This window comes from Thermincola sp. GK-1 (assembly GCF_059412445.1).
This window is the reverse complement of record NZ_JBSQAT010000002.1, coordinates 173,015-230,282: the sequence shown is the minus strand read 5'-3', so window position 1 is coordinate 230,282 and position 57,268 is coordinate 173,015. Positions and strand designations below refer to the sequence as shown.

At 47.7% G+C, this 57,268-nt stretch carries 65 protein-coding genes and 1 riboswitch (2 of these 66 cut by a window edge); of the genes, 3 read left to right on the top strand and 62 right to left on the bottom strand.

The features are described from left to right. Positions 1-530, bottom strand: partial view of a TldD/PmbA family protein gene (locus tag ACSNJE_RS02810; protein ID WP_495251949.1) — the start only. Its footprint begins 829 nt before the window's first position; only the first 530 of its 1,359 coding nucleotides appear in the window; it begins with the start codon at positions 528-530; its stop codon lies beyond the left edge, outside the window. A gap of 173 nt (positions 531-703) precedes the next feature. Between ACSNJE_RS02810 and ACSNJE_RS02805 the strand changes: the two genes are divergently transcribed. Then, positions 704-847 carry a hypothetical protein gene (locus ACSNJE_RS02805; protein ID WP_495251948.1) on the top strand — a complete coding sequence of 48 codons (144 nt, stop codon included), beginning with the start codon at positions 704-706 and terminating at the stop codon, positions 845-847. 163 nt (positions 848-1,010) lie between these two features. Here the strand turns inward: ACSNJE_RS02805 and ACSNJE_RS02800 are convergent, their stop codons facing one another. Then, entirely contained in the window at positions 1,011-1,787 is a 777-nt protein-coding gene (locus tag ACSNJE_RS02800) for a hypothetical protein (RefSeq protein WP_495251947.1), read from the bottom strand. 52 nt (positions 1,788-1,839) lie between these two features. Beyond that, complete coding sequence (locus ACSNJE_RS02795; RefSeq protein ID WP_495251946.1) at positions 1,840-2,676, bottom strand: CPBP family intramembrane glutamic endopeptidase; 837 nt, start codon at positions 2,674-2,676, stop codon at positions 1,840-1,842. Between the two features lie 286 nt (positions 2,677-2,962). Here ACSNJE_RS02795 and ACSNJE_RS02790 point away from each other — a divergent pair, with 286 nt between their 5' ends. Then, the gene (locus ACSNJE_RS02790; RefSeq protein WP_052216628.1) at positions 2,963-3,565 is read left to right on the top strand and encodes a superoxide dismutase; all 603 of its coding nucleotides are present in this window, start codon (positions 2,963-2,965) and stop codon (positions 3,563-3,565) included. A 24-nt stretch (positions 3,566-3,589) separates the two neighbouring features. On the opposite strand, the gene ACSNJE_RS02785 is transcribed toward ACSNJE_RS02790, so the two are convergent. From ACSNJE_RS02785 to ACSNJE_RS02600, 38 genes are all read right to left on the bottom strand, one after another. Then, the gene (locus tag ACSNJE_RS02785) at positions 3,590-4,126 is read right to left on the bottom strand and encodes an FmdE family protein (RefSeq protein WP_052216627.1); all 537 of its coding nucleotides are present in this window, start codon (positions 4,124-4,126) and stop codon (positions 3,590-3,592) included. A 97-nt stretch (positions 4,127-4,223) separates the two neighbouring features. Then, positions 4,224-4,664, bottom strand: a complete 441-nt coding sequence (gene rnhA, locus ACSNJE_RS02780) for a ribonuclease HI (protein ID WP_052216823.1) — start codon at positions 4,662-4,664, stop codon at positions 4,224-4,226. A 123-nt stretch (positions 4,665-4,787) separates the two neighbouring features. Continuing rightward, positions 4,788-6,209, bottom strand: coding sequence for a TldD/PmbA family protein (locus ACSNJE_RS02775; protein WP_495251945.1), 1,422 nt, complete (start codon positions 6,207-6,209; stop codon positions 4,788-4,790). A gap of 87 nt (positions 6,210-6,296) precedes the next feature. Further along, on the bottom strand, positions 6,297-7,385 hold the full coding sequence (gene aroB, locus ACSNJE_RS02770) for a 3-dehydroquinate synthase (protein ID WP_052216625.1): 1,089 nt from the start codon (positions 7,383-7,385) through the stop codon (positions 6,297-6,299). Positions 7,386-7,394: 9 nt separating this feature from the next. Next, positions 7,395-7,904, bottom strand: a complete 510-nt coding sequence (locus ACSNJE_RS02765) for a shikimate kinase (protein WP_083436714.1) — start codon at positions 7,902-7,904, stop codon at positions 7,395-7,397. A 4-nt stretch (positions 7,905-7,908) separates the two neighbouring features. Continuing rightward, positions 7,909-9,063, bottom strand: coding sequence for a chorismate synthase (aroC, locus tag ACSNJE_RS02760; protein ID WP_495251944.1), 1,155 nt, complete (start codon positions 9,061-9,063; stop codon positions 7,909-7,911). A gap of 145 nt (positions 9,064-9,208) precedes the next feature. Next, entirely contained in the window at positions 9,209-9,814 is a 606-nt protein-coding gene (locus ACSNJE_RS02755; RefSeq protein ID WP_052216623.1) for a type IV pilus inner membrane component PilO, read from the bottom strand. After that, a complete protein-coding gene (locus ACSNJE_RS02750) occupies positions 9,811-10,368 on the bottom strand; it encodes a PilN domain-containing protein (protein ID WP_495251943.1) in 558 nt (185 codons plus the stop codon). Before ACSNJE_RS02750 ends, ACSNJE_RS02755 begins: the two co-directional genes overlap by 4 nt. Then, positions 10,365-11,546, bottom strand: coding sequence for a type IV pilus assembly protein PilM (gene pilM / locus ACSNJE_RS02745; protein WP_495251942.1), 1,182 nt, complete (start codon positions 11,544-11,546; stop codon positions 10,365-10,367). Before pilM ends, ACSNJE_RS02750 begins: the two co-directional genes overlap by 4 nt. Positions 11,547-11,573: 27 nt before the next feature. After that, positions 11,574-12,119 carry a TadE/TadG family type IV pilus assembly protein gene (locus ACSNJE_RS02740; RefSeq protein WP_474774430.1) on the bottom strand — a complete coding sequence of 182 codons (546 nt, stop codon included), beginning with the start codon at positions 12,117-12,119 and terminating at the stop codon, positions 11,574-11,576. Between the two features lie 10 nt (positions 12,120-12,129). After that, entirely contained in the window at positions 12,130-12,750 is a 621-nt protein-coding gene (locus ACSNJE_RS02735) for a PilW family protein (protein ID WP_495251941.1), read from the bottom strand. After that, on the bottom strand, positions 12,647-13,216 hold the full coding sequence (locus ACSNJE_RS02730; protein ID WP_495251940.1) for a type IV pilus modification PilV family protein: 570 nt from the start codon (positions 13,214-13,216) through the stop codon (positions 12,647-12,649). The genes ACSNJE_RS02735 and ACSNJE_RS02730 overlap by 104 nt, the downstream gene beginning before the upstream one ends. Positions 13,217-13,238: 22 nt before the next feature. Beyond that, entirely contained in the window at positions 13,239-13,679 is a 441-nt protein-coding gene (locus tag ACSNJE_RS02725; RefSeq protein WP_052216617.1) for a GspH/FimT family pseudopilin, read from the bottom strand. 18 nt (positions 13,680-13,697) lie between these two features. After that, on the bottom strand, positions 13,698-14,450 hold the full coding sequence (locus ACSNJE_RS02720; RefSeq protein WP_495251939.1) for a prepilin peptidase: 753 nt from the start codon (positions 14,448-14,450) through the stop codon (positions 13,698-13,700). A gap of 63 nt (positions 14,451-14,513) precedes the next feature. Then, positions 14,514-14,861, bottom strand: a complete 348-nt coding sequence (locus ACSNJE_RS02715; protein WP_495251938.1) for a competence type IV pilus major pilin ComGC — start codon at positions 14,859-14,861, stop codon at positions 14,514-14,516. A 34-nt stretch (positions 14,862-14,895) separates the two neighbouring features. After that, a complete protein-coding gene (locus ACSNJE_RS02710) occupies positions 14,896-16,110 on the bottom strand; it encodes a type II secretion system F family protein (protein ID WP_495251937.1) in 1,215 nt (404 codons plus the stop codon). A 61-nt stretch (positions 16,111-16,171) separates the two neighbouring features. Beyond that, positions 16,172-17,260, bottom strand: a complete 1,089-nt coding sequence (locus ACSNJE_RS02705) for a type IV pilus twitching motility protein PilT (RefSeq protein ID WP_495251936.1) — start codon at positions 17,258-17,260, stop codon at positions 16,172-16,174. 24 nt (positions 17,261-17,284) lie between these two features. Continuing rightward, positions 17,285-18,988 carry a type II secretion system ATPase GspE gene (gene gspE / locus ACSNJE_RS02700; protein WP_013120616.1) on the bottom strand — a complete coding sequence of 568 codons (1,704 nt, stop codon included), beginning with the start codon at positions 18,986-18,988 and terminating at the stop codon, positions 17,285-17,287. Between the two features lie 168 nt (positions 18,989-19,156). Continuing rightward, complete coding sequence (locus ACSNJE_RS02695) at positions 19,157-19,633, bottom strand: MerR family transcriptional regulator (protein WP_013120617.1); 477 nt, start codon at positions 19,631-19,633, stop codon at positions 19,157-19,159. A gap of 114 nt (positions 19,634-19,747) precedes the next feature. Then, on the bottom strand, positions 19,748-20,629 hold the full coding sequence (aroE, locus tag ACSNJE_RS02690) for a shikimate dehydrogenase (protein ID WP_495251935.1): 882 nt from the start codon (positions 20,627-20,629) through the stop codon (positions 19,748-19,750). Between the two features lie 113 nt (positions 20,630-20,742). Continuing rightward, a complete protein-coding gene (locus tag ACSNJE_RS02685; protein WP_461568168.1) occupies positions 20,743-20,943 on the bottom strand; it encodes a hypothetical protein in 201 nt (66 codons plus the stop codon). 62 nt (positions 20,944-21,005) lie between these two features. Then, positions 21,006-21,524, bottom strand: coding sequence for a YqeG family HAD IIIA-type phosphatase (locus tag ACSNJE_RS02680; RefSeq protein ID WP_013120620.1), 519 nt, complete (start codon positions 21,522-21,524; stop codon positions 21,006-21,008). Between the two features lie 113 nt (positions 21,525-21,637). After that, complete coding sequence (locus tag ACSNJE_RS02675) at positions 21,638-23,059, bottom strand: UDP-N-acetylmuramoyl-tripeptide--D-alanyl-D-alanine ligase (protein ID WP_495251934.1); 1,422 nt, start codon at positions 23,057-23,059, stop codon at positions 21,638-21,640. A 47-nt stretch (positions 23,060-23,106) separates the two neighbouring features. Continuing rightward, complete coding sequence (locus ACSNJE_RS02670; protein ID WP_013120622.1) at positions 23,107-23,457, bottom strand: hypothetical protein; 351 nt, start codon at positions 23,455-23,457, stop codon at positions 23,107-23,109. Positions 23,458-23,693: 236 nt separating this feature from the next. Continuing rightward, entirely contained in the window at positions 23,694-24,173 is a 480-nt protein-coding gene (locus ACSNJE_RS02665) for a hypothetical protein (protein WP_495251933.1), read from the bottom strand. A gap of 15 nt (positions 24,174-24,188) precedes the next feature. Then, positions 24,189-24,512 carry a YbaB/EbfC family nucleoid-associated protein gene (locus ACSNJE_RS02660; RefSeq protein ID WP_052216605.1) on the bottom strand — a complete coding sequence of 108 codons (324 nt, stop codon included), beginning with the start codon at positions 24,510-24,512 and terminating at the stop codon, positions 24,189-24,191. A gap of 112 nt (positions 24,513-24,624) precedes the next feature. Further along, a complete protein-coding gene (locus tag ACSNJE_RS02655) occupies positions 24,625-24,885 on the bottom strand; it encodes a DUF4911 domain-containing protein (protein WP_052216604.1) in 261 nt (86 codons plus the stop codon). Next, positions 24,875-26,176, bottom strand: coding sequence for a nickel-dependent lactate racemase family protein (locus ACSNJE_RS02650; protein WP_495251932.1), 1,302 nt, complete (start codon positions 26,174-26,176; stop codon positions 24,875-24,877). The genes ACSNJE_RS02655 and ACSNJE_RS02650 overlap by 11 nt, the downstream gene beginning before the upstream one ends. An 84-nt stretch (positions 26,177-26,260) precedes the next feature. Continuing rightward, complete coding sequence (locus ACSNJE_RS02645) at positions 26,261-27,166, bottom strand: diguanylate cyclase (RefSeq protein ID WP_013120627.1); 906 nt, start codon at positions 27,164-27,166, stop codon at positions 26,261-26,263. A gap of 306 nt (positions 27,167-27,472) precedes the next feature. Continuing rightward, positions 27,473-28,054 carry a sulfurtransferase-like selenium metabolism protein YedF gene (gene yedF / locus ACSNJE_RS02640; protein WP_013120628.1) on the bottom strand — a complete coding sequence of 194 codons (582 nt, stop codon included), beginning with the start codon at positions 28,052-28,054 and terminating at the stop codon, positions 27,473-27,475. A 115-nt stretch (positions 28,055-28,169) separates the two neighbouring features. Beyond that, a complete protein-coding gene (gene selB, locus ACSNJE_RS02635) occupies positions 28,170-30,074 on the bottom strand; it encodes a selenocysteine-specific translation elongation factor (RefSeq protein ID WP_495251931.1) in 1,905 nt (634 codons plus the stop codon). A 16-nt stretch (positions 30,075-30,090) separates the two neighbouring features. Then, complete coding sequence (gene tatC, locus ACSNJE_RS02630; RefSeq protein WP_495251930.1) at positions 30,091-31,080, bottom strand: twin-arginine translocase subunit TatC; 990 nt, start codon at positions 31,078-31,080, stop codon at positions 30,091-30,093. Positions 31,081-31,103: 23 nt separating this feature from the next. Then, a complete protein-coding gene (gene tatA / locus ACSNJE_RS02625) occupies positions 31,104-31,316 on the bottom strand; it encodes a twin-arginine translocase TatA/TatE family subunit (protein WP_474774552.1) in 213 nt (70 codons plus the stop codon). A gap of 34 nt (positions 31,317-31,350) precedes the next feature. Next, complete coding sequence (gene mqnC / locus ACSNJE_RS02620) at positions 31,351-32,409, bottom strand: cyclic dehypoxanthinyl futalosine synthase (protein WP_200900998.1); 1,059 nt, start codon at positions 32,407-32,409, stop codon at positions 31,351-31,353. Between the two features lie 7 nt (positions 32,410-32,416). Beyond that, on the bottom strand, positions 32,417-33,268 hold the full coding sequence (locus tag ACSNJE_RS02615; protein ID WP_495251929.1) for a menaquinone biosynthetic enzyme MqnA/MqnD family protein: 852 nt from the start codon (positions 33,266-33,268) through the stop codon (positions 32,417-32,419). After that, positions 33,268-34,371 (bottom strand): aminofutalosine synthase MqnE, encoded by a 1,104-nt coding sequence (gene mqnE, locus ACSNJE_RS02610; protein WP_052216596.1) that lies wholly within the window; start codon positions 34,369-34,371, stop codon positions 33,268-33,270. Before mqnE ends, ACSNJE_RS02615 begins: the two co-directional genes overlap by 1 nt. Positions 34,372-34,409: 38 nt before the next feature. Continuing rightward, positions 34,410-35,282 carry a UbiA-like polyprenyltransferase gene (locus tag ACSNJE_RS02605; RefSeq protein WP_013120635.1) on the bottom strand — a complete coding sequence of 291 codons (873 nt, stop codon included), beginning with the start codon at positions 35,280-35,282 and terminating at the stop codon, positions 34,410-34,412. Between the two features lie 36 nt (positions 35,283-35,318). Further along, entirely contained in the window at positions 35,319-36,899 is a 1,581-nt protein-coding gene (locus ACSNJE_RS02600) for a demethylmenaquinone methyltransferase (RefSeq protein ID WP_013120636.1), read from the bottom strand. 196 nt (positions 36,900-37,095) lie between these two features. Here ACSNJE_RS02600 and ACSNJE_RS02595 point away from each other — a divergent pair, with 196 nt between their 5' ends. Then, entirely contained in the window at positions 37,096-37,659 is a 564-nt protein-coding gene (locus ACSNJE_RS02595; protein ID WP_474774551.1) for a hypothetical protein, read from the top strand. 80 nt (positions 37,660-37,739) lie between these two features. Here ACSNJE_RS02595 and ACSNJE_RS02590 read toward each other — a convergent pair whose 3' ends face one another. The 21 genes from ACSNJE_RS02590 to def form a co-directional block, all read right to left on the bottom strand. Then, positions 37,740-38,606 (bottom strand): CoB--CoM heterodisulfide reductase iron-sulfur subunit B family protein, encoded by an 867-nt coding sequence (locus ACSNJE_RS02590; protein WP_495251928.1) that lies wholly within the window; start codon positions 38,604-38,606, stop codon positions 37,740-37,742. A 6-nt stretch (positions 38,607-38,612) separates the two neighbouring features. Then, positions 38,613-39,179 (bottom strand): 4Fe-4S dicluster domain-containing protein, encoded by a 567-nt coding sequence (locus tag ACSNJE_RS02585; RefSeq protein WP_013120639.1) that lies wholly within the window; start codon positions 39,177-39,179, stop codon positions 38,613-38,615. A 189-nt stretch (positions 39,180-39,368) separates the two neighbouring features. Continuing rightward, positions 39,369-39,752: an adenosylmethionine decarboxylase gene (speD, locus tag ACSNJE_RS02580; RefSeq protein WP_013120640.1), complete on the bottom strand. Its 384-nt coding sequence runs from the start codon at positions 39,750-39,752 to the stop codon at positions 39,369-39,371. Between the two features lie 167 nt (positions 39,753-39,919). Continuing rightward, a complete protein-coding gene (gene ribH / locus ACSNJE_RS02575) occupies positions 39,920-40,387 on the bottom strand; it encodes a 6,7-dimethyl-8-ribityllumazine synthase (protein ID WP_013120641.1) in 468 nt (155 codons plus the stop codon). Positions 40,388-40,389: 2 nt separating this feature from the next. Then, a complete protein-coding gene (locus ACSNJE_RS02570; protein WP_461568191.1) occupies positions 40,390-41,616 on the bottom strand; it encodes a bifunctional 3,4-dihydroxy-2-butanone-4-phosphate synthase/GTP cyclohydrolase II in 1,227 nt (408 codons plus the stop codon). A gap of 35 nt (positions 41,617-41,651) precedes the next feature. Beyond that, positions 41,652-42,311 (bottom strand): riboflavin synthase, encoded by a 660-nt coding sequence (locus ACSNJE_RS02565; RefSeq protein WP_495251927.1) that lies wholly within the window; start codon positions 42,309-42,311, stop codon positions 41,652-41,654. After that, positions 42,296-43,453 (bottom strand): bifunctional diaminohydroxyphosphoribosylaminopyrimidine deaminase/5-amino-6-(5-phosphoribosylamino)uracil reductase RibD, encoded by a 1,158-nt coding sequence (gene ribD, locus ACSNJE_RS02560; protein ID WP_013120644.1) that lies wholly within the window; start codon positions 43,451-43,453, stop codon positions 42,296-42,298. Before ribD ends, ACSNJE_RS02565 begins: the two co-directional genes overlap by 16 nt. Before the next feature lie 108 nt (positions 43,454-43,561). Further along, positions 43,562-43,692: riboswitch (FMN riboswitch) on the bottom strand. Positions 43,693-43,783: 91 nt separating this feature from the next. Then, positions 43,784-43,990: a DUF378 domain-containing protein gene (locus ACSNJE_RS02555; protein WP_495251926.1), complete on the bottom strand. Its 207-nt coding sequence runs from the start codon at positions 43,988-43,990 to the stop codon at positions 43,784-43,786. Positions 43,991-44,574: 584 nt separating this feature from the next. Beyond that, positions 44,575-45,243 (bottom strand): ribulose-phosphate 3-epimerase, encoded by a 669-nt coding sequence (rpe, locus tag ACSNJE_RS02550; RefSeq protein ID WP_052218745.1) that lies wholly within the window; start codon positions 45,241-45,243, stop codon positions 44,575-44,577. Position 45,244: 1 nt separating this feature from the next. Then, positions 45,245-46,120 carry a ribosome small subunit-dependent GTPase A gene (rsgA, locus tag ACSNJE_RS02545; protein ID WP_013120647.1) on the bottom strand — a complete coding sequence of 292 codons (876 nt, stop codon included), beginning with the start codon at positions 46,118-46,120 and terminating at the stop codon, positions 45,245-45,247. A gap of 9 nt (positions 46,121-46,129) precedes the next feature. Beyond that, entirely contained in the window at positions 46,130-48,007 is a 1,878-nt protein-coding gene (pknB, locus tag ACSNJE_RS02540) for a Stk1 family PASTA domain-containing Ser/Thr kinase (RefSeq protein ID WP_495251925.1), read from the bottom strand. Between the two features lie 5 nt (positions 48,008-48,012). Then, on the bottom strand, positions 48,013-49,407 hold the full coding sequence (locus ACSNJE_RS02535; RefSeq protein WP_495251924.1) for a peptidoglycan D,D-transpeptidase FtsI family protein: 1,395 nt from the start codon (positions 49,405-49,407) through the stop codon (positions 48,013-48,015). Continuing rightward, a complete protein-coding gene (locus ACSNJE_RS02530; protein WP_495251923.1) occupies positions 49,404-50,687 on the bottom strand; it encodes an FtsW/RodA/SpoVE family cell cycle protein in 1,284 nt (427 codons plus the stop codon). Before ACSNJE_RS02530 ends, ACSNJE_RS02535 begins: the two co-directional genes overlap by 4 nt. Before the next feature lie 50 nt (positions 50,688-50,737). After that, a complete protein-coding gene (locus ACSNJE_RS02525) occupies positions 50,738-51,457 on the bottom strand; it encodes a Stp1/IreP family PP2C-type Ser/Thr phosphatase (protein ID WP_052218740.1) in 720 nt (239 codons plus the stop codon). Next, positions 51,444-51,926: an FHA domain-containing protein gene (locus tag ACSNJE_RS02520; RefSeq protein WP_474774025.1), complete on the bottom strand. Its 483-nt coding sequence runs from the start codon at positions 51,924-51,926 to the stop codon at positions 51,444-51,446. Before ACSNJE_RS02520 ends, ACSNJE_RS02525 begins: the two co-directional genes overlap by 14 nt. Continuing rightward, positions 51,926-52,732: an FHA domain-containing protein gene (locus ACSNJE_RS02515; protein WP_495251922.1), complete on the bottom strand. Its 807-nt coding sequence runs from the start codon at positions 52,730-52,732 to the stop codon at positions 51,926-51,928. Before ACSNJE_RS02515 ends, ACSNJE_RS02520 begins: the two co-directional genes overlap by 1 nt. Further along, positions 52,716-53,786: a dual-specificity RNA methyltransferase RlmN gene (gene rlmN / locus ACSNJE_RS02510; protein WP_495251921.1), complete on the bottom strand. Its 1,071-nt coding sequence runs from the start codon at positions 53,784-53,786 to the stop codon at positions 52,716-52,718. Before rlmN ends, ACSNJE_RS02515 begins: the two co-directional genes overlap by 17 nt. A 120-nt stretch (positions 53,787-53,906) precedes the next feature. Next, entirely contained in the window at positions 53,907-55,262 is a 1,356-nt protein-coding gene (gene rsmB / locus ACSNJE_RS02505) for a 16S rRNA (cytosine(967)-C(5))-methyltransferase RsmB (RefSeq protein ID WP_495251920.1), read from the bottom strand. A gap of 2 nt (positions 55,263-55,264) precedes the next feature. After that, positions 55,265-55,963, bottom strand: coding sequence for a zinc metallopeptidase (locus ACSNJE_RS02500; protein ID WP_495251919.1), 699 nt, complete (start codon positions 55,961-55,963; stop codon positions 55,265-55,267). Positions 55,964-55,988: 25 nt separating this feature from the next. Further along, positions 55,989-56,954, bottom strand: coding sequence for a methionyl-tRNA formyltransferase (gene fmt, locus ACSNJE_RS02495; RefSeq protein WP_052218734.1), 966 nt, complete (start codon positions 56,952-56,954; stop codon positions 55,989-55,991). 13 nt (positions 56,955-56,967) lie between these two features. Then, positions 56,968-57,268 carry the 3' portion of a peptide deformylase gene (gene def / locus ACSNJE_RS02490; RefSeq protein WP_052218733.1) on the bottom strand. 152 nt of this gene lie beyond the right edge of the window, so the window shows 301 of its 453 coding nt (coding positions 153-453); the start codon falls outside the window, past its right edge — the gene reads right to left on this strand; it ends in the stop codon at positions 56,968-56,970.

Sequence of the window (57,268 nt, the reverse complement as noted above, 5' to 3'; positions counted from 1 at the left end):
GAACCCTTATATGTCTCCGCTATACCCAGGGAATTGGCCAGGGTTACAGCATATTCGACATCAAAATAAGCGGCCCTTTCCGTGTTAGTAATACGGCGGTCATAATTCTTGGCTATTTCCTCAATGTGCTTGGCCAGGGCTATTTTATCCTCGACGGGGACCTGATGAATTGTCGGGTCAAATAAATCCAGTTGCGGGTAATTCCCCGCAGTTTCCGGCAAACTGTTAAAATCGTCTGCGGTCGTTTTGTCCGAATTTTTCAGAGCCTGGGCAATAATGTCGTTGACTGCCTGCTTATCAAGGTCTGAGGTAAAAGCAAATCCGATTCTGCCCTCTTTAAAAATCCGTATCCCCAACCCCCGGTCTTCAGCCAGTTTCATCGTTTCAACTTGCCCTTCCCGAACATCTACGGACAATTCCCTGGAATTTATCAGAAAGGCTTCCGATTGGCCCGCTCCCATTTCCCGGGCCTTTTTCACCACATATGCGGCCAGCTCCATATATTCCTGTGTATTTTCTGATCTTACCATGCATTCAGCACTCCTTTCCACTCTCAAGGTAGTATAATTCAACAAAAGTAAAAATATTCCTTTAACGACCGGCGACAATTAACACTGCAACAGTGAAATTATGAACCTTGTGTTACAAAACCGCGTTTGTTTTAACGTACAGCGCCTACCGGCAACAAAGAAGGGTGGGTGGGGTGCCAAGGCTACCGTCAAGGAGCGACTGCGCCGGCAAAACCACAGCCGGGCAGGCAGGGAGTTCCCGCATGTCCGAAGATGGCGAAGGCCGCCGGGAAGTCCGGCCTCAACGCAGGTTGCGTGCCGGACGGGAGGCAGCCTGACCTATGAGAAATGCAACATGAGCCATCAAGTTCGGGAACAATGGCTGCCCGGCCATGGTTTGCAGCACCAAGCTCCTTGGTAGCCGGGCCACCCCACCCACCCTGCCGAATTGTAGAAATGCGCAGCCTCGGAGAAACGGTTGTTCCACCGGTACAGCACAGATTAGCCATCTGCAAGGAGTTTTTTCCGCAATTCGTCGGGAATGGTAATTTTTGCTTTGTTGAAATCCCGGAGAGTGCTGTGCACCTGGAAGTCCAATAACTGCAGTCCAAGAATTTTGATTTTGGCCCTTAAAATATATTTATAGATGTATAAATCCTTGTTTCCTATCCAGTAAATCTGCTTGACATCGGCCACTTTCGCGCCAATAAGCTGGGGAGGCAATACCCCTTCGAACCACTCATTGGCTTTTGCCCCCGGAAACACCTCAATGACGGTAGCTTCCCGGCCATCAATTACCTCAGTCCCCGTATTGGTTACCCTGGCCTTTTCTAGGTTTATCCGTTCCAAACTCCGGTACGGGTTCAGCAACCTCAGTTGATTACCCAGTATTCCAACCAACTGCTTCAGGCCTGGCTCTTCTTCCGGCCTAAACCAAAGGTTCTTCAGGGGGTGGTAAACAAAAATGCGTTGGTCTTTTATGTAAGCCGCCGACTCCCCGTACCCCTGGGATGACTCCCAACTGAATTCCAGCAGTTCTTCTTTCTTGGCCGGAGACGCGGTCCCTCTCAGGTTAACAGTCAACTGCTCTCCCGCGGTAACAGTTGAACGGTACTTAAAGCTTTCTAGAGCTGCCCCTTTCTTTTTAGTTTCCGCCAGAATCTCTTCCGGCATTTTCCCCGCAGTTAATTCAGGCTCATCTCCGGTTAAGCCGTGGGAAAGGATTAAATATAAACCAACAGCGAGGATCACTACCACCAAGGCAATTTTCCAACGCATGCCCCACCCTCCCAATCTCCACATCTTCTAGATAGCCTATGAAAAAATGTACTTAAAAAGAACAGAATTTATTACCCTTACGTATGTTACGGAACATTAAAATAATTACTGCCACTGCAGTGGTGACAATACTGCCCTCCGGCCCGAACTCGGCGCCCCAAAAGGGGCTTTTTATAACACTGCGCTCCGGTACCACATTCAATATACCGGGTACTGCCAAACCGCTCACCGGAAGAGAAAAGCCAAGACCTTCCATAGCGTTCCATGCAAAATGAAAACCGGCGGGCCACCAAAGACTGCCTGTCGCGGCTGCCTTTTCGGCCATTAATAAGCCAACTAAAAAGATGTTGAGAAATGCTAAGAGAGTTATACCTTTATTGAAAAGGTGCATGAGGGAAAAAGTCAAAGCTGATAATATTATGGCTGTACTCCCGGAATAGTGCTTTTCTGTCAAGCGAAAAATTATCCCCCGGTGGAGCAATTCTTCTGCAAAGGCTACCAGTATGAAAAGGCCGAAAAAAAACATCATCTGGCCCGGTTTAAAAGTTAACCGGCCAACGGAAATATTATAAGTACCTAACCAAGCCGATAACAGTATGATGGCAGCTACAGACCCAAAGGCCGCCAACATACCTGAAAAAAGTCTGCCCCAGGCCGCCCGGTGGGCAAAAAAACCGGCTATTTCAAATCCCAGCAGCTTAGAACCGTAAACAACGCCCACCGCCAACAGGGAACCGGCAAAATATAACCGGTACGCGGGAAGCTGCAAGTCCTCCGGAATGACCCCGGCCAATCCTTTAATAAGGACACCGGTCAGGACTTCCGCCAAAAACCGAATGAAAACCAGGTGCCCGGTAATAATCAATATTTTCTTTATATGCCTTTCCAAGCCTCCGGCCGGCAGAACCCCTCACCTCTTTGTAAACCCAAGATATAACAATTATAAATGAAAATTGTTTGTCATTACAACCCTGCTCCCCAGTTGAAAATTTGTTATGTCACCTTTGCTATTACTAGCTCATATCCTAAAATAGACGCATTGCAAAAAAACAATAAGTATCACGTATCATGTAGAGGACTATGGCATCAAAAAGAGCTAGGTTTGTTGCCCTAGCTCCTCTCCCAAATATCAAAGTTCATTATATATCAAATTCATTGTAAGGAGACCGGATTGAATGCATAAAGAAATTATAGCCAAACCACTAAAACCAGAGTTGTTAAAACTTGATGGCATCTCTACAAAACAGATAACTGAGCATTATGAAATTTTGTATAAAGGTTATGTTAAAACAACTAACGAAATTCGGCGAAAACTGTCTCAGGTGTCGAGAGAAAATCAAAACCCACGCTATACCGAATTTCGGGAATTAAAGGTAGAAGAAACCTTTAATCTTAACGGAGTGGTCCTCCATGAACTGTATTTTAACAACTTGGGCGGAGATGGAGGCCCGCCGATCGGAAAAATCAGAAATGCAATTATACATAATTTCGGCTCCATTGAAAAATGGGAGGAAGATTTTAAAGCGGCCGCCGCTTCATCCCGCGGATGGGTTGTGCTGGCTTATGATTTCCGGGATAAAAGATTGCATAACTTCCTTCTGGATGCTCATAATGTCGGCGTAATTCAAAGTTCGGCTCCTGTGCTGATTATCGATGTTTATGAACACGCTTATTTTATAGATTATGGAGCTAAACGAGCTCCTTATATTGACGCATTCATGAAAAATATCGACTGGGGTGTTGTCAATCACAGATTTGAAACTCCCTGGCGGGAATAAAAAGGGGGCGGGGAAATGCGTAGGTCAAAACCCTCTTGTATACTCACTAAAACAGTCCGGACAAACAGGTTTACCGTCCCTCAGCCGGGCTTTGGGTTCCATAACACCTTCACCGCACCGGCTGCACTGGACAGTATTAAAAATGATGGCCTTTCCGGGCAGTTCCAGGTCAACCTTCCTGATATCAAATAACTCCTCGGCGGGACCGTGCAGGAGTTTTTTAATTCGTTCCTCCCTGTCCCCTTTTCCCTGCATTACGCCAAATTTTAAGGCCACCCGGACAGCCTGCCCCCCTGACCTCTTTCCTATGGTAAATACCTGCTTACCGTTGTTCCGCATGATCATATTGCCTTTCCCCACAGTACATCCTGTCAGAGACTGAATCGCGTCAATGGAACAACTGTCGTTCTCAACAATGGCCACAAGTTCCTCATCAATATCCCTATCCACGCCCAGTTCTTGAAGAGCCAGTTGCGCTGCCCGAAACCCCAGGGCCAATCCGGGACAGGCATGTCCATGGAATTCTACGGCTTTTTCCCAAGGTGTTTTTTCCACGCACATGAGTAATCACCCCCTAAAAAATGGTATTATAGCATCTTCCATTATGTATATACCTATATAGGGTATATTCAAATAATAACACCGATTACCCGATATGTCAATTTTGATGGGCTGTTATTTCGCCCCTGGCCAATTCATCGCACCGGTTGTTAAATTCATTGTCGGCATGTCCTTTCACCTTTATCCACTTTACCTTATGGGTTTTGGTAAGCTTGAGGAGTTCCTGCCAAAGGTCCTGGTTTTCTACCGGTTCTTTTTTGCTGTTCACCCATCCCTTTTGTTGCCATTTGCCCAACCAGTCCTGCTGAAAGGCATTGACCAGATATGCGCTGTCGCTGTAAAGGTCTACCTCACACGGTTCCTTTAAGGCTCGGAGGGCTTTGATGGCCGCCGTCAACTCCATGCGGTTGTTGGTCGTAGACGGTTCATAGCCCGATATTTCTTTGCTTTTTTCACCATACAAAAGTATGGCTCCCCAGCCGCCGGGGCCAGGATTCCCTGAACATGCCCCGTCGGTATATATGGTAACCTTTTTCAAAATACCCCCGCCTTTTTTGTTATTCTTTTCCACCAATTATACCATATATTCGCCCATGAAGGAATCAATTCTTTTCGTGTCCAGATAGTCATCAGGGCTGCCTGAAGCAGCCCTGTCCCTTGTTCATATTCTGCGGATCCTTCGGATTGTGGGACCGTCGGATACGCCTGTACCGCCGACCACGATTTCGGGGATCCGCATGGTCGGCTGGGCATCAGACACTGGCACGCCCTGGCCGTCTTTCCCGCATGTCCCGATGGTATAACCCAAGTCATTACCAACCATATCAACGATTTTAAGCACTTCCGGCCCGTTGCCCGTCAAAGTGGCGCCGCGCACCGGTGCAACTACCTGGCCGTCACGGATGAGGTAACCCTCGGCCACATCAAAGACAAAATCGCCGTTGGTAGTGTTGACCTGACCGCCGCCCATCTTCTTGACCAGCAAACCGTTTTCAATACTTTTGATGATTTTCTCCGGGTTATCTTTTCCCGGTGCAATATAGGTATTGGTCATACGGGGAATTGGTTTATCCTGGTAAGATTCCCGCCTTCCGTTGCCAGTGGATTCCCTTTTTTCTTTCATGGCCGTCAGCCGGTCATACATGTATTCGACCAGTTCCCCATCCTTGATAAGAACCGTTTTCTGCCCTCTTTCCCCTTCATCGTCAAACCGGAAGGAACCATACTTATTTTTTATCGTGGCATCATCAATTACAGTAACGATGTCGGCAGCTACCTGTTCACCTTTCTTATTGGCATACACCGAAAGCCTCTTTTGCACCAAATCGGCTTCCAAGCCATGTCCGCAGGCTTCGTGTACCATCGTTCCCCCTGCTTCTGCGGCCATTACCACCGGCATCTTCCCGGCAGGAGCCGGTTGGGCCTCCAACATCTTAATGGCGCGACCGGCTGCCTCACGAGCTACATCCTCGGGGTTAAATTCGTCAAAGAGCTCATACCCTACCAGACCGCCGACAGCATTATAACCCGTTTGAATTACACCTTCGCTGGCGCCGACTGTATTTATCATAAACCGGGTACGGACCCGTTCATCTTCCACGTAGTTTCCTAAAGTATTGGCAATGGTAACCTGCTGCATGACGTCGCCTACACCCACGGCTACCTGTTTGATGCGCTTATCGTACTCCCGGGCCGTTTTATTGGCATGCAAAACCAACGCCACCTTGTCATCAGTGGGAACCGTATCCGGCACCTTTTGGAATTCAAAATCCACCACCGGTTTAACCTCTGTCAGATTAAAGGTAATATCCCTTTTATTTTCACCGGCTGCGTGGCTGACGATTTTTGCGGCCTTCATCAGCCCTTCCCTGCTGATGTCATTGGTGTAAGCGTAAGCCGTCGCTTCACCTGAAATTACCCTGATACCGGCCCCTACGTCAATCCCGGAATTAATCCTTTCTATTTTGTCATCTTCACAGCCGATACCGGTAGTCTTTTTCCGTTCAATAAAAATGTCGGCGAAATCCCCACCGTTGGCTATCGCCTGCCGCAGTACATCCTGTAAATCATCCCTGGAAAGCACGGAAACACCTCCACATTATTAGTACTAACTATTTTTTGCCATACAGGTCATATATATTCCTGCCCGTGTCTCATAAACCCATCCTGATCATAGGACAGCCAGCACATCACTCTCGTCAACAGCGTCGGTTATTCTAACCCTGCCTATTTTTTCCGGCAGGATATATTTTATCCGGCCGGACTGGACTTTTTTATCAAAATACATTTTCCTGAGCATGGCCTGCTTATTTATGTTCCCGCAATCAACAGGCAGCCCGGTCTTTGCAATCAGAAGACCTATTCTGTCCAAGTCAGCCTGAGATAAAAGGCCAATCCTCTGCGCCAGGCGGTTGGCTGTGACCATACCGATGGCCACTGCTTCCCCGTGCACAAAAACACTGTAATTTGTCAGCGCTTCAATGGCGTGGCCAAAGGTGTGACCGTAGTTAAGAATGGCCCTGATCCCTGATTCCTTTTCATCCTGTTCTACCACGTGCGCCTTAATTTCACATGACCGCCTGACTATCTTAACCAGGGTTTCATTTTGCATCCCTTTAATTTTATGCAGATTCTCCTCAAGATAAGAAAAAAATCCGGCATCCCAGATAACGCCGTATTTTATTACCTCTGCCATTCCCGCCCTGAACTGCCGTTCATCCAGCGTACGCAGGGTATTGATATCGGCATAAACCAGTTTGGGCTGATAAAAAGAACCAATAATATTTTTACCCTTCGGATGATTTACTGCTACCTTCCCCCCTACACTGCTGTCCACCTGGGCCAACAGGGTAGTAGGCACCTGAACAAAGGGGACACCCCTCATGTAGGTAGCCGCTACAAACCCGGCCAAATCTCCGATGACGCCGCCACCCAACGCCAATACGGCTGATTTTCTGTCTAACCCGGCTGCAAAGGCCGTATCGTAAAGCGCCTGGGCGCTGGCCATGGACTTATACTGTTCCCCATCAGGCACTATACCCATGACGACCTGAAAGCCGGCATTTTCCAGACTGCGTATGGTAATGTCACCATACAGCTCCTGCACTGTGGGATTGGTAACAACCATAATTTTCTCCCCGATAGGCAGCTCTTTCAGTGCGGCTCCCAGCCCGGAAAGAATATCATTGCCGATAATTATGGAGTAGCTGTTTTCACCCAACTCCACCCGTACTTCTTCTAAACTTTCGTTCCCTTCCATGTTACCTTCCTACCTTTCCTGTCCGGCTTTAAATGCCTCTATTATCTGCTGCTCAACTTCTTCCACGGAACATGCCGAGGTATCTATATAAATGTCAGCAACCTGGTAATAAGGTTCCCGTTCCTTTAACAACCGCTCAATATTTTTCTGCATATCGCCGTGTAGCAACGGCCGGTTCTTTTTACGGCGCACCCGTTCGTATATAGTGTCTTTGTCGGCGGTAAGGCATACCATGAAGCTGTTTTGCTTCAGCACCGCCACATTATCAGGGTTCAGCACCACGCCGCCCCCGGTGGCAATTACCCGGCCGTCTTTCCGCATTGCCCTTTTCACCGCAGCCGCTTCTTCGGAACGGAACCGTATTTCACCGTGTTTTTTAAAAAGCTGGGGAATCGTCATGCCCGTTACTTCTTCTATATCCTGGTCCGTGTCATAAAACTCCATACCCAGTTTGGCCGCCAGTTTCCGTCCGATGGTTGATTTTCCCGTCCCCATAAAACCAATTAAAACAATATTCAATGATTTACACCTGCCTTACATAGGCCACGTAGGCTTCATAATTCCGCTGCATTTCCGCCAGGCTGTCCCCGCCAAATTTCTCTATCATGGCCCTGGCCAGTTCAAAGGCGACAGCCGCTTCGGCCACAACGGCAGCCGCCGGCACAGCACAGGTGTCCGACCGTTCTACCGATGCTGCAAAGGGTTCTTTGGTCGCCAAATCAACGCTTTTTAAAGGCTTATACAAAGTCGGGATCGGTTTCATAGCTGCCCTGATCACCAATGGTTCCCCGTTGGTAATACCGCCTTCCAGCCCGCCGGCCCGGTTGGTACAACGGTAGAAGCCGCCAGAGTCGAAAAATATTTCATCATGAACTTGTGAACCAGGTAAAGTGGCCGCCCGGAAACCCATGCCGATTTCTACGCCTTTGACAGCCTGGATGCTCATGACCGCCTGGGCCAGGCGCCCGTCCAGCTTACGGTCCCACTGGACGAAACTCCCTAAACCGACCGGCAGGTTGGTTACCACAACCTCAAATATGCCGCCCAGGGAATCGCCTGCTTCTTTAGACGCATCAATTTCCGTTTTCATAGCCTGCTCAGCCTCAGGGTCGGCACAAAACAATTCCGACGCCGCAGCCAACCGCCGGACTTCCTCATAGGATGGGGGGATAACAGCCCGCACCGAGCCAATCTGCACTACGTGACCGAAAATCTGGATGCCAAACATTTCCAGAAGCCGCCGACCTAAAGCTCCAACGGCTACCCGTGTGGCGGTTTCCCTGGCGCTGGCCCTTTCCAGCACATTGCGAATGTCGGCGTGGTTATACTTGATGGCGCCGGCCAGATCGGCATGACCCGGGCGCGGCCTCGTAACCACCATTTCGTCCAAATCAGCCGATGGAGAAGGAGTCATGATTTTTTCCCAATTGGCATAGTCACGGTTCCTGATCACCAAACAAATAGGGGTTCCGAGGGTGAAACCACCCCGCACCCCGGCAGTAAATTCCACCTGGTCCCTTTCAATCTTCATGCGTCCGCCCCGGCCGTATCCCATCTGACGGCGCGCTAACTGAGTATTTATGTATTCCTCGGTAACAGGCACCCCGGCAGGCATACCCTCGACAATAGCCGTCAGGGCAGGCCCGTGGGATTCCCCGGCATTTAAAAACCTCAACAAATATCTCACCTCGAAAAAAATATAGTAAATAACCCCGGCATTTTACAGGTGTTATTTACTATATTATGAAGGTTCAAGTTCCCATTTGTCAACGACAGGACAAAATATGCCCAAAAGTTCTTTCCGGCAAAAAATATTATCCAGACTAAACAAAAGGATTCCTATCCTGGTCAGGTATCCGGATTTTCTCCTCAGGTATAGGCGGCCGGCCCTTGGCGCTGTATATCTCCAAAAGCAGAGTAGCTGTGAGCGCCTTGTCCTGGCCTTTGGTCATCTTCCAGCCGGTTATGTTCACCAACCGGGGCAGTTTTTCCAGGGATTCGCAGTACCGGGTAATATCACGATACTGTCCCCTGATGTCCACCGTATATTTGTAAACCAGGTACTGGCCTTTATCAACAGTTTCGCCCGGTTTTAAGGCAATTACCTTTATATTGGCGGCTTTGGCTTTTTCTTCAACAGACCGAATAAACCCCGTGGCGTTTTCACCTGAAGGCAGCTTGGTTTCAATGGTCTGAATTGCAGCCCTGTTAGCCTCCATGTGGGCTTCGAAGGCGCCCGGATTACCGGTTATCTCCTTCACTGCTTTCAGTTTGGCCTGTACGGCTGCCAATTCCGACTTAAGCCCGGCTATCTGGCTTTCCGTGGGCTGGTACATATAGAAGTAAAAAGCAACTATCAGCACGGCAAACAGGCCAATTAGCAGGGTGGTCTTTTCCCGTTCGCTCATATTCAAGCCTTTAAGTTTCATTGCCCGTCACCACCTTTTTGCCAGGCGCAGGTGATTTCAAAGTTCCATAAAGCTTTACCCGTATCAGCTTCCTGAATATTTACCGCACGCGCATTTTTATAATGGGCACTCTGGTTCAGGCGATCGATAAAATCGGAAACTTGGGCCAGGCCGGGCGCCGTACCCTTTAAACTTAGGGTGCCGTTATCACCGGTTTCCATGGCATTCAGCACAACCCCGGCGGGAATAATCTTATTAATTTCCATGATTACAGGAGTAGCCGGTTTAATTTCCTTCTGTAACGACTCGGCCAGCCTCTTGTTGGTAGAAAGAACCTGGTTTTGGGCCAGTTTCTGCTCGTATTTCCGGAGCCCGTCCTGCATCTTCTCCAGCTCGGCAACAGCCATACTCAGTTCCTGCCTGTATTGCGTCATTTCTACACCGGCCACGCCAACGCCGTAATAAACCATATAAAACAGGACCGCCAAAATCAGAACTATGAGGATAACCTGTTCGCGTTTGGCTACAGGCTTTTTCCGGTATTCCAAAGGCAACAGGTTAATGGAACCTTTCATCGGCCCTTCACCTCTCTTATGGCCAACCCTATTGCGTTCGTCAGGGTCGGAGCAATACGGTCAATATTGTCCCGACGGCTCCTGGTTTTATAATAGACCACGTCAACGGGGTTAAAAAGAACCGTCTTTATCCCTGTCTGCGCCTCCAGATACTGAGGTAAGCCTTTCAAAAGAGATGCGCCGCCCACCAGAATTATGCGGTTGATAAACTCGTGGCGGTACTGGAGCTTGTAGAAATCTATGGAGCGCTTCAGTTCAGCGATAATTTCATCAATTTTGGGCTTTAACTCTTCAGCTACTTCCTGCTCATAAGCGGAGAGCGGTAGTCCTTCCTGCCCATCCTGTCTTTCCTGTTCTCCTATATCTTTCTCCAGGGCAGCCGCAGCCTCACTGTAACTGTTCATTGACTTATCCAGACCCCTTAAGCCATATTCTCTTTTCACCCGTTCCGCCTGCTCCAGTGTAACGCGCAAACGGGCGGCCACGGCCTTGGTCAGGTCATACCCGCCGACATTAATAATCCGGTTCAACATTATTTTTCCCTGCCGGAAAAAGGTCAGTTTGGTGGAACCGGCCCCCATATCCAGCAACGTCACCGCTCCGTGGCTCAAATGCTTGGCCAAATCGTCCCCGCCGGTATTAACGCCCTTCAGATTCAGCACCCGCACCAGGGACAGGGGTTCAATATCTACCGCCAAAGGTTTGAACCCCGCCTTTTGGACGGCCTCCACGTAACCCTGGAGAACCTTTTTGGCTGCCACCACCAGCATTACGTCCATTTGGATTACGCCGTCTTCCTCTTCCTCGCCGACTATTTCAAAATCGGCAACGGCGTCAGCAGCCGGCATGGGTATGTACTGGTCCAGTTCCCACTTCAGGGCTTCCGCCAGTTCCTCCTCCTTCATTTTTGGAAACTTCACGTGGCGGATAACCACGTTCTGGCTGTCCACGGAAAGTACAACATTCCGGCCGGATATTTTGCTCTTGCGCATTGCTTCCTGAATGGCCAGGGCAACGGCATCCACATTTAGCACATTACCGTTGGCCACGGCTCCCACCGGCAGGGGAGCAATGATATAATCCTGCAATTCGGCAATGGCGCCGCGTTTCCTGGCTTCTACAATGCGCACGGCGCTGGAGCCGATGTCCACGCCGACGTGTTTGGGGGTGAAAAACATCCGGTGGCCTCCTTTCTGTATATTTGGTCAAATATTCCGGTGTAAATCATCAAGTATTTCCAGTTTATCCCAGTTTTTCTTGGTGCGTACTTCGGCAGCCCATACCACTGAAGTATCGACAGGGTCAGGATATATTTCCAGATAGTAATAATCATGGGGGTTTCCTTTACCGTCATCATGGTCATGGTCATGATTGTAATGCCCAAAGTGATGACCATTGTCGTGACTGTTATTATGGTGCCTGTGATGGTCTTCATCTCTGTCCACATAATCTATACTTACTTTCACCCGGCCAAGGTCCTGCCCCAGGTCGTAGTATCTTTCATCAACGTCTTTTGTTTCAAAATCTTCCGGACTAATTTCCCCCGTTTTGATGTCCCAGAGCACCAGGTAGTAAACAGCTCTGGCCTTTTCCTCATCAACAAACTGCCTGTTTTCTGCTTTGTTGGCTCTTATCTCAAAAAGTGACATATCAGCAATACCCAGGGCAAGAATACAGAGAATAACTATTACAAATACAGCCAATATCAAAGCCGCTCCGCGCTCATCAGTTTTTAATTTTTTTATGAACACTGTACCACCCCTAATCTTCCCACCCGGCTACAGAAACGGCGGTAGTTACCGTATAGCCGGCAGTTCCTTTGCCGGTACTGACCGTAATTGTCACAAAATCATTTTGGATATTGGCAAACTGCAAGTCTTTAACACAGTCCGCAACAATTTCTTCTTTTATCAGGCTCCCCGTTTCTGTTCGCCATTGGCGCATCAACCGGTTGTCGTCCAACAGAAACCAGACTTCCCTGGAGTCATCGATTTTCAGACACAACCTTGACGGTGTGGATTTTCCCGAAGTGGTAAGTATCTTCTGCGCATTTTTAATGTCCACAGCCATCCTGTAAATGGCAGCCCTGGCATTCTGTTGTATTTCTGCCTGGTCCCCGGAGAAGTTATAGGAAGCCACCCCGGAATATAACAGTCCATAAACGGCAGCCGTCACCAGGAAAATAATAGCACAGGCCACTGTCAATTCTATAAGGGTGAAGCCAGACACTTTATAATTCTTTGATTTTGGTCCGGCATCGATTACCGTTTCCATTCTGTTAGTTGTTACCATTTCCATTTCCATTCCCGTTCCCATTTCCATTTCCATTACCGTACCCATACCCATTTCCGTTCCCGTTGTTTCCGGGGCCATCATCGTCATCATCGTGCTCCCAGTCATGGCCATAACCGGGCAGCGGAGTATAATAGGTAAACAGCAGCACAGTTTCTTCCGGATTGCCTGTTTCTACTTTCACTTCGTATTTATAGAGAAAATCCGTTCGCTTATGTTTGTCACTGTGTCGGTGTCCTTTACCGAATTTGGTCAAATCGAAGGAGTCTACAATTACCTTTCTGGTGGTGCGATAAACCCCATCAGCAATAGGCTCGTCATCCTTAAACTCAATATTAATATCTGGATTTTGCGGGTTATCCTTTATGGCATCATAAATCTCTTCCATTTTCGCCTTCGCCGCCTGGACGGCAATAAACCTTTTTCCCGCCTCTTTGTTCACCTGTACCTGCCCGCTGATAAGGGAAACCAGCGGAATAACGGCAATGCCGATAAGCGCCACCGCCGTCATCACTTCCACCAGGGTATAACCTTTTCCACCGGCAATTCTTTTCATGGCAATTCCCTCTTCCCGCCTTTTATTCAATCCTGACCCGGCCGATACTGTTTACACTGATTTTTACCGATGCAGCACCTTTGGTCCTGATTACTATTTCAGCCTGAGCAGCCGGAATACCCGACGCCTGAAAATCTACGACCGGCGCAGTCGTCACCTCGACACCTTCCAGGCCGGCGACCATCGCCTCAGGAGCAGTTGCCCCTGTACTTTTGGGGTAAGCCCGGATTTTCGCCGGCATAGTAGCCGTATCAAAATCCACCCGCCAAACCCTGCCCTCACTGACGGCCCTTGTCTGAGCGTACCTGAGCACGGAGGCAATCTTCTTCGCATTTACCTCCAGCCGGTACCGGTCCGATTCCCCACGTAAATTGGGCACTGCCAGCATCGTTATCACACCTATAACTGCAATAACCACCATCAACTCTATTAAGGTAAACCCACCGGAATTCCACCTTTTCACGCTCATCCCCTCTTAAGGTTACAGAAAATGCGCCATATACCACCCGATTATCTGCCGGCTCCAAAAAATACTGAGCAGGGCGCCAAGGGAGATAAAGGGACCAAAAGGAATGGCGTCCTTCCGTGTTTTTTTGCCTGTAGCCATCAGGCCAATGCCCACAACGGCGCCAATGACAAAGGCCAGAAAAAAACCGAGAAAGGCCTGCTGCCACCCCAGCCATAACCCCAGCATGGCCGCCAACTTTATATCGCCGCCGCCCATCCCCCCTTTACTGAGTACAGCAATGGCCAGGAAAAGGCAACCGGCGGAAAAAAAACCAACCAGCCCCCCTGAAAAAGTGGTCAAGGGGCGTATTATATTTATAGCCAAACCCACAACCAGGCCAATAATAATAAGCCGGTTGGGGATAATTTTCAGCCTCAGGTCGATAAAACTGATAACGATGAGTAAACTTATCAACACAAGATAAACAACGGCCTCTGCCGTAAGACCGAAACGGTACACCGTAAGCCCGTATAACAGGCCTGTCAGCAGTTCCACCAGCGGGTACTGCCATGATATTTTGGTTTCGCAGTAGGCGCACCTGCCCTTCTGTTTCAGGAAGCTGATGACCGGGATCAGATGCCCGGGCTTTAACCGGTACCCGCAGTCAGGACAGTGGGATGGCGGATTGATTAGAGACATACGCTGCGGAATCCTGTAAATGCAGACGTTGAGAAAAGAGCCTATGATAAATCCAAGCAAAGCAAATAAAAATACATACATTGCCATTGATACACCAGCCAGGTAAAATTTTAAGGGGCGGGTGGCAAAACATATTGCCACCCGGAGATACTAAAAGCTTGACACACCATCCGGGAAATGTTCACATTTTACAGTCCCATCTTCGATTCTGTAACCTTTACCCCCTTGAGGGTCATCTGGAATTGAATTGACATACCCTTTGTTTTTAAGATCATTAATATCGGTTGGATAACTGCCATCCTGAGCATAAACGCGTTCAGCCGCTGTCTGCAAGGTTTGTATATTTGCCTTATCTGTCTTTTCCTTAGCATCGCCAAGCACGCTTGTAATTTTAGGCACAACCAATGCAGCTATAATTCCAATGATGACAATAACTACCATCAATTCAATCAGCGTAAAACCGCGGTCATTCTTTATCACTTTTCTGATTCCCCCCACCGGAATTCACCTCCTTTCAGGAAAACTGAAAATTTTATTGAATGTTTCCTATCAAATTAAACATGGGTAGCATTACAGATGCAATTATAAAGCCCACCACAACGGCCAGCACAACAATTATCAGTGGCTCGATCAGTGACGTGAGGCGGTTGACCGTCTGCTCCACTTCGCCGTCGTAGACGTTGGCTATCTTCTCCAGCATCCGGTCCACGGCACCCGTTTCCTCGCCGACGGCAATCATCTGGGGCACCATGGGGTCGAAAACCCGGGCATGCTGCAGCGGTTCCCACATACTCTTGCCTTCCCGCAGGGCTACCTGGGCACTGGCTATCCCCTGCTTCAGGTAATGGTTGTCCATCAGTTTCTTCACCATATCCATGGCCTGCAGAACCGGCACGCCGCTGGCCAGCAGGGAACTGAGGGTACGCGCGAACCGCGACGTCAGCACCTTACGGGTAAGGGGGCCGAACAGGGGCACGGAAATGATAAACCTGTCCCACATCTGCCTGCCCATGTCTGTCCGGAGAAAACGGATAAATAAGAGGATCAGCCCGGCTATGGCCGCCAGCCACAGCAGCAGGTAGTTCTGAACAGAACTGCTGAGCGCCAAGAGCATTCTGGTGGGCAGCGGCAGAATCGCGCCGTAATCGGCAAAAAGGCCCGCAAACTTGGGCAGCACAAAGACAATCAGTATACTCACCACCAGCATGGCCACCAGGCAGACCACCGCCGGATAAATAAGAGCCGAGATCACCTTGGACCGCAGTTCGTATTCCCGCTGGTAGTAAGCAGCCAACCGCTCAAAAACCTGGTCCAGGATGCCGCCCAGTTCACCCGCCTCGACCATGTTTACCATCAGGGCAGGAAATACTTTGGGGTGCATAGCCATGGCGTCGGATAAAGTCCGGCCGCGTTCCAGGTCACGCACCACCTCTTCGGTGGCCTCCCTGAGCAGGGGATTGGCCATCTGCCTGGTCAGGATGCCCAGGCCGTGCATGACCGGGATACCGGCATTTAGCATGGTAGAGAACTGCCGGCAGAAAAGGGCCAGGTCCTTCATCGTCACCCTGGTCAGATGGATTTTTTTAGTTAACAGGGCGCTGACCTCGCTCCTGGCCTTCAGTTCCTTGATCAGGTAACCCCTTTCCTTCAGGCGTGCGGCCGCAGCATTGATATTGTCTGCTTCGATGGTTCCCCTGAGAACCTGTCCACCCCTGTCCATAACCCGATATGTAAAAATATTACCCACGTGCCTGTTCACCGCCCCGGTTTGAATTCTTTTAAAAATCGGTTGAATTTAAGAACAAGAACTAAACAGCATTAATGAAAGTCAGGAAACTGTCCTGGTCTAAGGCCCTGGAATGGGCTTCTTCGTAAGTAATCAAGCCTTTTTTATAGAGAGACTTCAGGGACTGGTCCATAGTCTGCATACCGTACTTGGCCCCGGCCTGCATAGCCGTCATCAACTGGTGGGTCTTGCCTTCCCGGATCATGTTGCGCACTGCCGGCGTGGCCACCAGGACTTCCACGGCAGGCACCCGCCCAGCGTGGTCAGCCCGCGGAATCAGGGTCTGGGAAATCACTCCCTGCAGGATTAGCGCCAACTGCACCCTGATCTGCTCCTGCTGGTGCGGCGGAAAAACGTCAATGATCCGGTCAATGGTCTGTACAGCGCCGGCCGTATGCAGGGTGGCCAGCACCAGGTGCCCCGTTTCCGCCGCCGTTATGGCCGTGGCAATGGTCTCCAGGTCGCGCATCTCACCGACCAGGATCACGTCAGGGTCCTGCCGGAGGGCCGCCCTCAAGCCAGCGGCAAAGGTCTTGGAATCCAAACCTATTTCACGCTGGTTGATGATGCAGTTCTGGTGCGTATGCAGGAATTCGATAGGGTCTTCCAGGGTAATGATATGCCCCGTTGTCTCTTTGTTTAACTGGTCGATCATGGCCGCCAGAGTGGTGGATTTACCGCTTCCGGTGGGCCCTGTCACAAGAATCAGGCCATTGGGCTTGCGGACAAGGGTTTTGACCACTTCGGGCAGGCCCAGCTCGTCGGTATTCAGAATGACCGGCGGGATTATCCGGGCCGCAATGGCCGGCGTCCCCCGCTGTTTGAACACATTCACCCTGAAGCGGGCATAACCGTAAATGCTGTATGAAAAATCCAGTTCACCTTTTTCCTCAAAGTGTAATTTTTGCTCCTCGTTTAAAATTTCACCGGCCAGCCGCTTCAAGTCCTGATATGTCAAAACCGGTAACGGCAGGTGGCGCAGTTCACCGTGCACCCGAACAACCGGCGCCGCATTCACCGTCAGGTGCAGGTCCGAAGCCCCCCGTTCCACAGCCATTTTTAACAATTCTTCAATGTGCAACGCTAACACCTCGTCTGAAAATTTTGGCATTTCAACGGCTTATTTCGCCCTGCGCTACTTTTCATCCACAAAGGCTGCCCGCAGTACCTCCTGCCATGTGGTCCCGCCGCTCAATACCTTGGCGCGGCCGTCCTCCATCAGGGTGCGCATGCCCTGCCCAACAGCCGCATCTTTAATAATATCGCTGGAAGCCTTTTTGTTGACCAACTCCCTGATTTTGGGTGTAACCTCCATAATTTCATGTATGGCCAGCCGCCCGTGGTAGCCCGTATTATTGCATTGCCCGCAGCCCCTGCCCCGGTACAGGACCAGCGCCTCTTCATCGGGGATTTGCAGCGCCAGGCGTTCCGGCGCAGCGGCAGGGACCTGGTAAGACTCACGGCAATTGGGGCATACTGTTCTTACCAACCGCTGGGCCACCACACCGATGACCGCCGAAGCCACCAGAAAGGGTTCGACGCCCATGTCTATCAACCTGGTCAAGGCTCCGGCAGCGTCATTGGTATGCATGGTGCTCAGCACCAGGTGCCCCGTCAGGGCAGCCCTGATGGCAATATCGGCCGTTTCCAGGTCACGGATTTCCCCAACCATGATGATATTGGGGTCCTGCCGTAAAATTGACCGCAAACCGTTGGCAAAAGTAAGCCCCGCTTTAGGGTTTATCTGCACCTGGTTTATGCCGGGCAATCGGTATTCCACCGGGTCTTCCACGGTAATGATGTTTTTGTCTACCGAATTGAGCTCGCTGAGGGCTGAGTACAAGGTAGTGGTTTTTCCGCAGCCCGTGGGTCCGGTAACCAGGATCATCCCGTAACTCTGCCTGATCAGCTTCCGGAACCGGTCCTTGGTATCGGGCAAAAAACCTAATTGGTCAATGCCAACCAGGAAATTCCCCTTGTCCAGGATACGAATAACCGCCTTCTCCCCAAAGATAGTGGGCAGCGTGGAAATCCGCAGGTCAATGGGACGGTTGTTTACAGCTATTTCAATTCTGCCGTCCTGGGGAATGCGCCGTTCGGCTATGTCCAGTTGCGCCATAATTTTCAACCTGGAAATAATGGATGCCTGGACGTGTTTCGGAGGAGACATGACCTCCTGGAGCACGCCGTCTATTCTGTAGCGTACCCTAAGCCCTTTTTCCTGCGGCTCAATATGTATGTCGCTGGCCCTGGCCTTGATGGCCTGGCTGATTATGGAGTTGACTACCCGGACAATGGGGGCGTCGTCAACAAGGCCTTCATCGACTTCATCTATATCATAAATTTCCCGGTACTCCTGGGTAGCGCCAACCTCCACGTTCTCAAAAGCTTCATCAATGTTTTCCAGCCCATAGTACTGGTTGATGACCTTCATAATGTCATCTTCCAGGGCCAGGCATGGAACGATTTCACATCCCGTAGCCAGTTTCAGGTCGTCAATAGCAAAGATATTTATAGGGTCAGCCATGGCTACCGTCAGTCTGCGGCCCTCTTTTTTCACAGCCACCGCCTGATAGCGCCTGGCCAGTTGTTCGGGAACAGACCTTACAGTTTCTGGGTCCAGGGCCGTATGGAAAAGGTCAACTTTAGGAATACCCAACTGTTCCTGAAGCACATCCAGCAAATCAGTCTCGGAAATATAGTTTCTTTCTATCAGTATCTTGCCTAACCTTTCCCCGCTCAGTTTCTGTTTTTCCAGGGCCAAAAGCAGTTGCTGCCGGGTGATTAACCCTGATTTCACAAGCAAATCGCCAAGAAGCAATTTTTCGCCATTATACACGGTTAAATCACCCTCCTGCTGCATATTGATACAAGACAATACATTATTCTACTTTTTTCCATTATTTCCTTCCATAAAATTAAAAAATATAAATAAAATTGGTCTTCAATTCCATCCACGGACTCCTAACACCCAAAATTAGCCAAACAAAAAAGGAAGCCTGCTCGATTACGCTTCCTTTTCCTGCATCTTTTTCATGGCTATTTTGTCCCGGATAAAATCCAGGATTCCTTTTCTTTGTTCTTCCTGCAGCTTCTCCTCTATCTCCGATTTTTCAAGCTGCAGGAGTTCCAGTTGTTGCGAAAGTTTTTGGCTCGTTTCCCGGTAAGTCTGCAGTTCCTGCATAATGGCTGACAGCATGAAAAACACCGTTGTTTTAAAGTTCCCGTCAATGCCCATGGCGCTGTCCAAAGCCATATCCATCTCAAGGCGTCTTTTGGCTCCTTTAATAGTATACTGTTCAACCTGCAGCAGGTCTCTGATTTTCGTGAGCATTTCCACGTTAGCGGGCGTGAACCTTTTGTGCTGCCCTTTGTTGGATTTCACCTTAACAAACTCGGCAAATTCTTTTTCCCAAAACCTTACGGTACTTGGCTCTACCCCAAGAATGGTGGCTACCTGCTTAAGGGTTAAGCTCTTTTCCATCAAACTTCTCCCCCTTTGATTCCCATGTTTATGAATCTATTCATCTTCAGCCACCATTAATCCTGCCGTAAAGGTCGAGAATTTTCAGTCATTTCCCAACAAGAAGCGACAACTTCAGCAGCGCTGCAGGGCTTCTTCCAGGGCTGTTCTCATTATATCCACCGGAGCCTGTTGCCGGGTCCACAGTTCATAAGCCAGCGCCCCCTGGTACAGGAGCATACCGCTTCCTGATACCGTCTTCAGCCCTCTGGCCTTGGCCGTTTTTAAAAACAGCGTCTCCGCCGGGTTATATATCAAATCACAGACAACGCTGTCTGCCGGGATAGTATCCAGTTTAAAAGGAGGCATTTCCATTACGTTGGGATGCATACCGACAGGAGTACAGTTTATGATGATGTTTCCCTTTTCTGCTATCAGGTCCTGCGCATTTTCAAATAAAGCAACCGTAGACTTGGCGCAAGAGTGTCCCGCGACAATCTCCGCAATTCCCTCGGCCTTTCTCCAGCCCGAATTTCTCACTACTATACCAACCCGCCTCGCTCCTGCCAATGCCAACTGGACAGCTACTGCCCTAGCTGCTCCGCCTGCCCCGAGAAGCAACACATTGGCCCCCTGCACTGCCACCTTTTTTTCCTCCAGCGACCGCAAAAATCCGGCAGCGTCAGTATTGTATCCTTTCAGTTCGTCCCCCGAACGGACAATAGTATTTACAGCGCCGATGAGGCGGGCTTCCTCCGATAAACTATCCAGATATTGGACCACTCGCTCTTTGTGGGGAATGGTCACATTAACTCCGCGGAGTTTTAAAGCTCTTATAGCCGATACAGCCTCAGCCAGTCTTTCAGGTGGAACCTCGAAAGGTACATAAACATAATCCAGCCCACCAGCCTGAAAAGCCGCATTGTGCATGACAGGGGAAAAAGAATGTTCCACGGGAAAGCCAAATATGCCTATGACTCCTGTTTTTCCCGTAATTCTTTGAATTTTTTTGCTCATAGCAGCGCCTCCAAAAAAATATAGTGACCATTGGGTCACTACAGGTATTTGACAAGGCAAGTATCTTTTCCTGCTTGGTCTTTTCTGCCTCTATGTATGATTTTACTGCAACCTTATCCTTCAAAGTACATTTTTACTTCCAACCCGTTTTCCTGCTGAATGAATCCCAGGTCATACAGGTGGTAATCGGCCAGCGAAGGGTCTTCAGTTTTTACTTCCTGTACCGTATCCCGCAACTGCCGGAGAAACAGACCGCCGTCCTGGCCAACCTTGTGCATTTCCGGAAAAAACCGGGAAACAATTTTTGTCGCCAAAATGTCACAGCTCCTTTTTTTCTTTTAGTTTGTGACATAAATGGCTGTATTATACATAGAAACTAATACCTCGGTCTGGATATGACACCCTTTTTGATAAAATGTTTTAAAATAGGTTTTTCCACCCGGCGGGCCAGTCTGGTACCCAGGAACTCCCGCCTGCTTATAGGCAGAACAAGAATTGTGAACAGGCCCATGCGATTGCCGCCTAAAACATCGGTGAAAAGCTGGTCGCCAATTACCGCCGTTTCGTCAGGCCTAGTTCTCAGGATATGTAAGGCCTTCCGGAAAGCCTTTTTTCGTGGTTTGCCAGCTTTAATGATAGCCGGAATACCCATGGAGGCAAACATTTTTTCAACTCTGCTGTCCCGGGCATTGGAAACGATGCATACCGCAAACCCGCAATCAGTAAAACGTTTGATGGTCTCCTCCAGCAGCAGGCTATATTTTCGTTCCCGCCAGGGCAGCAAGGTATTATCCAGATCAAAAATCAAGGCTTTAATCCCGTACAATTTTAATTTGTCCAAATCTATTTTGTTCACCGAAGGAACATACAGGTTAGGTTGCAGATATTTTAACAACTATAATCCATCTCCCGGTTCTCTCTTACAACGAGAATTATACCATATCACAGGGCCTTATCCAAATATTTTTTGGGAAGGAACCAGGAAAGGTTGGGAAAATCCCAACCTCATCAACGGATAATTTGAATGGTTTGCGGACTGGCCGCCGGGTCTTTCAGGTACTCCACCATCTTATCCAGGTAAACAGCCCGGGATCCTTTAAACAAGCAAACTGCCCTATGTGGCATATGTTTTTTAAGGTAAAAACTACCCTCGTAACGTTGATCAAAACTCTTTATCTTTTCTTCAGGCATACCATGTTTACGTGCTCCCACAGCTATCTGGCGGGCAAGTTTGCCAATAGTAATCAAATAATCTATTCCCAGCTCCTGCACACGACGCCCTACTCTCTGGTGAGCCTCATTTGTAAAAACTCCCTGTTCTAGCATGTTACCCAGTACAGCAATTGAAGTTCTATCTTTGGCCAGTTCTTTTAGAACCTCCAGTCCCGCAATTACCGAATCAGGATTGGCATTGTAAGTATCATTGATCAACAGACTGTCGTTGATTCCTTTGACCAACTGCAGTCTCAGTTTGGGGCGGCGGAAACCGGCCAAACCCTGTTTAATATATTTGACTTCAATATTTAATAAAGTGGAAGCTGCTATGGCAGCCAGTGCATTATAAACGTTGTGCTTGCCGGAAATCGGGACCCTGATTTGCTCCTCTTTTCCATAAATAACAGTCTTAAAGGAAACAAAATCCAGGCCGGTAGCGATATCTTCGGCAACATAATCAGCTTTGTTTTTGATACCGAAATGGAGCGTTTTGCCTTGAAAAGAACTAAGGTCTAATTTGCCGCTGTTTTCATCATCAGCATTAATGAGCAGGTATCCATTTTTCGGAATTCCTTCTATGATTGACCCTTTTTCTTCGATAACGGCCTCCTTGCTACCCAGCATCCCTACATGGGCCTGACCTATGTTGGTTATAATGCCGATCATCGGTTTTATGACCCTGGACTGCTTGGCGACATGGCCCCGCCGGTTCATGCCGATTTCAAATACGGCGGCTTTATGCTCGGCCGTCAGCCTCATGATGTGCCCCGGCACAAAACTTGGTAGATTCAGGTTCTGCTCAGTTTTTAAAATCTTGCCCCATTTTTTTTTAAATATTGAAGCGATCATTTCTTTGGTGGTAGTCTTTCCGGAGGTACCTGTAACGCCAACTACCGGTATATTGAACTGGTCCCTATGGTAACTGACACAGTCCCAAAAAGCGTCCCAAACTTTCGGCACAGCTATTACAGAAATTTTATGATTATTGAAGGGCAGTTTTTTCTTGTGTTTCGATATGACAAGGGCAACAGCTCCCTTATCGAGGGCTACCAGTATATTTTCGTCGCTCCCCGGGCCTCCCTTGACATCAAAATAAACCTGTCCCGGTTTAACTGCCTTGCACCTACTCATAATCCCTGTTATTTTTTGTTGCGGATCTCCCTGTCTCAAAACCCCATTGGTAACTTTACAAAGAGTTTGTACGTTATCAAGCATCTGCAGACGTTCCCTTCCCCAACCGGTGATTTGGCTTGCCCATCTTTTTACGTGGTTTCACCGATAGGCTCGTCAGAAAAAGGACTGTCTCCCTGGGAAAGTCCCGTGTTGTACCCGACCTCGTTTGGAATCAGTACATTGCTCGATAAAATCAGCAGTATAAGAATCAAGAACAGGGTAAAAGCATAATCCACCGGCGAAGCTACTCCTTGCGCGGCCGATGAATTTGTGTTGACGGCCTCGTTTAACATTTGCACCGTTTCCTGTGTAGTTTGACTCGACAGGATCTTTAACAGGTTTAAAGTAATATCGGTCAGGTTTTGTCCTTTTGGGCCAAGAAAAGGCTTTAGTCCCTGCAAAAACGGGACTAAATTGGGGTTTAGCGGACTTGAACTCATCTCTCATCCTCCCTAACATTCTTTTGCTTTTTAGGCAGCGCCTTATCTCACTTTATATCATTGTATGAATAAATGAAATATTGGTTACTGCATAATTTCCTAAATATTAAAATATAAGGGGGAGGTTAAATGATTACAGAAACATTTAACCTCCCCAGGTCTACAGGATTACTTTGGTTCCAGCCTACGGCTTATTTGGGGCTTTACTTTTTTTTGAGGCTTAGCTTTATAGCAGATTATAGCAGTCCACGTCTCCTATCGCTTTTTACATCGGGGGAATCTGTTTTAGCCGGAAGAGGTTTTTCACCGACATCCTTTGAATCCGCTTCTTTATCATCTCCCGTGTCGGCCTTTGCTTTCATAGAATTCATCAGATTCATTAAAGTCAAAAGCATCTGGGGATTAGGCTTTTTATTTCCACCCATCATGTTGAACAGACTGGATAAATCAGGGCCCCCCGAACCGGCTCCCGCGCTGTTCATAAGGCTCGTGATGGCGTTTTTCAGGTTTTTTTCGTCGCCGATACCCGACGTAGATTCGGCATCATTCAAAGCAGGCAGCGCCAGGCCGGTATTTTGTTCTGCTGCATGAATAAAGCTCATGATACTCATGAGGTTAACCAACCCCAGGTAACCCACCAGCAAGTTTGGATGTAGCCTGTTGTCTGTCTGGCGGTCCAACAAAGCCAACAGTTTATCCAAATGGGAAACGGTCAATTCCATATACCTCCTCTAAAACATTCCCGGTATTTTGGGCATGGCAAACCCGCCGGTGATTTTTTTCATTTCTTTTTCTGCCATCTGCTTGGCCTTGTCAAGTGCCATATTCACTCCTTCCACGATAAGGGACTTAATGACCTTGGCATTGGCCGGATGTATAAAGTTGGGGTCGATGAATATATCCTTTATATATTGACCCCCGGTAGCAATAACCCGCACTGTCCCTCCATCTACAGAAACTTCCACTGTTTTGGTTTTCATTTCCTCCTGGAGTCTGGTTATCTCAGCCTGTAACTTTTGCGCCTGTGCCAATAAGTTACTCAGTTGGTCTTCCAATTGTAACCCCCCCACATTTGATTTCGTCCCAATTACTACAATATATTCACCAAACTCCAATATGTTTCGTGATAAAAAAACATTTCTGCAAAGAGCAGAAATGTTTTTCGGATTAAAGTATTTCTATTTTAAGAGGCAGGCTCTGCAGTACCTGCATTAATTCATGCTCCTGGCTTTTAGTGCTGAGCATGCCCAGGGTACCCCGGGCCGGGTCTACCTGAACCACAAAAGCCAGACGTTCATGGGCTTCCAGAATTTTTGTAAAAAAATTTATTTTTTCTGTATCCACCCTGACTTCATAATAGACTTCTCCTTTACCGAGCATATCCGGTTGAATCCTGTTACAGAACTTACCCTTATACCTACGTCCCATGCCCCAACTCCCCCCTGCCTAATTGAACTGAAGCAGCCGTTTGCCGTATTACATAAGGAAACGTAACTCCCCCAAAGGGAAGAACAATAATTCTACCGTATTCAAACTCGGCAACGGCATTATCTATCGCATCTTGCAGGGACACACAGGGCCGCATCCCAGCGGCTTCCACTTCTTTGCTATCCATAAGGGAAACCAGGTACACCTCTCCCTTCATCAGCAACTGCGCCAAAGCCACGGCTTTATGGCCTCCCAAACGGAATTCTTTTTCTCCCCTGCCCACAATGTCCCGAATCCCCTTTCCGGTAAGCATCCATTCGCGGAAACAGGGGTCGCCAAACCCTTCCGGACAGGCTGCAACAAGGATCACCTGTCCGCCGGGCCGCAATACATCCATCGCATTTTGCAAAGCCTTTACCGCCTGGTAGAGAGCAGAATCTTTAGGAACGCCTCCGGCTGATACAATTACCAGGTCGACCGGTTCTTCAACTGGAATCCTGTATTTTTTTTCTGCCAGCGGGATGCCTTTTTGGTGAGCTTCTATTACATCACCGGCCACCGCTGCTTCCACATTGCCTCGATGGTCCGTCACCACATTAAGGATGCAGTCTATTCCGGCTATACGCGCATATTCAGATAAATCCGCCTGGACTATATTACCTTCCAGGCTACCCGGAGCGTTAGATCCCAGACGGCTCAGTCTGTGGTTATGTTCTAATGCCCGTGGACTGGAAATGCCCACACAACCCTTTGGGCCCCCTGAGAACCCTGCCAGCCGGTGCATTTCGATATTTCCAGTAAGAATTTTTAAATCTGCTTCGGCCACAAACCTGCTTATCTCCACCGGAGTTCCCCGGGAAGTTACGCCCACCCTTACGTAAGGGCCTTCCCTGCTATGTTTGCACCGGTAGGATTTGTATATATCAGCGCCTACTATTGCCGTTTTTTCTTCTTCTGTTACCGGGCGGTGGTTACCCACCCCCACCACAATAGTAATGCCATCATTGTTAATACCGGCTGCTTTCAGTTCTTCCAGCACGGGTGGTAGCAGCACCGAAGTTGGAACAAGCCTGGTACCGTCACTCACTACAATGGCCGCTGTAGTTTTTCCCCGGCCCATTTCAATAAGGCGCTTTGTTCCGACAGGGTTATGAAGAGCCCGGGTTACCAGAGAAACCTGTTCAGTAATGGGCAGGTTTAAAGCAGTTCCCGGTTGGACAATAGTGGTTATATATTTATCGGGTATATTGCCGGTCACTTCTCCGGCCCCAAACCTGAGGGATATTTTCACCTTCGCTTCACTCCGGCTCTTATGTTTTAATCCCTATTAGTTTGGCCCTGCCCCTCCTTTTCTATTACGGGATTATATCTGTTCTCAGCAGTGCTTCACAATTCGGTTGCGACCGGTATTTTTAGCTATATAGAGAGCTTCATCAGCCAACGATATTATCCTTTCGGGATCCGTGGCATCCTTCGGACAACTGGCTAATCCAATACTAACCGTTATTTTCACAGATATCTTTTCAAACAGAGGCTCCCGATTGTATATAAAAGTAGCATTTTCCAAAGCGCTACGGATTCGTTCCATCAGGCGTTCCGCCGAATCAGCATCAATTTCCGTTAACAAAACCACAAACTCTTCTCCGCCAAATCTGGCAACCAGGTCGCTTTTCCGCAAATTGTTCTGCAAAAACTCTACCAGCTTGGTAAGCACAAAATCGCCTACCTGGTGGCCGTATGTATCATTGACCTGTTTGAAGTGGTCTATATCAATCATGGCCACGGTTAAAGGCCGCCCGTACCTCTTCACACGGTGTACTTCCTCTGTCAAACGTTCATTGAAATAACGGCGGTTATAGCTGCCTGTCAGCTCGTCCCGCATGGACAGTTCGTGAAAAACCCGCATCCGCTGCAGAATTACTTCAATACGGGCCAGCAACTCTTCCATGGCAAAAGGCTTGGTAATATAATCATCCCCGCCGGCCTGCAGCCCCACCACCTTGTCATCCAGGCCATCCTTAGCGCTGACAAAAATAATAGGTATGAGGCGCAGCCTCGTCTCTTCCCTGATCCACCGGCATAACTCATAACCGTCCGTGTCCGGTAGGATAATGTCCAGGATTATCAAGTCTGGCGTTTCCTCGGTCAAAAAGTTCCTGGCCTGTTCGGCGTTCAGACAAAGGGAAACCTTATACCCAACCGTTTCCAAAAATGACTTTAGCTGGTTGGCGGTTAACGGGTTATCTTCAACGATCAAAATGTGGTTCTTGGTTTCCTGCACAGTACGCTTCGCTCCTCCAGAGGTTACTGCAGTTTTTATTCTCTAAAAGTTGCCGATTTTCCTTCTATATGTCAGAAATCCGCTAAATTATCGGGCGCGCTCCGGGCTGTTGCCAAAGGTTAAAATTTTAAGATTCAGGGAGGTTAAATGATTCCTCCGCTCTGGGCGAAATCTCCATCGGATAACCGCTCCCGCTTACGCGGCTCGCGGACCGATGGACGATTTAAGCCCCGCTCCGGAAAACATTTAACCTCCCCTTTTCTTGCATTGTCTACAATTAAATAGCCCTGCTTACAGGGCTTTTCATCAAAAGTTGATAACCTTATCGGCCTTATTCATCTTGTCCCAAACCGTATACATATTGGTAACCTGTCCAACACACAGTTTCTCTTTCAATTTCAAGAAATCAAGACAAGTACCGCAAGATAAAATTTCAGTCCCTCTTTTTTCCAGCGCCAGCAGGTGCTCTATAACGGGCGACCCTTCACAAGTCAGCTTAACGCCGGCATTAAGGAAGATAATGGTTTGGGGAATGTCTTCGCTTTCAACCAGGGTATAGAAGAACGCCTTGGTTAACACTCCGCCAAGCTCATCATTTCCCCTGCCCAAAACATCAGAGGTAAAAACAACAACTTCGTTCTTGGTAGTCACAACTGAGCAATCCAGCGCTTCACCTTTCTTGGTGATTTGAATGTGCCAGTCCTCCCCTTTTTGTTCTACCTCTACTTCACAACCCATATTTTTAGCCAGCGTCAATACGTTTTGCAAAGCAGCTTCATTATTGACTATTGTAATTACCGTGCCCGATTCAATCTCATCCAAAGCCTTTTTAGTATTAATCACAGGCTGAGGGCAGTTTAAATTACGGGCATCAACTTCCGCAAACATGCTTTTCACCCCCTGGAAATACAGCAATAAAGTACGATATTATCTTAATTATTATTCTGTGATAATAAACCAAACCCTTGTTTTCCCCAATAAAACTTATTTATAGTTGTCCGGCTTATTTATAAAGAATTCTTTTATCTTCAACCCGCCTGGTAACCTTCTCTTTATCCAGGCGGTTTAAGAAAGGCAAGATATATTTCCTGGAGGAGTTCAACAAGTCCCTTGCCTCGGCCAGGGTAATTTCACCCTTTTCCTTTAAATAATCGATTATTTTCTGCTTGCCCTTTTCAAAAACATCCCTGTGCAAAATCACGTTGTCTTCCAGTTTAACCAGTATATTTTGGTTAACAAAGTAGTTTAACACTTCTTCCGGGTCCATATCCTTACCCGTAAATACCATATCTTTCCAGGCCGGCGGCTGGAATTCCCCTTGCAAAAATTGTTCCGCGACGGCGGCCAACTCCTTGGCCTGTTCCGGGTCCACGCGGGGAACATAACCAAATAGGGCCAAGCTATCGCCTGTCAGGGTAAATTTCTGTTCCTCTTCGAAAACCTGCAGAATGGCATTATACAGCTTATTGTTTATTCCCGGAAAGAACCTGGAGCGGATTTCTTCCTTTGGCATACCCGGACGCAGAGGAAATTTCCTGTGGTATTCTTCCAAAACCCCGGTAATGTCCCGGGCCCACTGCTGAAACTTATCATCGGAAATATAAAACTGCTTGCCTTCAACACTGATTACCCTGATTTTCCCTGCTTTTTTTAAACTTTCCAGAGCCGGCGCCAACTCTGTTTCCGGAATTCCGGCTGCCTTGGCCAAAGCCTCGTGGGCAAGGAGTTCCGCACCTGCCGTGCCCAAAGCCTGAATAACCAGTTCTTCCGGAGTACCTTTTTCTTTGGTAGCCAATGCCTCAATAACATCAGGCCGGAAACGCTTGTGCTTCGCCGGGTTGGCATCAATTACCGTCCCACCGCCAATGGTGTGCATAGGGGAATAGGACCTGATCACGAACCGGTCCCCTTTTGCGGCTACAATAGGTTCCTCACATTCTACCTGGGCATAAGCCACTTCCCCGGGATTCAACTCATCCCGATCCAGTAGAATTATCCGGGCAAGAATTTCCGAGGTTCCTATGTGCACGCGCACCCGGGCCCTGTGGGAAAGTTGCCGGGCGTTTTCCAGCAACTGTAGTTTTACATCAATTCTATGGCTTGGTTTCAACCTGCCCGGCCAAGTCAGGACATCACCCCGCCGTACTTCTTCCACCTCAACATTGGCCAGATTCAGAGCCACTCTTTGACCGGCATAGGCTTCGTTCACTTTTTCGCCATGCACCTGAATATTGCGCACCCTGGTCCCCAACCCTTTGGGTAAAATTTCCAGGGGATCGCCAACTTTAACCTTTCCCTCTATTAGTGTGCCCGTAACAACGGTGCCGAAACCGGCTATGGTAAAAACCCGGTCGATGGCCAGCCTGGGCCACCCCATCGATGGCCGCACCTTCATTTTTGCCGCCATTTGGTCTATATAATCCAGGAGTTCCCGAATTCCTTCACCGGTAGTGGAAGAAACCCTGAACACGGGAGCCCCGTCAAAAACGGTACCCTTGACGGCTTCCTTGATTTCTTCTTCTACCAGGTCAAGCCAGTCGGCATCTACCAGGTCAATCTTGCTTATGACAATGATACCCTGCGGTACCTGCAGGAGTTTGATAATATCCAAATGCTCAGTGGTTTGGGGCATCACTCCTTCGTCGGCGGCAATCACCAACAGGACCAGGTCCATCCCGCCTACCCCGGCCAGCATGTTTTTAATAAATCTTTCATGACCGGGAACATCCACAATACCGGCCTGAATGCCGCTGGGCAGTCGGATGGGCGCAAAACCCAGTTCTATCGAAATACCCCGTTCTTTTTCCTCTTTCAGCCGGTCCGTGTCTTTTCCGGTCATGGCTTTGACCAACATGGTCTTGCCATGATCCACGTGACCGGCGGTTCCGATTATGAAATGCTTGCCCATTTTTCCAGACATCCCCTTACTCGGGTCCATTACCCTTTTCCGTTATATTTTTGTATATGTCTTTAAGACGTTTTTCTTTAGGGTCTTCATCTATAAAGGGAATGGTTACTTCATCATCTGCTGATGTTTCGTTAACGTTGTTGGCCGTTGTATCTTCCTGCTCCCCGCCCTTTTGAACGGTAGAAGAATCTGATATGTCGCCGGAAACGCCAGGTGTTTCCCAGGTCTTTTCTGCCTCCTCCACTTCTTCTGCTTCCTTTACTCCTTCGACTTTCCCTGTTTCTTCCTCTTTGCGCTTTTTAGCTTTCATAAACCTGGATATCCATATGCTTATTTCATAAAGAACATACATTGGGCCTGCCATAGCGAACTGAGAAACCATATCGGTGGTCGGAGTAACCACAGCAGAGATTATAAAGATTATGAGCAGGGCAAACCGGCGGTTTTTCGCCAAAAACTGGGGCGTAACCAAACCCAACCTGGTGAGAAACAAAATCACCAGGGGCATTTCAAAAATCAGTCCAAAGGGAAGCAAGAACCAAAAAGCAAAGGACAGGTATTTGCTGAGAGACAGCATAGGTTCCAGTCCGTCACCGCCAAATCCCAACAGAAATTCTATCCCGAAGTTGAACACTGTCAGGTAACCGAAAACAACGCCCGTCACAAACAGCAAAATGGAGATCGGCATGATGATAATAACCGCGCGTTTTTCGTTTCTGGTCAGGGCAGGTAAAATGAAACTCCAAACCTGCCACATGATTACAGGCGATGCTAAAATAATTCCACCGATAACAGCAATCTTGATATTGGCGATAAATGCTTCCGTTGGGCCAATATAAACCAGTTTGTAATGCAGTCTGTCCACAGGACGGGTTAACAAATGCAATAGCTCTTTCCGGTAGAACCAGCAAACCACTGAAGTAGGAATAATAGAAAGAAAACTGATGATCAGAACCCGCCTTAATTCTTCCAGATGTTTGAGGATAGGCATCCTCTTTTCGTCCATGCAATACTCCTCCTAATAAGGGTTTAATGACCCGTGCTTTCACTATCCTCTTCTTTTTTCTTAGTCTTTTCATCTTCATCAAATTTTGCATTAGCCGCCTTTTTAAACCCGCCAAGGGCTTCTCCCAAAGCCTTACCTATTTTGGGCAGCTTACCGGGGCCAAAAATAATTAAGACTATTACCAGAACCAATATCAACTCGGGAATACCCACACTAATTAAACCAAAAGCGGTCATTACTTTTTCTCCTCCCATATTTTAATGAACCATTTCAATAATACTTTAATATATTATACCCCGTATCCCGCTGAGCCGGAGTAAAACCGGCGTCTTTGATGGCATGGATAATTTCATCCATAGGTACGTGGTAACTTACTCCGGCCGCTCTGACTACATTTTCCTCCAGCATTGTCCCGCCAAAATCATTGGCGCCAAAGCTTAAAGATACCTGGGCCATTTTGGCGCCCTGGGTAACCCAGGAAGCCTGCAAATTTGGTATGTTATCCAGTACCAGACGGGAAATTGCCAGGGTCTTTAGGTATTCCACACCCGTAGTAGGTTCCCCACCCAATGCGGTATTGGCCGGTTGAAAACTCCAGGGAATAAAGGCTCGGAAACCCCCCGTTTCGTCCTGAGCTTCCCGCAGCCGTATTAAATGATTGGCCCGCTCCTCATATGTTTCCACGCTGCCGAACATCATGGTGGCAGTAGTTTTCATGCCCATTTTATGAGCCGTCTTCATTACGTCAATCCATTGTTCCCAGGAAATCTTGTGCGGACTGATATACTGTCTGACCCGGTTATCGAGGATTTCAGCTCCTCCTCCGGGAATAGAATCAAGCCCGGCTGCCCGCAATTTTTCCAGCACCTCCTGCACGCTCAGTCCCGATATCCTGGAAATATGGATTATTTCCGGTGGGGAAAAGGAATGCAGGTGAATATGGGGAAACCGCTCCTTTATTTTCTTTAACATATCAGTGTAAAAATCCAAGGGAAGGCCCGGATGCAGTCCACCCTGCATAAGGATTTGTGTCCCGCCGCAATCAACGGTTTCCTGGATTTTATCATAAATTTCTTCTATAGATAACACGTAAGCATCGGGGTCGTTTTCGTTTCTGTAAAAAGCACAAAAGCGGCATCGGGTCCGGCATACATTGGTATAATTGATATTGCGGTCAATAACAAATGTTACAATATTCTCCGGGTGCAGTTTCTTTCTGATTAAATCCGCAGCCCTACCTATGAGAAGCAGTTCGTTCGAATTAAACAAGTCCACTATGTCATCTTTTTCCAACCTGCCCCCGGCTAACGCCTTTTCCAGGATAGGCATAACAGAATTACCCAATGTTTTCACCCCAAATTCTTAATTTCACCCGTTCGGGAATGAGCCCGCTTTTATATGCATAATCATAATAGGTCAGCAAAGCGGTTTGTTCCTCTTCACCGAAATCATAGCGGATAGTTTCATAGTAATGGTCAAAAAGTTCTTTGGGCAGGTTATAATGTTCAGCGGCTTTGCCCGCCAGCAAATCAAGGCTATTTAGGCCTATTTCTTTTGCTTTCCGGAAAATACCCGCAATTTCTGCCGTTTCACCCGGGTTGTCATCTACGAATCCCTGCCTGATTACCCAAAGAGCATAAACCATCTTCATCCCGGTAAATTTCTTCCACACTTCGCCCAGGTCAGTTACAATGAGAGGCTGCCCCGCCAGCTCTTTATACTTTTCCCTGGCCAAAATAGCATCATCACCGATGAGCAATGCCGCTGCGGTATTTTTTAACATGGCCGGCAGGTCGGGTTTACGGTCCACGTAGTTTACCTTTACATGGTAGTAATGGTCAAAAAGAATCTTCAACAAAACTACCGATGTGGCAGAAGATGTGGTCAAGGCGACAGTATGCCCTTCTAGTTCCGTTACGGGGATTTTGCTGAAAAGAAATATACTTTCCACATTACCGTCTGCGCTAATGGAAATATCGGGCAGTATGACTACCTTGTCGGGATTTCTTGCATATTCTATAGAGGAAATAGGAGTAATATCCAGTTGGCCCTCCAGAAACATGCGGTTTAACTTCGTAGGAGGACCCTTCACCAATTTAGCCTCCAATTTGACAGTTCCCTCTTCCAGCGCATAATATATCGGTAAGCAGTTCAGGTACTCTATATACCCTATCCGAATTTTTTTCACTAGAAGCCCTCCTCCAGGATAGTGTACAGTGTATCCCTTTCCGCCGGAATTCTGCCTGCAGCTTTAATCATGTTGACCAATTCAGCTTTAGTCATTGACTGTCCGGTATCCGCGCCGGCCGAATGGGTAATCTTTTCTTCTACAACGGTCCCATCGATATCATCTACCCCAAATGCCAGGGAAACCTGGGCCAGTTTCGGGCCAATCATAATCCAATAAGCTTTGATATGGTCAAAATTATCAAGCATTAACCTGGCTACAGCCAATACTTTAATATCATCATAACCCGTGGTCCGGCTTAGATTTAATTCTTCCAAACCGGTGTTTTTAGGATGAAAAGCGAGTCCTATAAAAGCGAGGAATCCGCCGGTTTTATCCTGCAACTCTCTTAATTTGATCAGGTGATCAATTCTCTCTTCAGCCGTTTCTATGTGTCCGTACAACATGGTGGCATTGGTGCGCATCCCTATCCGGTGCGCGGTCTCATGCACTTCCAGCCAGCGCTCACCGCTGATTTTTTTCTCACAAATATGCTTGCGTACCCTTGGGCTGAATATCTCTGCTCCACCGCCCGGCAGGGAATCCAACCCTGCTTTCTGCAAGCGGCGTAAGACATCCTCAACGGAAAGGTTTTCCGTGCGGGCGAAATAATCGATTTCAACAGCAGTAAAAGCCTTGATTACCGTATTCGGAAGTATCTTTTTCACCCTGCGCAGCATTTCCTCAAAATATTCAAGCCTTAACTTGGGGTTGAGCCCCCCCACTATATGGAATTCCGAAATGCGCTGCCCCTGGCATTCCCGGGCTTTTTCTTCAATTTCCTCAATAGTCAAGGTATATGCATCGGGATCATCCGGTTTTTTGCCAAAAGCGCATAACTTACAGAGGTTTTCACATATATTGGTATGGTTCACATGCCTGTTTACAATAAAATAGGCATAGTCCCCGTTTTTTCTCTTTCTGACCAGGTCAGCCATATAACCGATAGTTAACAGATCATTGGACTTCATCAGCCGGATACCGTCTTCCCTGCTCAGGCGTTCACCTTTCTCAACTTTCTCCGCAATACCGGCTAATTCACTGTTTGCAAATAAACTATTCAATTTCTTCCCCCCAGACTTGAGCATTTGCAATATTTGAATTAATGAAAGTAATTGATCAGAGTAAAAAGAAACAGTATTACGCTCAGGATACCGTTCATATTAAAAAATGCCACATTCAGCCTGGATAAATCCGTTGGCGAAACGATGGAATGCTCATATACCAAAATTATTGTTGAAACAGCTATGCCTAGCCAGTAGAAAATCTCCAAATGTAAACTGATTCCTACCCAAACTAAAAAAACCATGGTCAGAATATGCAACCCGTTGGAAATCCATAATGCCGCCCGGATGCCAAAACGTACAGGTATAGAGTAAAGGTTTTCCCGGCGGTCAAATTCCACGTCCTGACAGGCATAAATAACGTCAAAACCGGCTATCCAGGTTGCCACTGCCAACCCCAGCAGGATGGCCGGAAATTCTATGCGACCGGTTATGCCAACCCAGGAACCAACAGGGGCCAATCCAATGGAGATGCCCAGTACAATGTGGCATAACCATGTAAAACGCTTGGTAAAAGAATAAAAGGAAAGAAAAAAAACTGCAATCGGCATCAGTTTAACCGTCAGGGGGACAGTCAGATGCAAAGGATTCAACTGCCATGCCGATACTAATAATAAAGCAAAAGAAAGGATAATATATAACCATACCTCTTTGACGGTAATCAACCCCTGAGGAAGATGCCGCTGTGCTGTACGCGGGTTTTTCGCATCTATATGTCGGTCGATGAGGCGGTTTAATGACATGGCAGCCGTTCTGGCGCCAACCATAGCCATGGTAATCCAAAAAAGGTCGCTGGCCGCGGGAATACCTTTATGAGCAAAAAAAGCTCCCAAATAAGCGAAGGGTAAAGCGAAAACAGTATGTTCAAACTTGATCATTTCACCAAAAGTTCTTACTTTTTTTACTAACATAGCTCTCCCACTTTCTAGCGTATAATTACTGTAACTTCACCGTTCTTCCCGGGAAACTGCAACATCATCGTGTGTGCCATGATTGATCGCAGGTTTAACACCTACGTGAACTGCCACCACTCCGCCGGTAAGCTCAAAATACTCGGCGCCGCTCAAGCCTATTTCCTCAAATATATCCCTTACCTCTTTTTGGTGCGGAAAAACAGTCCACGATTTATGCAAATAATTATAGGGCCCGTCCACTCCAACACCTAATTTACCCAAAAATGGAACCCAGTGACGGAAATAAAAATTATATATTTGCCTGAAACCAGGTACGGTGGGTTTGGCAAATTCCAATGAAACAACCCTGCCCCCCGGTTTCACCACCCGCATCATTTCCCTGATGGCTTGGCGCATATCGGGAACATTGCGCAAACCAAAACCGATGGTCGCACAATCAAAGTAATTGTCGGGAAAAGGTAAATCCATAGCATTTCCCTGGATAAATTCGATATTTTTGATATAAGGGGTATTTGTTATGTTTTTCCCGGCTATTTGCAGCATATCACCGCAAAAGTCCAAACCCACTACTTTCCCTACCGGTCCGGCTGCCTTGGCCAGTTCAAGGGTAAGCATGCCCGTACCGCAACAAACATCAAGAGCCCGGCCGCCCGGCTTCAGGCCCGTCTTCCCCACCGTAAACTTACGCCAATATTTATCCCGGTTAATGCTTAATACAGTGTTCAGAAAGTCATATTTTCCGGCAATCTTAGAAAAAATATCATGTACATATTCCTCTTTGTTTTTATAATATGGAGGCACTATAGGGTCATTGATATCCTTTTTGTCCCCCGCCTGTTCCAAAGTCGGCCCGTACTTCTTTAATTTTACCTTTGTTTCGCCTTTAATAAGCGACTGAACAAGCTCCAACAAAGTATCCCTGGCTTTGGAAGCGGAAAATGAATGCCGTAAAATGTCAATGGCACGGTTGAAGTACTCCTGGGCCTCCTCCAGCGGGAAATTCCTTTCCAGCATCCCATACCCCATTCCTATATTGTACCCGAAATTACCGATATTGTCCAAGTCTTGCGCAGAAACTCCCGCCAGACTGCCTGTCAACCGGCAGCCTTCCCTGAGAAGAGACGCTGATTCTTTTTCAATGACAACCAGTTTTTCTTCTCTGGATTGGTAATTTTGGGTCCGTAAAATACCCCCAACGTTCATCTCACAGATGATATCCGCAAGGGGCTCCAGTAAGTGGATTATCTGTCCTTTACATAGTGTAGTAAAGAACCGGCCATATAAATAGTCCCCTACCAAAACCGGGTACTGGACACCATCTTTCACATCGGTTTCAGCAGGGTCCGGATCATAATCAGGTATTCTAAAATGAACATTTGCCGCAAGATAGATAAACTGGATAATGGCGGCCATCGAATAAAGCTTTTCTTCATAAAGTCCAAACATACGCCCCGTTAAAATAATAACTGCCGGATGTAAATATTTCACCGGATAATCATCGTCAATACGGGCAAAATTCCCGATGTAACCCGGTTTTATTTTAAAGGCTTTATTTATAATTGCCTCCACAGCCTGTAAATCAGAATTAATTGTGTCCAAGAACCCTGCTGCCATCAGGTAACCTCCCAATCAAATTTAACTTAATATATTCTGTACTATATAAGCAATTCCTCCCCTTGACATAAGATTTCACAAAAATTCTGTCAAATATTCGTGCAAGGTCCTAGAATAAACCGTCCTTCCACAGGTAAAACATATCTTACAGGAGGGGGTTTCCATAAAGCATTCAGTTTGGTTCACGACAACCGAGTTGGAAGATTCAGTAAAAGCCCTGGAGTTAACAGGCCTATTCCTGGAAAAAGCTAAAACCGACGTCTATTATTGGAAATGGGTATTAGTATCTCTGCATAATTCCATCCAGGGATTTATGGTTTGTGCGCTGAGAGGCAAAGACGGCCTAAATGTTTTGAAAGACCGGGTAGCGGAACGTTTAATAGAAGCAAAGCAAAATAACGCTCCTTTGCCCAAACCGGAACTTGACACTTTTTTAAACCTATACCGTAAAATCCAAACCGACAAGATGCTGATGAATCCCAAAAGCAAAAAATTTATTCCCGGAAAACACCATGATAAATCTATTCGCCGTCTGAACAGGCTGCGCAACCATTTTATACATTTTACTCCGAAATCATGGTCAATGGAGGCATCAACATTGCCTTTAATGTCTGTTTATTGTTTACAGGTAATAAGATTCCTGGCTTTTTCTTCAGGCAACATCTCCTGCAATAACCAAGAACTGCGTTCCAGAATCGGCCGCACCCTGCATGAAATTGAACTGGCGTTGCAAAAAATGCAGGTAGAAACAACTTCCTGAGGATTGCCCCTGTAACGATGAAACAATCGTTGCTCCGAAATTGAATAAGCCCTCAATCCGTACGGATGAGGGCTTATCTGCTAAGCTATATGCAATGATCTTAAAAGGGGTAAGGCGCTTACACACAGCTTATCGATGCCAAGTTCCTTCGGGCTGTAACCCATCGCAAGCCCTATAAGCTGGGTGAAATATATTACGGGAATATGAAAATTGGTTTTATATTTTCTGTTAATCTGGGCTTGCCGCATATCCAAATTCATCTGGCACATGGGGCAAGCCACAACAACAGCCTGCGCACCGGAATCCCTGGCTGTCTGCAAAATATCCCGGCCGGCCTTCCACACGGCTTCCTGATTGGTGAAGCATAAAGAAGCTCCGCAGCATTCCGTTTTATAAGGCCATTCAATTGGCTCAGCGCCGCACATTTCGGCAATTTTATCAAGCGATTGGGGGTTTTCCGGGTCATCAAAAAAACCGCAGGCACCGGGCGGTTTAACTAATGCACAGCCGTAATAATTGACTACCTTTAACCCGGTCAAGGACTTTCGTACATCAGCCGGGCCAAACCTGTCCAAAAAAACTTCGATCAAGTTTTTAATTTTAATAGTGCTGTCCTTAAATTTCCGGCCCAGCGCTTTCTCCAGGTGCTGTCTCATCACCATGTTTTCATTGAAATCCCTGCGGGCAAGAAAATGCCGGACATAACAAGCCGGGCACGGGGAGGTAAATTCTTTACACCCCGTGCTTTCAGCATTGATTATGTTTCTTGCCGGCAGGGCAAAAGCAAGAAAATGTCCCATACTGTGCGCGGATAATCCCCCGCAGCAATTCCAGTCCGGAACCTCCAGTAATTCAATACCCAACGGACCGCTAACGGTCCTCATCGACATATCTAATTCCTTGGCTGAACCCTTTAACCAGCAGCCAGGATAATAAGCCAGTTTCATACCAAATCACTCTCCGATTTTCCCGGCATAATCGAAAAGCCTTCTCACTTCATCCCTGCCTTTTATGTCGTGCGGAACAAGGGAAAGTTTTCCTTTCCCGAGCATCGGTAAACCCAAATCTATATCCTGAAAAAGCCTGCCCGTTCCAAAGTTGAGACCAAGAGCAAGCCCCGTCTCGTAAAGCCTGCCATGCTTCTTTATTGAATTTAGAAAAGCTCTGTGGAAAACATACATATTTTTCCCTTTTCCATAAAAACCCTGCCGGTAGGCCATAACCCGTAGCGTATCCATAACTTTGGCGATATCAATATTTCTGGGGCAGCGGGCGGTACAAGTTGCACAGGTGGCACATGTATGTATAGTGTAACTCTCAAGGACTTCGTCTACCAGGCCCTCCTGCAGCATCCGCATAATCATGTTTGGCGCATAATCCATGGTAAAGTGGAAAGGACATCCTCCTGTACACTTCATACACTGATAACAACGACCGACTTTTTGGCCGCTCTCTTCTTCCAACTGCTGCAAAAAAGGTAAACTTTTCTCGTGATTCCTCACCAGGTCGATTTCCTTCATCCCCCCACCCCCCCGTTTCCTTCGAGTTACTAAAAGCTATTCTACGTTTTCAGAATAATTCCTTTTTTTCTGAAATTATAAACTACATATGCCAAAAGACATGAAAAAAGCATGGGCCCATAAACCTTTCGGTATGTATGGACCCATGCTAGCCTTTAACCTTTGTTCGCGTACAAATAAATATCCCTCCTAAAGATTTACAGCCTCTTTTTGGGGAGTTGAATACATTGTACCGCGGCGAGTTTCCCTTGCATCAACACTTTTGGCACGGAAACCTTTTGCTAAGTAGTTACATGCATCCCAAGGATTAACCCTTTCACCACATGTAAATACGTCTACAGCTGCATAACCTAACTCCGGCCAAGTATGAATGGCCAAATGGGATTCAGAAATAACTACCACTCCGCTTACACCCTGGGGGCTGAATTTGTGAAACACGACTTCCCTGATTTCTGCCCCTGCTTCCAATGCAGCGTTCACCATGATTTCTTCTACCTTTTCCACATCGTTTAACAAATCGAAGTCGCATCCGTGTACTTCAGCCAAAATGTGTCTTCCCAAAGCGTTGACCATTTTTCATCTTTGCCCCCTTCTCACAAAATAATTTGGAACCCGGTTCCCGGTCACTCCTCCAAGACAGGCGAACCAAATTCCAATCAAATTAAATTTTAGCATATTTGCACCGTTTGTCAATAAAAAATTTTCCTTTTTGCGCACATGATTTTCCAAACTGCCTTCATTTACCCGATAGTCTTCAACAGGTTCGCCATTTCAATGGCCGTTACAGCGGCATCCCAACCTTTATTACCGGCTTTGGTTCCGGCCCTTTCAATGGCCTGTTCGATGGTATCAGCCGTTATTACCCCGAAGATTACCGGCACGCCGGTATCCAGCCCGACTTTTGCTATTCCCTTGGAAACCTCGGCACAAACATAATCAAAATGGGGCGTGCCTCCCCTAATCACCGCTCCAAGGCAGATTACCGCGTCATAGCGGCCGGATCTGGCCATTTTTTGCGCCACCAGAGGTATTTCAAAGGCCCCGGGAACCCAGGCCGTTTCTATATCTTCCGGCAAAGCGCCGTGCCGGTTCAAAGCATCATAAGCCCCGGAAAGAAGTTTATTGGTAATAAACTCGTTAAAACGACCAACTACCAACCCGAACTTTAATCCTCTGGCAATGAGATTTCCTTCAAATACCTTCACCATCATTATTCCCCCTTAGACTTTGATAATGTAAGCATGTGCCCCAGTTTCTCTTTTTTAGTGCTTAAGTAAAATTCATTTGTACACTGGGGCGGGATTTCTATAGGCACCCGCTCCACCACTTCCAGGCCGTATCCCTCAAGTCCGGCAATTTTACGCGGGTTGTTGGTCATTAGCCGTATCTTTTTTAAGCCCAGGTCAGCCAAAATCTGGGCGCCTATTCCGTAGTCGCGCAAATCAGCAGGGAACCCTAAAGCTTCATTGGCCTCTACCGTATCTTTCCCTTCATCCTGCAGTTTATAAGCCTTCAATTTATTGACCAGGCCGATGCCCCTGCCTTCCTGCCGCATATATAACACAACCCCTTTGCCTGCGGCTTCAATCGTCCGCATTGCCGTAGCCAACTGGTCTCCGCAATCACACCGCAAAGACCCCAGGATATCGCCGGTGAAACACTCCGAATGAACCCGCACCAGTACAGGTTCCCCCGTATCGACGTCTCCTTTAATCAGGGCCACATGGACATCGGAATCCAGGCTGTTTTCATAAGCAATTACTTTAAAATTACCGTATTTGGTAGGCAGTTTTGTCTCTGCCGCCCTGCGCACGAGCTTTTCCGTCCGCCGCCTGTACTTAATCAGGTCGGCGATAGTAATTATCTTCAGACCGTGGGTACGGGCAAACTCAATGAGTTCGGGCACTCTGGCCATTGTACCGTCCTCTTTCATAATTTCGCATATTACGCCGGCCGGATAAAGACCGGCCAATTTTGCCAGGTCCACAGCAGCCTCCGTATGACCGGTTCGGCGCAGCACTCCCCCTTCTTTGGCCCGCAGCGGAAAAATATGACCGGGCCGGGCCAAATCTTCCGGTTTTGTGCGCGGGTCAATCAAAGTTTTCACGGTAATAGCCCTTTCATAAGCGGAAATACCCGTTGTGGTCTTGCCTTTTGCATCAACGGAAACAGTAAAGGCTGTTTCATGGGCATCGGTAGCGTGGGGGACCATCGCCGGCAGCTCCAGTTCATCAAGACGCTTTCCCTCCATGGGCACACATATCAAACCTCGCCCGTAGGTAGCCATAAAGTTAATGGCCTCCGGAGTAACCTTTTCTGCAGCCATTAGCAAATCGCCTTCGTTTTCCCTGTCTTCATCATCCACCACTATAATCATTTTGCCGCTGCGGATGTCAGCTATAGCTTCTTCCACTGTATTAAACTGCTGTTTGTTCATCGACTATTCTCTCCTTTCCATGCTGCCGGTCCTGATTACAAAAAACCCTGCTCAGCAAGAAATTCCAGGGAAATACCCGTCTTCTTCACTGCCGGGGATTCTTGCTGATGGCAACCAAGAAGCCTTTCAACATAACGACCAATAATATCACTTTCAAGGTTTACCTTGTCCCCTGTCTTTTTGTACCCCAAGGTTGTCATTTTCGCCGTATGCGGTATCAGGGAAACAACGAAAGTACGGTCAGTATGATTAACCACCGTCAAACTTATACCATCTACAGCCACAGAACCTTTGGTCAAAATATATTTCATTACTTCCGGCGGGGCTTCAATCTCGGTAATAATAGCAATATCTTCCCGCTGCTGCCGGATGATGGTTCCTACTCCGTCGATATGTCCGCTGACAATGTGCCCACCCAAACGGTCGCCTACCCGTAGAGCCCTTTCCAGGTTGACAAAATTCCCCGGTTGCAAGTCCAGCAGATTGGTCCGGCGCAAAGTTTCCGCCATTACATCCACACTAAAAAACTGGTTATTAAATTCAGTCACCGTCAGACAAATACCGTTTACAGCAATACTGTCTCCCAGTTTTACATCCTGTAAAACCTTCTCAGCCTGGATAGTCAATCTGGCCGAATCAGCACCCTTATGCATCCTTTTTAGTACGCCTAATTCTTCAACTATACCGGTAAACATCTGCACCTACCTCTCTTGCCTGCAGCCGGTTCTTTGTCCCCGTAATCGGGGTAGCCCGTAATCAAAAGGTCTGGGCCAATATCCTGCACAGACATATTCTTTATGTTCAAACACTCGTCCATAAACTGAATACCCATATCGCCAACAGGCCCTGGTGCCTGAGGGCCGCCGACAATTTTAGGAGCCACAAACCAGACCGTTTTGTCGGCCAAGCGGTTTTTAAGAAAAGATGCGTTTACCGTAGCGCCACCCTCCACAAAGAGAGAAGTAATTTCCCGCCGGCCCAATTCATCCAGCAGCGCCGCCAGGTCAGGTCGGCCTTCCCGCTCCGGCAACACCAGGACTTCCGCTCCCAGTTTTTCCAGCACCGCCTTGCGTTCCCGGGGTATTTTTTCTGTGGACACCACAATAACAGGAGCCTGTTCTATGGTTTTCAGAACATTTACATCAACAGGCAGTCTACCTAAACTGTCTAAAATAATGCGGACAGGATTTTGGGCTTGACGGTCTTCCAGCCGGCAGGTCAACAAAGGGTTATCGGTCAGCACAGTACCGATGCCTACCAAAATCGCATCATACCAGCTCCGCCATAGGTGCACCAGCCGGCGGGCCTCCTCTCCCGTAATCCACCGAGAATGCCCCGTAGCCGTAGCAATTTTGCCGTCCAGGGTCATAGCAGACTTCATTACAACAAAAGGCCGGCGTGTTTTTATGTATTTAATAAAAACTTCGTTTAATTCTCTGGCCTCTTTTTCCATTAACCCTACTTCCACCTGTATCCCGGCTTCTCTCATTTGCTGAATGCCCTGGCCGGATACTAATGGGTTGGGGTCTTCCATGGCTACAACCACCCGCGCCACCCCTGCTGCAATCACCGCTTTACTGCACGGAGGTGTCCGCCCGTAATGGGAACAGGGTTCCAAGGTAACATACATGGTAGCGCCCCTGCTTAATTCGCCCGCTTCCCGGAGTGCATGCACTTCAGCATGGGGAGTCCCGGCTTTCATATGATAACCCTTGCCAATAACCCGGCCGTCTTTGACAATAACTGCCCCCACCATAGGGTTGGGACTTGTATTTCCTCTTGCTTTTGCGGCCAATTCAAGAGCCATGCGCATATATTTTACGTCGGTTTTTATCATGCCACTCACCCGAAACAATATAGTGGTCTATTTAAATTTAATAAAAACAAAACCCCGAAGAATGATATCTTCAGGATTGCGCACAGATAAGCAAATAGGTTCAAACCTACCTATCTTCTCCCATCCAGACTTTAACTGTCGGCTTTGGATTCTCACCAAATCGGCCTTCTGGCTCGCGGGCTCATCCCAAAACGGGCATCACCGCCGGTAAGGAATTGCACCTTTCCCCGAAGATAATCCAATATTTACTTGATTTTAATTATATTACTTTGGACATAAACTGTCAAATAAGAGGACATATTAAAAAATAATATGCCCTCTTATGTTTCTTTATGATTTGGCTTTTTCCCGTGGCCTAAACAACATGGTTATAGCCCACAAGCCGGCAATACCGATCAAAACGTAAACAACCCTGCTCAGGGTTGCCGTTGAACTGCCGAATAGGTAAGCAACAACATCAAAATTGAATAGTCCAACTAAAAGCCAGTTCAAGGCGCCGATGATTACCAGTACCAGGGCGATCCTGTCCAAAATCATGGTTGACCCTCCTTTCCTTCAGATAAATTTCAGATTGAACCTAGTATTCCACAATAATATTAATTTAAAACGAAAAAACTCACCTGTGGGTGAGTTTCAGATTGTAGACAAAGTCAAATTAGTACAATTGAGGAGAGCTTAAATGATCCTCCACTCCAATATTTCCAATCCAGTCCATTGGAGGGGTGGGTGGGCTCTCCGCTACCACGGAGCTTTATGCTGCAAAACCTTGCCAAGAAGGCAGTGTTCCCGAACTCGATGGCTCATAATGATTTCCTTAATAGTTTGGCCGCCTGCCGTCCAGGGCACTCAACCTGAGTTGAGTGCCGGACTTCCCGGCGGCCATCGCCATCTTCAAACATGCGGGAACCCCCTGCCTTCTTGTCTGTGGTTTTGCGGGCGCAGTCGCTCCTTAACGGTAGCCTGAGAACCCCACCCACCCCTCTATGAAAAACTGGCGGATTAAGCCAGAACCCCGCTCCGGAAAACATTTAACCTCCCCGAATTTTTTAAAATAACTTTTGTCGACAGCCTGAAACCCACCTGTAGGTGAGTTTTATAAGTTCCAGTATTTTTACCTGTCCTTAATTAAATTTGACACCTCTGACAGCGTTGCGGATGCCGGCCACTGCGGCCGGAATATCTTCCGCCCCGAAAATAGCTGATCCGGCAACCAGTACATTAGCGCCCACTTCTACAACCTGGCGGGCCGTTTCTGCATTTATACCACCGTCAATTTCTATATCAATATTTTTGCCAAGAACATTAATCATCTCACGCAGAGCCCTTATTTTCGGTAATACCGCCGGAATGAATTTTTGCCCGCCAAACCCAGGATTGACCGTCATCAAGAGGACCATATCCAAATCGGGCAGAACATATTCTATAGCTGTCAAAGGCGTAGCGGGATTTAAACTTACACAAACTTTTTTCCCCAAGGCTTTGATATTCTGAATGCTTCTGTGCAGGTGCAGGCATGTTTCCGCATGGATGCCGATAATGTCAGCTCCTGCCCGGGCAAATTCCTCAACATACCTGTCGGGTTCGGAAATCATCAGGTGGACATCAAAGACCAGCTTGCTATGAGGCCTTAGCGCCTTTACAACCAAGGGACCGATGGTAATGTTGGGCACAAAATGGCCATCCATTACATCTATATGCAAGTATTCTACGCCGGCTTTTTCAACTACCGCCACTTGTTCGCCCAAGCGGGCGAAATCGGCTGACAAAATAGACGGCGCTATTTTAACCATACTAGTACCTCCTCTTGCGGCCCTCAAGTTCCTTCATAAAAGCCTCGTAACTTCGGTAGCGGCTTTTATCAATTAACCCCTGAGCCACAGCATTCTTAACAGCACACTGGGGTTCAGCCAAATGCAGGCAACCGTTAAATTTACAGGCTCCTTCATAGGAGGCAAACTCCGGAAAACAGGCAGCCAGGTTTTCTGTTTCCATCTCCGGTAAATTCAGGCTGCTAAATCCGGGAGTATCGGCAACAAAACCTTCCACTTCCAGTTCCAACAGTTCCACATGCCTCGTCGTATGCTTGCCGCGGCCAATTTTTGCGCTAACTTTCCCGGTTTTCAACATTAAACCCGGCTGGACCGCATTGAGCAAAGAAGATTTTCCGGCACCTGACGGCCCCGCAATAACGGAAATCCGGCCCGCGAGCCAACTGCGCAGATCTTCTATGCCCATGCCGGTTACAGTACTGGTCAGAATAACCCGGTAACCTGCTTTTCCGTAGGTGTTTTTTAACAATTGCGGAAAATCCAGGTCAACAAGGTCACACTTATTGATGCAAATGACTGCTTCGAGTCCTTCATATTCAGCCATGACCAGCATCCGGTCCAGCAGTTCCCTGTTAATGGCCGGGTCTTTGGCCGCCATTACAATGACCACCATCTCCACATTGGCAATGGGCGGCCGTGCCAATTCAGAAACCCGGGGTAAAATCTCTTCAATTACGCCCTTACCTTTTCCCGTTTCCCTGACCACGACACGGTCGCCGGCCAGGGCCGGTTTATTTTCCAGCCGAAACCTTCCCCTGAGGGAGCATTCCCAGATTTTGCCTTTATACTTGACATAGTAGTGGCCGCTGTATCCTTTAATGACCACTCCTTCAATCATATAACCACCTTATTTAACGGTTTTTTCCTCCAGTAATGTGCCATCCATCCATACTTCTATTCTGGCTTCTTTATAGTAGGTTATAATTTCCGATACCTGTTCGCCGGGGTTAAGGGTCTTGTTATAAGCTTCCCGGGTACCGGTAACATCAGTAACAACAATTTTTACATTATGAGTACTGCCGTCATTGGGAACCTGCATTTCCACCCGGGCTGTTTTTTCTTCCGGTCCCGGTCCCCGGCTAAGCACAACCTTTACTTCAGTGCCTTCCAGAACCTGCCTTTCCCCGGAAACAGGATCCTGCCTAATGACAATTCCGGCTTCGTATTCGGTACTTTCTTCCTGACCGATATCCTGACTTAAGATCAGGTTGGCCGCTTCTATTTTCTTCTTGGCTTCACTGAGCGTCAAACCAATTAGGTTCGGCACAATCACATATCGCGGCTCTCTGCCCTTGCTTACTTCCAGCGTAACCGTGGAACCTTCCGGCGCTTTCTCTCCCGCTTCCGGTAGCTGGGATATGACCGCCCCTTCCACCACTTCGTCGCTGTAAGACTCTTTTATGTTATATTTGAAACCTTTATTTTCCAGATCTATTTTCGCCGCCTCAATATCCTTCTGCCCCACATCGGGCACTTCCACCATTTTCGGACCACTGCTTACATATAGCATAACCGTTCGGTTCTTTTTAATTTTCTCCCCCGGCCCGGGTTCCTGGGAAATTACATTACCGGCTTCCACTTCCGGGTGATTCTGCCTGGTAAATTCAGCTTTTAATCCGATCGCTTCCAAGGCTCTTAAAGCTGTGTCAAGGGGCATGTTGGTTACATCTGGCACTTCTACTTCCGGCACATACATAAAGGCATTGAGACCGTATGCAAGTCCAACCAAAATACCCAGGATAATGACAACGGCATATACTTTAACCATGGGCCGCACTCTTTTCCGGCGCCGCTCTTTGCGGGATTCCCCTGTCCCGCCTTCCTGGCCGGTATCGCTAACCACCGGCATAACCTTGGTGGCAAACTCATCCATATCTATAGCCTTGGTCTCATCGCTAATGCGGCCCAATAATACAGTATTTAGGTCGTCAGCCATGCTTTTGGCCGTCTGGTACCTTAGACCGGGGTCCTTCTCCATGGCTCGCAAGATAACTTTGTCTAATTCGGGAGTAACCTGCGGGTTAACGGTAGAAGGAATAGCCGGTTTTTCCTGGATGTGTTTCAAAGCAACAGAAACAGGAGTATCAGCCTCAAAAGGCACTTTGCCTGTGAGCATCTCATACAGGACAACACCCGCAGAATAAAGATCGGACTGCGCGGTAGCAGGCTGGCCCTTGGCCTGTTCGGGGGAAATATAGTGAACAGATCCGAGAATCGTCCCGTGCTGCGTAATAGTACTGGCAGTCACAGCCCGGGCAATGCCAAAATCAGTCACTTTTACCCGCCCATTGTTAGCTAATAATATATTGTGCGGCTTAATGTCCCGGTGAATGATGCCGTTTTCATGGGCGTGGCTCAGTGCGTCACAAATTTGCTTGGCGATATTTACCGCCTCGTTGACAGGGAGGGCGCCTTTTTCATGAATAACCTCTTTCAGGTTCCTCCCTTCGATATATTCCATAACAATATAATGAATGCCGTTTTCTTCACCTACATCGTAAATACCCACAATATTCGGGTGCGACAAGCGAGCCACAGCTTGGGCCTCGTTCCTGAAACGGTCAACGAAATCAGGGTCACTGGTAAACTCCGGCCTGAGCACTTTGATGGTAACAATCCTTTGCAGCAGGGTGCACCTGGCTTTGTAAACCAGGGCCATTCCTCCGCCGCCAAGTTGTGATAATATTTCGTATCTATTATTACCAAGAAATTGTCCAACCTTCAACTTTTTCACCTCTTGTCTATTATAGCCGCCCTGAACAGTTCTCTGGCTATGGGACCTGCTACTTGACCCCCGGTGCCGCCGTTTTCTACTATTATAGCTACTGCCACCTGCGGATTTTCCACAGGGGCAAACCCAATAAACCAGGCATGGGTTTCACCGTGGGGATTTTCAGCCGAACCGGTTTTACCTGCAACAGAAATCCCCGGCAACCTTGCGGGCCGACCGGTACCTTTTTCCACTACAGCCCGCATGGCTTCTACAAGCTTTCTGTTGATGTCCGGTCTGACCACCCGCTGCGCCTGAGCAGGTGTGGTTTGCGAAATCACTGTTCCGTCGTGTCTGCGCACTTCCTTAATCAGGTAGGGAGCCACTTTGTTGCCTCCATTGGCCACTGTCGCCGCCACCAAAGCCATATGCAGCGGCGTAACCAGAGTGCGTCCCTGACCAATGGCTGTTTCCGCCAAGGCCTCGGGAACCAGTTCCCCCGGTCCGGCAACAATCCCTTTTTTCGTGGGCAATTCGAAAGGCGTCTTGTCAGTCAGCCCGAAAACCTGCATCATGTCGTAAAAGTTTTGCGCCCCCATCTCCAACCCCAGGGTGGCAAACACGTAGTTGCTGGAGCGCTGTAAAGCTTCAACAAAACCAACCTTTCCCACTACATGGGAATCATCTATTCGATTTCCTCTAATAATAACATAACCGGGCGCATTAAAAATCCTGGTCCAGTTAGCGGGGTTAAACTTTAATGCCCCGGCCCCCGTAACAACTTTGAGGGTCGAACCGGGAGGATACATCCCCTGGGTAGCCCTGTTCAGCAGCGGGCTGCCGTTACCTTCTTTCTGGAGAAAAAGCCAGTTTTTCTCAACTTCGTTAGGGTTATAGGAAGGTTTGCTTACCAAGGCCAGTACTTCTCCCGTTTGGGGGCGGAGCACCACCACCGCGCCTTTCCGCTCTCCCAATAAACGGTAAGCCAGTTCCTGCAACGGCAGGTCAATGGTGGTTAATACGTCATACCCGTACCGTTCTTTTTGGAGATCGGGCAGGAACGGAAAAACAGTCTCTTCACTATTAAGGCCTAAAAGATACGTATTAGCAGAATACTCCAGGCCTGCTTTGCCGTATTTGGCGGAATTATATCCCACAAGATGAGCTGTGACTTCGCCCTCAGGAAAAACGCGTATATACCCATGGTCAACTTTTTTACTGTAAGCCAGGACTTTTCCCTCACGGTCCAGTATCTGTCCGCGCAGTGTCTTGGCTTCTAAGGCATAAAGCCTTTTATTCCTGGGATGGGCATATATGGCATCTCTCTTGATAACCTGCCAATAAGTTATTGCCAGTATAACTATTAAGAAATTAAAAATCAGCAGGTATGTCAATATCCTAAGATTTCTTCTCATCGCTCAAGCATTCCTTCTGAGACGGAACTCTCCCTGTGGGAAACGGCGACTAACAGCCCTGCCAGTACATAGCTGGAAACCAGGGAACTGCCTCCGTAACTTATAAAAGGCAGTGTTACCCCTGTCAAAGGCAAGAGCTTAATGACTCCCGCCATAATGACAAAGGTCTGAATGGCAAATAGCGCCGAAAGTCCGCCGGCTAAAAGGATGCCGAAATTGGTACGAGACTTGGCAGCTATAACCATCCCCCTATATACAAACAGCAAGTATAAGAGTATCAAGGCTACGGCACCCAGCATCCCGGTTTCCTCACTCCAGGCGGAAAAAACAAAGTCTGTATGAACGGCCGGTATATACCCGGGATTACCCAACCCAAGCCCCGTCCCTGTTAACCCCCCGGACGCCAGAGCAAACAAAGACTGGACTATCTGATAGCCTTTACCGTCAATATCCTGCCAAGGATTAAGCCAAATAGCAACCCTGGTCTGCACATGGAAAAACAAAAAGTAACAGATAACAGCCCCAAGGGCAAATAAAAAGGTGCCGGAAGTTATATACAGCCACCGCCCGGTAGCAATATATACCATAGCCAAAAAAGTGCCGTAAAAAATCAGCGCCGTTCCCAGGTCCTTCTGAAAAACCAGGAGCATTAAGGACAGACCGCACATAATAATTACCGGTCCGATATATCTCAGGCTTGGCAGCCCAATACCAAGTATTTCCCTGCTGCCGGAAACCAGGATATCCCGCTCTTCTTCCAGGAAACTGGCCAAAAAAACGACCAAAATGACCTTTACAATTTCCGAAGGCTGAAAGCGCAGGGGGCCCAAGGCCAACCAGCTTTTGGCGCCGCCAACTTCCACTCCGAATATAATAGTTAGAACTAATAACAAAATCCCGACTATTATATATACGTATTTGTAATCCTGTAACCTAACGTAGTCGGCAAGAAATTTTATTACAAACACAAAAGACAGAAGACCTACTACCTGCCAATAGAACTGCTTAACGGCCACATCAGGCGAAAGCCTGAACAACAGCAGCATACCAATGAAGTTAAGCATCGCTATCAGCGGCAGGATATATGGATCGCCTATTATCTTCCACCTGGCCAACAACAAACTTATGGCGAGCAACAATACGACCAGAATACCGCCATAAGTAAATATATCGGTATGCCACCTTTGCTTGTCAATAAACCATAAATTCAATAAGCCGGCCCCAAAAAACAGGGCTGCCCATAAAATAAGACCCATTTCTTTCCTGTGCACTGCAAGCACTTAAAACGCCTCCCGAAGAAGCCTCTCTTAAATCCAATTATACATAAAATTCAGGTGATCATACCTAAAACCAGTGAAATATTATCGTTGCCGCCCCTGTCCAGGGCCTGCTTGACCAGTTCGTCCGCCGCTGCTTCCAAATCAGTGGAATTAATAACAACTTCAGCAATTTCGTGGGGTGCCAGCAGGTTAGATAAACCATCGGTACAGAGCAGGAGGTAATCCCCCTTTTTAACTTTAGTTTCATAAAAATCCACTTCCAACTTGACCGAAGCACCCATCGCTCTGGTGAGAACGTTTCTTTGCGGATGACTTTTGGCTTCCTCCGATGTAATCCCGCCGTTTTTCAGCAATTCGTTAACCAGGGAATGATCGCTCGTAAGCAGAAGGATATCCGGACCGCTTATAATATAAGCCCTGCTGTCCCCGATATGGGCAATAATGGCTGAATTGTCGGTGACATAAGCCAGAGTAATGGTAGTGCCCATTCCATATAGGTTTTCATTAGCCTGGGCCTGATTGTATATTTCCCTGTTGGCCTGCAGAATAGCTTCTTTCAGCATTTTCTGCGGAGTAGCAAAAAACCTGTCTTTGCCGCTCCTTAAAAACTGTTCGACCAAATCGAGGGCCATTTTACTCGCCACCTCGCCGGCCATGTGACCGCCCATCCCATCGGCAACAGCCAACAAATTAAGGTCTTCGTAAATGCCGCAGTTGTCTTCATTATTTTTTCTCTTTAATCCTATATGACTTTTTTTAACCGCTCTCATTCTCCCACCTCACCACTTTAAAGGTGACCCCACCAATGCTAAGGAGAGCTCCTTCATCCAATGGAACGGGCCTATCTAGACGTTTCCCGTCAAGCAGCGTCCCATTTCGGCTGTTTAAGTCTTCTACCCAATACCTGCCATCTCTGTAGTAAATCCTGGCATGTTCATGAGAGACAAAAGCATCATTAATACGCAGGGAGTTTTCAGCCGAACGGCCAATCTGCATATATCTTTTCACGGGATATTGCATTCCCACTTTAATGTCGTCAACAATGCTTTGTATGACCATCAATCCGTATGCTTCACCTAACTCCTGTCCGGCATAATCGGCCAAACTCTGCTCATGGCTGCCGCCAGAAGTTTTGCCTTTAATATCCCGGGCAATCATTGCCACTACCTTAAAAACGAAAAGGTATATGAAAAACAGGACAACAAACTTCATTCCTAAAAAAATCCAAGGACTGTTCATCAGACCACCTTATATTCAATAATGGTGTTCCCAAGTTTTATTGTATCACCATCCATCAATTTTTTCTTCATGACACGCTGGCCGTTAACGAATACCCCGTTGGTACTGCCATGGTCAACGATGAAGTGATACCCGTCGGCGTACGTTATGTCGGCATGTAACCGGGAAACGTTTTCATCTAAAAGCGACAGGTCACACGTACGCCTTCGTCCAATGGTAATCGGTTTAGTACCGAGGGGAAATTTTTGCAGATGCCCCCCGGCAGTTGTCACCGTTAATGAGGCGATTATCTTGAATTTGTCTTGAACAAAGGTATCTTCGAAAGCCCTGTTTTTTGTTGTCCCTGCTAGAGAAGAAAACATGTCTTCCCTATTTACCACAACAGTATGCTCAAAGGGGCTATGCCCGTTTTCGGTAGCCGGTTTTTCATCGGGCAGCGCCTCCGAAAACCTGCTTTTTACCTCAACAAATCCCGGCATTACCCTTTCGTCTTTTTCAAATTTTATTTGTGGGGGCCCGACCATAGCGTAATTACGCTGCTTGGCCTTTGCGACCACAAAATCCTGCAGCTCCCTCGCCAGACTGCCGACCATGGAAGAAATCTGCTCCCAATCCTTGTCACCCACTAAAACAGTATATTCGTTAGGAATATAAATTTTGGAAACACTCACTGTCTTCTTGTCCCGCATTTCCCGGGCAATCATTTTCGCTATCTCGGCCGGCTGGATTGACCCGGTAAACTTTTGCTTAAAAAAACCTTCTATATGTTTTTCAGACCACTGCTCAACTTTAGTCCAAAAACCCATCATTTTTCCCTCCGGTCTCCAGGGCAAGATTGTATTTCCTCCGCAACTGGCCGCAGGCTGCGTCGATGTCGGTTCCCATTTCCCTGCGCACTGTGGCAGGCACCCTATTTCTCTCCAAAATAGTCTGAAATCTTTTTACAGTTTCAGTTGACGGACGGTACCATTTTCTTTCTGCCACGGGGTTAACAGGAATCAGATTGACATGACACAGCATACCCTTTATCAAACGGGCCAGTTCCTCTGCATGGCCCTGGGAATCATTCACGTCTTTAATCAGGGTATACTCAAAAGTAATTCTCCGGCCGGTCTTTTTAATATATTCGCGGCAGGCAGGAATTAATTCCTCTAACGGGTATTTTCTGTTTACAGGCATCAACTTGTTGCGCAATTCATTATTCGGAGCGTGTAGTGATACCGAAAGGGTTAAGGCCGGCTTTTCTTCCGCCAGCTTATATATTTGGGGAACTAAACCACAGGTAGACAAGGTAATATGCCGCATTCCAACATTAAGCGCATAAGGAGCCGTAATCAAACGAATAAACTTTAAAACAGCCTCGTAATTATCCAGGGGCTCACCGGAGCCCATAATAACAACACTGCTGACCCGCTTTTTTTTATCCTGTTCAATACGCAAAACCTGGTCATATATTTCTCCAGGTGAAAGGTTGCGATAAAACCCGCCAATAGTAGAAGCACAGAAAAGGCAGCCCATTTTGCAGCCCACCTGGGTTGAGACACATACGCTGTTACCGTAATTGTGCTCTAAAAAAACAGTCTCTACCGTATTTCCATCAGCCAACTCGAACAGGTACTTGGTTGTGCCATCCCGGCTCTGCTGCTCTTTCATAATCTCCAACCTGCCGATGTAGGCAGTTTTTGACAACCTTTCCCGTAAACTAAGAGGAAGATTGGTCATATCGGCAATTTCCGTGACCCCTTTTTTAAAAACCCAGTCTGCAATTTGTTTGGCCCGGAAAGGCTTTTCTCCCAGCTCAATCAGAAATGCTGTCAATTCTTCCAGAGAAAGGTCTTTCAGATTCGTCAAGGCACTCATTCTCTAGACCCCTTTAATTCTACAAAATTTTATCAATACCTGCACAGGAGACGTAAAAAATTCTGCCAAATAAACCATATCCATTTCGTACCATTATTGTCTTTTATGGAAAAGATTTTGTTATCCTTCTTTCACCATTCTGGCTGCAAAAAAGCCGTCGGTACCGTGTACATGAGGCAAAAACTGGATATAGCCTTCTGCCGCCGTAGGAAATTTGGTTCGGTCACATGTGTCCGGAAATAGAGGTAACAGACTATCCAGGCGAAACTCCGGAGCATTCTCCAAAAAAGACCGTACCAGATCGAGGTTTTCCCGCCTGTTGACAGTACAGGTAGAGTAAACCAAAACTCCCCCGGCTTTTACACATTGAGCAGCGCTCCGGAGAATAGCCATCTGTAAAGCAGTCAGTTCATCAAACCGGTTAACGGTTTTTCGCCATCTTAACTCAGGCCGCCGGCGCAGCACGCCAAGTCCGGAACAAGGCGCATCTACAAGCACAAAATCAGCCCATTCTTTGTACTCCTTGTGCAATTCTCTGGCATCAACAAGCGCCGGCTCAATTATGTTGACTCCTAATCGACTGCAGTTTTCTTTAATCAGCCCCATCTTATGCTGATGGATATCCCCGGCCAGGATCCGGCCCTGGTTATTCATTAACTGGGCCAAATGAGTAGTTTTACCGCCCGGCGCACTGCAGGCATCAATGACTTTGCTGCCTGGCTTCGGCGCCACTATATGGCCAACCATGGTGGAACTTTCATCCTGCACCATATACAGACCCTGCGCATGGCTTTTTAGGGATGCAATAGATTTGAACCCGGAGATATTAATTGTTTCAGGCGCAAATTCTCCTTTCCGGCATTCAACGCCTTCACCGGCCAGCACACCAATGAGTTCGTCCCTGCTGATCTTTAATGTATTGGTACGAATTGAATTGGGCGGCGTTTCATTATTCGCTCGGCATAACTTCTCTGTCTCTTCAAAGCCGAATTCTTCTATCCATAAACTTACCATCCAGGTCGGATGGGAATAATGAATACTGAGGTATTCCACCGGTTCGGCGTCTTTATCGGGCCATTTAACCCGGTCTTTATGCCTGACTACATTCCGCAGCACCCCGTTGACAAATTTAACAGTCCCCTGGTGGCCGAATTTACGGGCCAAATTGACTGACTCGTTGCAAGCAGCCGAATTAGGCACTTTGTCCATAAAGAAAATCTGGTAAATACCCATCCTGATAATGTTTCTTATCCAGGGTGTCAGTGAATCCAGGGGTCTGGAAACAAACCGGCCCGCTATCCAGTCCAGAGTATTTAAACGTTTTAAAGTCCCATAAACCAGTTCCGTTATAAAGGCGCGGTCTTTTTTTTCCGGTTGGTATTTTTCCAATACTTTATTTAAAGCTATATTAGAATAGGCCCCTTCCCGGTCAACCTGATAGATGACCTCCAGGGCCAGTTTCCGTGCAGATCTCAAATTTAGTCATCCCTTCTAAAAAATCCGGCAATGGCGAGCAGCCTGACTAACTGCAAGATACTAACCACTGCCGCTGCCACGTAAGTCAAGGCGGCAGCATCGAGTACTTTCCTGGTAGCCCCTACCTCAGCCCCGGAAATTAACCCGGAACCTTCCAGGTTAGCCATGGCCCGGGCGCTGGCATTCAATTCTACCGGCAGGGTCACCAACTGAAATAAAACTACGGCTGCAAAAGCATAAATACCTACCCAAACCAATGGTTTGACAGCCAGGATTAATCCTAGTATCAACAGCGGAAAGGCCAGGGTTGAACCAATGTTTACAACGGGTACAAAAGCTGCCCTGATGTTTAAAGGCATATAACCTGTATCATGCTGAATTGCGTGTCCTACTTCGTGGGCAGCCACCCCTAAACTGGCCAATGATGTACCGTTGTAAACCTGGGGCGATAAGCGAAGAACTTTTTTTCTGGGGTCGTAGTGGTCCGACAAAGTTCCCGGCGTCATTTCCACAGCCACATCATAAATCCTTGCTCTTTCCAAAAGCCTTCTGGCAGCTTCGGCCCCTGTAATACCTGCCGCGGACCTGACCTGCAGGTACCGGGCAAAAGTACTCTGAATCTTAAACTGGGCATATAATGACAGCAGCAAACCCGGTATCAAAATGATAATCGTAGGATCCCAAAAAGGAAAACCAATCATAAGCAACCCTCCCTGTAAAAACCGTTCAACTCAACACCGCCGGCTCGTTTGTCAGTATTGTGCCGGGTTCAATACGCCGACCCCTGATAAAATCTTCTGCGCTCATCTTCTTACTTCCCTGTAACTGTAGTTCTTTTATTATTACTGCACCATCGCCGGATGCCACGTAAATACCCTCCTCGGGAACAACCTTAATGATCCGGCCCGGACGAAAAGGCCCGTCCGCTGCCGTTTCTCGGCCAGCTACATCCACCGTCCAGATTTTTAAAATCTTCTCCCCGAAATATGTATAGGCTACCGGCCAGGGGTTTAATCCCCTTACTAAATCTTTGATTTGCCTGGATGTTTTATGCCAATCAATCAGTTCCACTCCTTTGTCAAGTAAAGGTGCATAACTGGCGGCACTGTCGTCCTGCGGTATCCTCCTGGCTTCACCACGGGCAATCAGGTCCAATGCTCGCAGCAACGCCCGAGCTCCCAGAAAAGCCAATTTATCATGAAGTATACCTGTGGTATCTGATTCAGCAATGGGCGTCTTTTCCACCAGTACCACGTCGCCTGTATCCAACCCCTCATCCATATACATGATGCTGACGCCCGATTCCTTTTCACCGTTAATTACCGCCCAGTGGATAGGAGCTGCTCCGCGGTATTTCGGTAGAATTGAGGCATGGACATTAATACAGCCAAACCTGGGTATAGCCAATATATCCCGGGACAGCAGTTGGCCAAAGGCTACTACAACTATGGCATCGGGTGCCAGCTCCCTGATTTTTTCCACCGCTTCCGGCGCTTTGATTTTGTCGGGTTGATACACCTGGAGCCCCAGCTCCTGTGCAGTTACTTTCACCGGTGGCGGCATAAGTTTGCGGCCGCGTCCTTTTGGCCGGTCGGGCTGAGTTATTACCTGCACCACATCATGCCCTGTCTTGACCAGCTCTTTCAGGCACGGTACGGCAAAATCAGGTGTGCCCATAAAAATTATTTTCACGGGGAAAACCCTCCTACTTTTTAATAATTTCTTTGGCCCGGTCGATAAACAAAATTCCTTCCAGGTGGTCAATTTCATGCTGAAAAGCCCGGGCCAAAAGCCCTTCTGCTTCATATTCTACCCTGTCCCCTTCCCGGTTCATGCCTCTTACCCGAACTTTAGCATACCTGGGAACCTGGCCCTGTATGCCTGGAATACTCAGACAGCCTTCCACGTCGGTTTCGCTGCCTTCTCTGTGTACGATTTCCGGGTTGATCAGTTCTATCAGGCCGTCTCCCACATCAACCACAATCACCCTTTTCCCTACACCGATC

Excerpts from the sequence above, each read along its gene's own strand:
- ACSNJE_RS02800 (WP_495251947.1), bottom strand. The coding sequence starts at position 1,787 with ATGCGTTGGAAAATTGCCTTGGTGGTAGTGATCCTCGCTGTTGGTTTA.
- ACSNJE_RS02790 (WP_052216628.1), top strand. The coding sequence starts at position 2,963 with ATGCATAAAGAAATTATAGCCAAACCACTAAAACCAGAGTTGTTAAAA.
- ACSNJE_RS02785 (WP_052216627.1), bottom strand. The coding sequence starts at position 4,126 with ATGTGCGTGGAAAAAACACCTTGGGAAAAAGCCGTAGAATTCCATGGA.
- aroB (WP_052216625.1), bottom strand. The coding sequence starts at position 7,385 with ATGGAAGGGAACGAAAGTTTAGAAGAAGTACGGGTGGAGTTGGGTGAA.
- ACSNJE_RS02755 (WP_052216623.1), bottom strand. The coding sequence starts at position 9,814 with ATGAAACTTAAAGGCTTGAATATGAGCGAACGGGAAAAGACCACCCTG.
- ACSNJE_RS02750 (WP_495251943.1), bottom strand. The coding sequence starts at position 10,368 with ATGAAAGGTTCCATTAACCTGTTGCCTTTGGAATACCGGAAAAAGCCT.
- pilM (WP_495251942.1), bottom strand. The coding sequence starts at position 11,546 with ATGTTTTTCACCCCCAAACACGTCGGCGTGGACATCGGCTCCAGCGCC.
- ACSNJE_RS02735 (WP_495251941.1), bottom strand. The coding sequence starts at position 12,750 with ATGACGATGATGGCCCCGGAAACAACGGGAACGGAAATGGGTATGGGT.
- ACSNJE_RS02730 (WP_495251940.1), bottom strand. The coding sequence starts at position 13,216 with ATGAAAAGAATTGCCGGTGGAAAAGGTTATACCCTGGTGGAAGTGATG.
- ACSNJE_RS02720 (WP_495251939.1), bottom strand. The coding sequence starts at position 14,450 with ATGGCAATGTATGTATTTTTATTTGCTTTGCTTGGATTTATCATAGGC.
- ACSNJE_RS02705 (WP_495251936.1), bottom strand. The coding sequence starts at position 17,260 with ATGCCAAAATTTTCAGACGAGGTGTTAGCGTTGCACATTGAAGAATTG.
- ACSNJE_RS02695 (WP_013120617.1), bottom strand. The coding sequence starts at position 19,633 with ATGGAAAAGAGCTTAACCCTTAAGCAGGTAGCCACCATTCTTGGGGTA.
- aroE (WP_495251935.1), bottom strand. The coding sequence starts at position 20,629 with ATGAGCAAAAAAATTCAAAGAATTACGGGAAAAACAGGAGTCATAGGC.
- ACSNJE_RS02675 (WP_495251934.1), bottom strand. The coding sequence starts at position 23,059 with ATGCTTGATAACGTACAAACTCTTTGTAAAGTTACCAATGGGGTTTTG.
- ACSNJE_RS02670 (WP_013120622.1), bottom strand. The coding sequence starts at position 23,457 with ATGAGTTCAAGTCCGCTAAACCCCAATTTAGTCCCGTTTTTGCAGGGA.
- ACSNJE_RS02655 (WP_052216604.1), bottom strand. The coding sequence starts at position 24,885 with ATGGGACGTAGGTATAAGGGTAAGTTCTGTAACAGGATTCAACCGGAT.
- yedF (WP_013120628.1), bottom strand. The coding sequence starts at position 28,054 with ATGTTTGCGGAAGTTGATGCCCGTAATTTAAACTGCCCTCAGCCTGTG.
- selB (WP_495251931.1), bottom strand. The coding sequence starts at position 30,074 with ATGGGCAAGCATTTCATAATCGGAACCGCCGGTCACGTGGATCATGGC.
- tatC (WP_495251930.1), bottom strand. The coding sequence starts at position 31,080 with ATGGACGAAAAGAGGATGCCTATCCTCAAACATCTGGAAGAATTAAGG.
- tatA (WP_474774552.1), bottom strand. The coding sequence starts at position 31,316 with ATGACCGCTTTTGGTTTAATTAGTGTGGGTATTCCCGAGTTGATATTG.
- mqnC (WP_200900998.1), bottom strand. The coding sequence starts at position 32,409 with ATGCCTATCCTGGAAAAGGCGTTAGCCGGGGGCAGGTTGGAAAAAGAT.
- ACSNJE_RS02605 (WP_013120635.1), bottom strand. The coding sequence starts at position 35,282 with ATGTTAGTAAAAAAAGTAAGAACTTTTGGTGAAATGATCAAGTTTGAA.
- ACSNJE_RS02600 (WP_013120636.1), bottom strand. The coding sequence starts at position 36,899 with ATGGCAGCAGGGTTCTTGGACACAATTAATTCTGATTTACAGGCTGTG.
- ACSNJE_RS02590 (WP_495251928.1), bottom strand. The coding sequence starts at position 38,606 with ATGAAACTGGCTTATTATCCTGGCTGCTGGTTAAAGGGTTCAGCCAAG.
- ACSNJE_RS02585 (WP_013120639.1), bottom strand. The coding sequence starts at position 39,179 with ATGAAGGAAATCGACCTGGTGAGGAATCACGAGAAAAGTTTACCTTTT.
- speD (WP_013120640.1), bottom strand. The coding sequence starts at position 39,752 with ATGGTCAACGCTTTGGGAAGACACATTTTGGCTGAAGTACACGGATGC.
- ribH (WP_013120641.1), bottom strand. The coding sequence starts at position 40,387 with ATGGTGAAGGTATTTGAAGGAAATCTCATTGCCAGAGGATTAAAGTTC.
- ACSNJE_RS02570 (WP_461568191.1), bottom strand. The coding sequence starts at position 41,616 with ATGAACAAACAGCAGTTTAATACAGTGGAAGAAGCTATAGCTGACATC.
- ACSNJE_RS02565 (WP_495251927.1), bottom strand. The coding sequence starts at position 42,311 with ATGTTTACCGGTATAGTTGAAGAATTAGGCGTACTAAAAAGGATGCAT.
- ribD (WP_013120644.1), bottom strand. The coding sequence starts at position 43,453 with ATGATAAAAACCGACGTAAAATATATGCGCATGGCTCTTGAATTGGCC.
- ACSNJE_RS02555 (WP_495251926.1), bottom strand. The coding sequence starts at position 43,990 with ATGATTTTGGACAGGATCGCCCTGGTACTGGTAATCATCGGCGCCTTG.
- rpe (WP_052218745.1), bottom strand. The coding sequence starts at position 45,243 with ATGGTTAAAATAGCGCCGTCTATTTTGTCAGCCGATTTCGCCCGCTTG.
- rsgA (WP_013120647.1), bottom strand. The coding sequence starts at position 46,120 with ATGATTGAAGGAGTGGTCATTAAAGGATACAGCGGCCACTACTATGTC.
- ACSNJE_RS02535 (WP_495251924.1), bottom strand. The coding sequence starts at position 49,407 with ATGAGAAGAAATCTTAGGATATTGACATACCTGCTGATTTTTAATTTC.
- ACSNJE_RS02525 (WP_052218740.1), bottom strand. The coding sequence starts at position 51,457 with ATGAGAGCGGTTAAAAAAAGTCATATAGGATTAAAGAGAAAAAATAAT.
- ACSNJE_RS02520 (WP_474774025.1), bottom strand. The coding sequence starts at position 51,926 with ATGAACAGTCCTTGGATTTTTTTAGGAATGAAGTTTGTTGTCCTGTTT.
- ACSNJE_RS02515 (WP_495251922.1), bottom strand. The coding sequence starts at position 52,732 with ATGGGTTTTTGGACTAAAGTTGAGCAGTGGTCTGAAAAACATATAGAA.
- rlmN (WP_495251921.1), bottom strand. The coding sequence starts at position 53,786 with ATGAGTGCCTTGACGAATCTGAAAGACCTTTCTCTGGAAGAATTGACA.
- ACSNJE_RS02500 (WP_495251919.1), bottom strand. The coding sequence starts at position 55,963 with ATGATTGGTTTTCCTTTTTGGGATCCTACGATTATCATTTTGATACCG.